Raw genomic sequence first — 57671 nt, 5'->3', positions numbered from 1 at the left:
CCCCGGACGATCGTCCGGGGCGGCACACGTGCGAGTTTGGGCGGCGTGGTGTCAGGCGCCGCGGCGCTTGGCCTTGAGCAGGTCCAGGCGCTCCTTGAGCAGGTCCTCGAGTTCCTCGATGGAGCGACGCTCGAGCAGCATGTCCCAGTGGGTGCGCGGCGGCTTGACCTTCTTCGGCTCCGGTGCGGCGCCCTCGACCAGGGTGCCCTCGAGGCCGTTCTTGCAGATCCAGGTGCCGGGGATCTCCGCGTCGTCCGCGAACGGCACGTCGTATTCCTCGCCGTTGTCGCAGCGGTAGCGCGCGATTCGCCGCGGCGCCAGATCGTGGTCGCGGTCGGTTTCGTAGCTCACCGCCCCGAGTCGGCTGCCTCGCAGTACACGATCTGCCATGGTGGTGTCCTTCCTTGTGTGCTCCGCCCGGGTGACGATGCCGTGCGGCATCGACGCCGAGCTCGACGTCCACTGTGCTCAACGTCGGAGGAGCCGATTCCGTTCCCGCGGCCCACCGAGGAGCCGAAGGGCAAGTCTACCGACCCGCCGCAGCGCCGCGCGCACCGTGCCCGCCCTCCCGCATCTGCGGTGTTCCCGCCGCCCCGCCGGGGGTGCGGGCGGGCAGTACAGTGACGCTCGTGACCGGACGTGACACGCGAGCGAGCACGTGCCTGTGGTGCGGGCGCCCGGTACCGGAGATCGGCACCGGCCGGCGCCGCCGGTACTGCCGCCAGTCGTGCCGGCAACGCGCCTACGAGCAGCGCAGCAGCGCCCGCCGCGCCGGGCTGCCCGAGGAGTCCGTGGTGCTCACCGCCGCCGAGGTCGAGGCGCTCGCCGACCGCGCGTTCCGGGTGCGCTGCGCCGCCGAGGACGTCGCCACCGCGGTCGCCGAGGGCGCCGCGGCCGACGAGCTGACCGCCCTGTGCGCGGAGCTGCTCGAGCTGGCCCGCGACGCCGAACGACTGCGCTGACCGCCCCCGATCGGGCCGACGGCACCCGATCGGGGAGTGACAGGCCTCAGGCGAAGAAACCCCCCATGGTGTAGACGACCTGGCAGAACGCGCCGTTGGCGTACTGCAGCGAACCGAACAGGGCGCCGAGCACCGCGCCGGGGCCACTGTCGATCACCGTCGACTGCAGCCCGCCGCCGTTGTTGTCGAGGGTGGCGACCCCGGCCCGGATGTTCTCCATGTTGATCCACACGAACTTCAGGTCCGAGGCGGTCACCGGCGCGCCGGCGGTGGGTTCGACGAACACCTCGATCGAGCCGAACGGCACCTGACCGTGCGGGCCGGGATGCACCCAGGCGGTGGTCATCGCGAACGGCACGACACCGCCGCCGCAGCCCGGGCCGACGGTGGGCGCGGGCGCCGAGAACGGCTGCGGGATGTTCTTCGGCGGCGGCGCGAACGGATTCGCCGAGCCGGAATCGGCGACGAGCCGTTCGAGCGCGGCGAGGGTCTCGGGCGAGTCGGCGACCTCCGCACGCAACTGGTCGAGAGGCGCCCCCGGCGGGGCGGTGTCGGCGGCGGCCTGAGCGGGGGCCGCGAGCAGGGCGGCGGCGAGCAGGGCGGTGACGAGCGGGGCGGATCGGCGACGCAACATCTCGGGCTCCTTCGAATCGGGTCGAGCAGGCGGGACGAGACGATCCGGTCGCGATCCGGTCACGCACCGGTCGCGGCACGGAGGCACGAAGGTGACGGCCGCTTCGAGAATAAGGACACCTATCCGGTTTCGGGGCGTTTCCGGCGAGCCCGATCCTGCTTCGACGCCGACCTCATTCGTCACTCCGGTCACGAACAGGGCATTCCTCCCGGCGGTCGGGAAAACGTTATCGAAACGCGACTGATCCCCTGCGCGGGAACGATTTCCGAGGTCACCCGCGGTGCCGTACCGGCCCTGCCGCGGCACGGGCACGGCCTCCGGGGCGCATCGGCCGGTGGTGGTGCGGTCGTCGCCGCAATCCGGTCGTACCGGTCGCACAGGTGGTCTAGCTTGTTGTGTGGTCCCGGTCACACGGGATCACACGATCGAACGGGGGTCCGATCGCGGCGCCGCACGCCCAGCGGCACCGGGGTCGGCCCCTGCACGCGATGTCGGGGGACACACGCCGATCACGGCCAACAACATCGCTTTCGGAGGGGACATGTCGCTGCGACACCGTCGTCCGCAGATACCGGCCGGCGCTTTCCCGCTGTCGTCCGCGCAACGAGCCATCTGGTTCGCGCAGCAGCTCGCGCCCGAGGTACCCGTGTGCATCGCGCAGTATGTGGATCTGCGCGGCGCCCCGGACCTGGATCTGCTGCGACGCTGCGGATATCGCGCCGGCGCCGAGTTCCAGTCCGCCTATCTGCGGGTCGTAGACGTCGACGGCGAACCCGTCCAGTACGTCGACCCCACCGTCGAGGACCGCAACGACATCCCGCTGCTCGACTTCCGCGGCGCACCCGACCCGATGACCGCGGCACACGAGTGGATGACCGCCGACTACGCCACCCCGGTGGACCTGGCGAACGACCTGCTGGTGAACATGACGATCCTGCAGGTCGCCGACGACCGGTTCCTCTGGTACGCCCGCATCCACCACGTCGCCCTCGACGGATTCGCGGCGATGACCATGGTCAACCGCATCGCCGCGCTGTACACCGCCGAGATCGAAGGCCGCGAAGCGGAACCGTCCAAGGCCGCCGACCTGCGCGCCCTGTACGACTGGGACCGCGACTACCGCACCTCCGAGCGCTACCGCACCGACCGCGACTACTGGATCGAACGGGTCGCCGGACTCGAGGACGGCTCGACCCTGGCGCACCGCGACGCCCCCACCGCGGCGGTGTCACTGCTGTCGAGCCACACCCTCCCGGACGAACTCGTCGACGCGCTGACCGCGGTGGACGACGAACCGGGACTGTCGTCGACGGCGGCGGTGATCGCGGCGTTCGCGTGCTATCTGGCGCGGATGACCGGCCGCGACGACGTGATGATCAACCTGCCGGTCTTCGCCCGCACCACCGCGATGGCCCGCCGCTCCGGCGGCATGCTCGTCAACACCGCGCCGCTGCACATCTTCGTCGAACCGGGCGACACCCGCACCGACCTGGTGCGGCGGGTGCAGCTCGAACTCACCGGGGCGCTGCGACACCAGCGGTTCAGCCTCGAGGACATCCGCCGCGAGACCGGCGCCGCCGGCGATCCGTACCGCTATGCCGGGCCGATGGTCAACGTCATGCTGTTCCGGCAGGAGATCGTGCTCGGCGCCATCCGCGGCGAATTCCACATCATGACCTCCGGTCCCGTCGAGGACCTGTTGGTCAACATCTATCAGAGCGGCGACCCGGCCCGGACCTTCCTCGACTTCCGCGGCAACCCCCACCGCTACGACGAGGACGAACTGCGCACCCACCACGACCGGTTCGTCGACCTGCTCGACGACTTCCTGCGCAGCGCCCCCGACCGTATGGTCGCCGCGATCCATCCGGCCAGCGTGACCCTCGGCGAGCAGCGCCGCCGCGCCGCGGCCGCCGCCGGTTTCTGGCGCGAACGCCTCGCCGACGCCCCCGAACGCCTCGAGCTGCCCCGCCCGGTCACCGCCCCCGCCGACGACACCCCCATCGACGCCCAGGACCGCCTGGCGGTCACCGCCGCGGCGCTCGCCGCGCGCTTCGCCACCACCGAGGGCGGCGCCCCCGACGCCACGATCGCCGCGGTGCTGCACGCCGCCACGGCGGCGCTCACCGCCCGGCTGACCGGCCACGACGACGTCCTCGTCGGGGTGGCCCACGACGGGCGGGTGCTGCCGCTGCGCGTCGCGGTGGACCCGGCCGAACCCTTCGCCGAGTTGGTGCGGCGCGTGCGCACCCTCGACGCGGATCTCGCCGCCCACACCGACGTCGACCCGGCCGTGCTCGCCGCCCTCGCCCCCGCCTGCCCGGTGGTGCTCGCCCTCGACGATCCGACCCCCGCCCCCGCGGAGGCGGTGCTGCGCGTGGCGATCGACACCACCGGCACCACCTTGCAGATCCGCACCGGCTACCGGCCCGACCTGGTGGACGCGCACACCGCCACCACCACCGGCCGGCGACTCGGCCGCGCCCTGACCGCGGTGCTCACCGACCCGCACCTGCCCGCGGGGGATCTGCCGTTCGTCGGCGGCGACGAGGTCGCCGGGCTGGTCCCGGCGCACGGCGACCCGGCGCGCTCCGCGCAGACCCTGCCGGAGATCCTGTGCGCGGTCGCCGCGGTGGTGCCGGACACCGAGGCGGTGGTGTGCGAGGACCGGCGCATGACCTACGGCGAACTCGACACCTGGTCCAACCGGCTCGCCCGCGTCCTCATCGACGCCGGGGCCGGACCGGAGACCTTCGTCGCCGTCGGCATCGCCCGCTCCCTCGAATCGGTGGCGGTGATCTGGGCGGTCGCCAAGTCCGGGGCCGCCTTCGTGCCCGTCGACCCGAAGTATCCGGCCGAACGCATCGAGTACATGCTCACCGACTCCGGGGCGATCCTGGGCCTGACCACCGCCGCGCACCGCGACGAGCTGCCCGGCACGGTGCCCTGGCTCGTCCTCGACGATCCGGATCTCGACGCACGGATCGCGCAGGCCGGTGATGAGCCGGTCACCGACGACGACCGGCCGGGCACGCTGCTGTTCGACCATCCCGCCTACCTGATCTACACCTCCGGCTCCACCGGCCGCCCCAAGGGCGTGGTGGTGCCGCACCGCGGCCTGGCGAACCTGTCGGCGACCCTGCACACCCGCCTGGCCCCACCTCCGGCGGCGCGGGTCTCGCACTTCTCCTCGCCGAGCTTCGACGCGTCGATCTTCGAGTACATGACCGCCTTCGGTATCGGTGCGACCCTCGTGGTGGTGCCCGCCCACATCTACGGCGGCGACGAACTGGCGGCGCTGCTGCGCCGCGAACGGGTCACCCACCTGTTCTCCACCCCGGCGGCGCTGGCGTCGGTGGACCCGACCGGCGTCGAATGTGAGGCGGTCACCGTCGCAGGGGAGGCGTGCCCGCCGGAACTGGTGGCGCGCTGGGCACCCGGGCGGCGGATGTACAACGCGTACGGGCCCACCGAGACCACCATCGTCTGCAACATCACCGACATGCTGGTGCCGGGGGAGACCGTCACCATCGGCCACCCGGTGTGCGGCATCGACGAGCTGATCCTCGACGGGCGGCTGCATCCGGTGCCGGTCGGGGTCGCCGGGGAGCTGTACATCGCCGGACCCGGCGTCACGCGTGGTTATCACGACCGGCCCGGCCTGACCGCGACCCGCTTCGTCGCCGACCCCTTCGGCCCGCCCGGCTCCCGCATGTACCGCACCGGCGACGTCACCCGCTGGCGGGTCCGCGACCCGCACCGTCCCGCCCGTTCGGTGACCGTCGAATATCTCGGCCGCTCCGACTTCCAGGTCAAGATCCGCGGGTTCCGCATCGAACTCGGCGAGATCGACGCCGCCCTGAGCGACCGCCCGGAGGTCGCCTTCGCCGTCACCCTCGGCCGCGCCGCACCCTCCGGGGAACAGATGCTCGTGTCCTACGTGCTGCCCGACGCCGGTTGCACCCTCGACCCGGAGCAGCTGTCCGCGGCGCTGGCGGCGCGGTTGCCCGCCCACATGGTGCCCGCCGCGATCATGGTGCTCGACGAGATCCCGCTGACCGCCGTCGGCAAACTCGACCGCAAGGCACTGCCCGAACCGGTCTTCGCCGGTGCCGGCGGGGCGGCGGCGATGTCGCCCACCGAGACCGCGCTGGCCGCGATCTTCGCCGACCAGCTCGGTGTCGCCGAGGTCGGCGCCGACGACAGCTTCTTCGAGCTCGGCGGCAACTCGCTGGTCGCCACCCGGGTGATCTCCCGCATCAACGACGCCTTCGGCACCGATCTGGGGGTGCGGTCGCTGTTCGAGGCCCCCACCGTGCGGGCGCTGGCGGCGAACCTGCCCGCCGGTGACGACGTCGACCGGCCCGCCCCGGCGCCGGTGCTGCCGCGCCCGGACCGCATCCCGGTCTCCGCCGCCCAGCAGCGCCTGTGGTTCGTCGACCAGCTCGACCCGTCCTCGGCCGCCTACAACATCCCGGTCGCGTTGCGGCTGCGCGGCGCCCTCGACCACGCGGCGCTGGTCGCCGCGACCCGCGATGTGCTCGACCGGCACGAGGCGCTGCGCACCGTCTACCCGGCCACCCCGGCCGGGCCGATCCAGCAGGTGCTGCCCGTCGACGCGCTCGCCCTGGACCTGACCCCCACCGCCACCGCCGATCTCGACGCGGACGTCGCCGCGGTGGTCGCGGCCGGTTTCGATGTCACCGTCGACCCGCCGCTGCGGATGCGGCTGTTCCGCGTCGCCGACGACGAGCACGTGCTCGCCGTGGTGGTGCACCACATCGCCGCCGACGGCGCGTCGCTGGCGCCGCTGTCGCGGGATCTGGTCACCGCCTACGCCGCGCGCGCCGTCGGCAGCGCCCCGGACTGGGCGCCGCTGCCGCTGCAGTACGCCGACTACACCCTGTGGTTCGCGGATCTGCTCGGCGACGTCGACGACCCGGCCTCCCGCGCCGCCCGGCAGCTCGAGTACTGGCACGAGATCCTCGCCGGCGCCCCCGATCTGCTGGCGTTGCCCACCGACCGGCCGCGCCCGCCGCAGCAGTCCTTCCGCGGTGCGAGCGTCGACGTCGAGATCGCCCCGGAGCTGTACGGGCGGATCCGGCAGCTCGCCCACGCCCACACCGCCACCGAGTTCATGGTCGTGCACGCCGCCCTCGCGGTGCTGCTCGCCCGCCTGTCCGGCGGCGACGACATCGTCGTCGGCACCCCCGTCGCCGGGCGCAGCCACCGCCACCTCGACGACCTGGTCGGTATGTTCGTCAACACCGTCGCGCTGCGCACCGCGGTGCCCGCCGACCTGTCCTTCGCGGAGTTCCTCGCCGCGGTGCGCGACACCGACCTGGCGGCCTTCGCGCACACCGATCTGCCGTTCGACCGGCTCGTCGACGCCGTGGTGCCGGCCCGCTCGGCGGCCTATTCGCCGCTGTTCCAGGTGATGCTCGCCTTCGCCGACACCACCGGCGCGCACCTGACCCTGCCCGGCCTGGACGTCGACATCGCCGAGATCGACACGCACACCACCAAGTTCGACCTGCACCTGCAGCTCGGGGCGGTCGCCGACAGCGACGGCCGCACCCACGCGCTGCGCGGCGCGCTGTCCTACGCCACCGACCTGTTCGATCCCGCCACCGCCGCCGCGATCGGGCAGCGCCTCGTGCGGCTGCTCGAAACGGTCACCGCCGATCCGGCGGTGCCGGTCGGCGACGTGGATCTGCTCACCGCCGACGAACGCCGCACCGTGCTCGACACGTGGAACGCCACCGCCGCCGACGCCGGTCCCGCCACCACCCTCGGGGAACTGTTCGCCGCGCAGGTCGCCGCGACCCCGCACGCCCCGGCCGTCACCGTCGACGGCCGCACCCTCGGCTACGCCGAATTCGACGCGGTCACCAACCGGCTCGCGCGGCGGTTGCTGCGCGCGGGCGCCGGACCGGACCGGGTGATCGCCCTCGCCGCGCCGCGCTCGCTGGATCTGCTCGTCGGCATGTACGCGATCGTCAAGAGCGGCGCCGCCTATCTGCCGCTCGACCCGGAGCATCCCGCCGAGCGACTGCGCTACGTCCTCGACACCGCCGCGCCGATCGCGGTGCTCACCACCAGCGACGTCGCCGACGCCCTGCCGGACACCGGCGCCGAGGTGCTGCGCATCGACCGGCTCGACCTCGACGACGAATCCCCGGCGGCCCTGACGGCGGCGGATCGGCCGGAGCCGACCGGCGCGCATCTCGCCTACGTGATCTTCACCTCCGGCTCCACCGGCCGCCCCAAGGGCGTGGCGGTGCCGCACGCGGCGATCGTCAACCGGTTGCGCTGGATGCAGCACGCCTATCCGCTGACCGCCGAGGACACGGTGGTGCAGAAGACCCCCGCCACCTTCGATGTGTCGGTGTGGGAGTTCTTCTGGCCGCTGCAGGTCGGGGCGCGCCTCGCCGTCGCCGCCCCGGGCGGGCACCGCGATCCCGGTTATCTGCTGCGGCTGTTCGCCGAGGAGCAGGTCACCGTGGCGCATTTCGTGCCGTCGATGCTCGCGGTGTTCGTCGACGCCCTGCACGGCCGCGACCGGGAGCCGCTCGGGTTGCGGCACGTGTTCGCGTCGGGGGAGGCGCTGCCCGTCGAGACCACCGCCGCGCTGCGCGCGGCGCTGCCGCACACCGCCCTGCACAATCTGTACGGGCCCACCGAGGCCGCGGTGGACGTCACCGCCTGGACCACCACCGACACCGACCACGGATCGGTGCCGATCGGGCTGCCGGTGTGGAACACCCGCACCTACGTGCTCGACGCGCGGCTGCATCCGGTGCCCGCCGGCGCCGCCGGCGAACTGTATCTGGCCGGCATCCAGCTCGCCCGCGGCTATCTCGACCGCCCCGCGCTGAGCGCCGACCGGTTCGTCGCCGATCCGTTCGGGGCGCCGGGGGAGCGGATGTACCGCACCGGGGATCTGGCCACCCGCCGCACCGACGGTGCCCTGATGTACTTGGGGCGCACCGACTTCCAGGTCAAGATCCGTGGTCTGCGCATCGAGCTCGGGGAGATCGAGCAGGTGTTGCGCGCCCGCGACGAGATCGGGCAGGCGGTGGTGCTCGTCCACCACGGCGCCGACGACCGGCTCACCGGCTATCTCGTGCCCACCCCGGGCCGCAGCATCGACACCGCCGCGGTCACCGCCGATCTCGCCGCGCAGCTGCCGGACTACATGGTGCCCGCCGCCCTGATCGTCCTCGACGCGCTGCCGGTCGGCCCCAACGGCAAACTCGACCGCAACGCGCTGCCCGCCCCGCCGGCACCGACCGCCGCCGGTGGCTACCGGGCACCGCGTACCCCCACCGAACAGCTCGTCGCCACCGTCTTCGCCGACCTGCTCGGCGTCGACCGGGTCGGCGCCGACGACCACTTCCTCGACCTCGGCGGCACCTCCCTGCTCGCGATGCGCGCCGCCGCCCGGCTCGCCGCGGACACCGGCGGGGAGCTCGGCATCCGGGAGATCTTCGACCATCCGGTCGTCGCCGATCTCGCCGCGCACCTCGACCAGCCCGACCGCACCGGCGCCGGGCGCGGCGCGCCGGTGGCCGGGCCGCGCCCCGACCCGGTCCCGCTGTCCCCGGCGCAGCAGCGGATGTGGTTCATCAACCAGTTCGACACCACCTCCCCGGCCTACAACATCGCCGTCGCGCTGCGCCTGACCGGCCGGCTCGACCAGGCGGCGCTGCAACACGCCATCGGCGACGTCGTCGCCCGGCACGAGTCGCTGCGCACCCGCTATCCGCTCACCGACGACGGGCCCGTGCAGGTCGTGGTGCCCGCCGGCGCCGCCGTCCCTGGTCTGGCGGTGCTCACCGTCGACGACGGCACCGACCTCGACACCGAGCTCACCCCGATCCTCACGGCCGGCTTCGATGTGGCCACCGAGATCCCCATCCGCATCCGGGTGCTCGCCCTGACCGAGGACGAGCACGTGCTCGTCCTCGTCGCCCACCACATCGCCGCCGACGGTTTCTCCATGGGGCCGCTGGCCCGCGACGTCATCGCCGCCTACAGCGCCCGCCACGCCGGACAGACCCCGCGGTGGACCCCGCTGCCGGTGCAGTACGTCGACTACACCCTCTGGCAGCACCGGGTGCTCGGTGACGACACCGACCCGACCTCGCTGGCCGCCGAACAGCTCCGGTTCTGGCGCGCAGCCCTCGCCGGCGCCCCGGAACTGCTCGAACTGCCGCTGGACCGGCCCCGCCCGGTGCAGCCGTCGCGGCGCGGCGCCCGCATCCCGTTCACCCTCGACGCCGCCGCGCACCGCCGGCTGCTCGACATCGCCCGCGCCCACGACGCGTCGGTGTTCATGCTGGTGCACGCCGCGCTGACGGTGCTGCTCGCCCGCCTGTCGGGCAGCGACGACATCGTCGTCGGCACCCCCGTCGCCGGGCGCGGTCACCGCGCCCTCGACGATCTGGTCGGCATGTTCGTCAACACCGTGGTGCTGCGCGCCCGGGTCGACGACGACGAGCCGTTCACCGCGCTGCTCGACCGCATCCGCACCGGCGACCTGACCGCCTTCGGGCACACCGAGGTGCCGTTCGAGCGGCTCGTCGAGGTCCTCGACCCGCCCCGCTCGACCGCCTACACCCCGCTGTTCCAGGTGCTGCTCGAATTCCAGGACACCGAACGCCCCGAGATCGAACTGCCCGATCTGTCGGTGCGGGTGATCGACCTCGATCCGATGCTGGCGCTGTTCGACCTGCAGCTGTCCATCGCCGAGACCACCGACGCCGACGGCCCCGCCGGCATCCGCGCGTCGTTCACCTACGCCACCGACCTGTTCGACCCCGCCACCGTCGCCTCGTTCGCCGACCGGTTCGTGCGCATCGTCGAGGCGATCACCGCCGCCCCCGACATCGCGGTCGGCAGCATCGACATCGTCACCGACCGGGAACTGGCCGATCTGACCCCGGCGCGGGGCCTGCCGCCGGTCTCCCCGCAGCTGTGGCCGGAACTGCTCACCTCGATCGCCGCGATCCTGCCCGACGCGGTCGCCCTGCGCTTCGCCGACCGGCAGGTCACCTACGCCGAACTCGACGCCTGGTCCACCCGCGTGGCGCGGCTGCTCGTCGACGAGCACCGGATCGGGCCGGAAACGGTGGTCGCGCTGGCGTCGACCCGCTCGGTCGACTCGGTCGCGGTGGTGTGGGCGGTCACCAAGACCGGCGCGGCGTTCGTGCCCGTCGACCCCGCCTACCCGCCGGAGCGGGTGAGCTACATGCTCACCGACAGCGCCGCCGCCCTGGGCATCACCACCGCCGCGCACCGCGACGCACTGCCGGTGCAGGTGCCGTGGCTGGTGCTCGACGACGACGCGGTCGCCGCCCGGATCGCCGCGACGAGCGACGCGCCGATCACCGACGCCGACCGCACCGCTCCGCTGCACTTCGACCACCCGGCCTATCTGATCTACACCTCCGGTTCCACCGGCCGCCCCAAGGGCGTGGTGGTCACCCACCGCGGCATGACCAACCTCAACGCCGAGGTGCGCAGCCACTTCACCATCACCCACCGGGCCCGCGTCTCGCACCTGGCGTCGCCGAGCTTCGACGCGTCGATCTTCGAGTTCACCAAGGCGTTCTGTGCCGGCGCCACCCTGGTGATCGTGCCGCCGGACGTCTACGGCGGCGACGAACTCGCCCGGCTGCTGCGCGAGGAGAAGGTCACCCACGCCTTCATCACCCCCACCGCCCTCGCGTCCCTCGACCCCACCGGGCTCGACGACCTCGAGGTCCTCGTCGTCGCCGGTGAGGCCTGCCCACCGGAGCTGGTGGCGCGCTGGGCGCCGGGACGCCGCATGTTCAACGGTTACGGCCCGTCCGAGGCCACCATCGAGACCAGCGTGAGCCCGCAGCTGCGGCCCGGGCACACCGTCACCATCGGCGGCCCCGCCGTCGGCTTCCACCAGACCGTCCTCGACGACCGGCTGCGGCCCGTCCCCGTCGGGGTGGCGGGTGAGCTGTACATCGCCGGGCCGGGGGTGGCCCGCGGCTATCATCGCCGCCCCGACCTGACCGCCGCCCGGTTCGTCGCCGACCCCTACGGCACCCCCGGTGAACGCATGTACCGCACCGGCGATGTGGTGCGGTGGCGGCACGACGGCACCGTCGAATATCTGGGCCGCTCCGACTTCCAGGTCAAGGTGCGCGGTTTCCGCATCGAACTCGGCGAGATCGACGCCGCCCTCACCGCCCACGACGCGATCGCCTTCGCGCACACCATCGGGCACACCGCACCCAGCGGCGACACGGTGCTCGTGTCCTACGTGCTGCCCGACACCACCGACACCACCGCCGCGCAGATCGATCCGCGGGCGCTGCGCGCCTGGGCCGCGGCGCGGCTGCCCGGCCACATGGTGCCCGCCGCGGTGGTGGTGCTCGACGAGCTGCCGCTGACCCCGGTCGGCAAACTCGACCGCCGCGCCCTGCCGGTGCCGGATCTGACGCGGCTCGGCGGCGACTACCGCGCCCCGAGCACCGATCTCGAGGCCACCGTCGCCGAGATCGTCGCCGAGGTCCTCGGGCACCCGCAGGTCTCCGTCGACGACAACTTCTTCGATCTCGGCGGCAACTCCCTGATCGCCACCCGCGTCGTCGCCCGCCTCAACGCCGCGCTCGGCACCGACGCCGGGGTCCGTGCCCTGTTCGAGGCCCCCACGGTGCGGGCGCTCGCCGCACGGATCCTCGACGATCACGGCGGGCACGGGCGGGTGCCGCTGGTCGCCGCCGAGCGGCCCGAACGGTTACCGCTGTCGCCGGCGCAGCAACGCATGTGGTTCGTCAACCAGTTCGACACCACCTCCGCCGCCTACAACATTCCCCTGGCGATCCGCCTGTCCGGCCGCCTCGACGTCGCGGCGCTCACCGCGGCGGTGCGCGACGTGCTCGACCGGCACGAGAGCCTGCGCACCTGGTATCCCGGCGACGACCAGGGTCCCCGCCAGGTCGTCGTCGACACCGACCGGGTGCTCGGCGCGCTGACCGCCCGGCCGGTCACCGCCGAGGAACTGCCCACCGAGCTCGGCGAGTTCGTCGGTGCCGGTTTCGACGTGGCCGCGGCCGTGCCGGTGCGGCTGCGGCTGTGGCGCCTGGACGAGCACGCCCATGTCCTGGCGGTGGTGGTGCATCACATCGCCGCGGACGGCTCGTCGATGGCGCCGCTGGCCCGCGACCTGATGCTCGCCTACACCGCCCGCACCGGCGGGACGGACCCGGACCGGGCACCGCTGCCGGTGCAGTACGCCGACTACGCCCTGTGGCAGCGCCGGCTGCTCGGCGACCCGGACGACCCGACCTCCCTCGCCGCCGCGCAGCTGCGGTTCTGGCGCGACACCCTCGCCGACGCCCCCGAACTGCTGCCGCTGCCCACCGACCGGCCGCGCCCCACCCAGCGCAGCTTCCACGGCGCCCTGCACCGCTTCACCGTGCCCGCCGACGTGCAGCGGCGCCTCGAGGCGCTGGCCGCCGAGCACGACACCACCGTGTTCATGGCCGCGCACGCGGCGTTCGCGGCGCTGCTGGCCCGCCTGACCGGCACATCCGACATCGTCATCGGCTCCCCGGTCGCCGGTCGCGGCCACCGCGCCCTCGACGACCTGGTCGGCATGTTCGTCAACACCGTGGTGCTGCGCACCCCCGTCGACGGGGCCCTGTCGTTCACCGACCACCTGCACCGCACCCGCGAGATCGACCTCGCCGCCTTCGGGCACACCGAGCTGCCCTTCGAGACCCTCGTCGACGTGCTCGCCCCGGCCCGCGAGACCGACCGGTCCCCGCTGTTCCAGGTGGTCCTCGAATACGGCAACACCGAGCAGGCCCATCTGGTGCTGCCCGAGCTCGAGGTCGACGCCCTCGACCCGGAACTGCCCGTCGCCAAGTTCGACCTGCAACTGACCCTGCAGGACACCGACCCGGCCGGGGTGGGGGAGCCGGGCGGGATGCCGGCGGCGTTCACCTATGCCACCGATCTGTTCGATCCCGACACCGTCGCCTCGTTCGCGCAGCGGCTGGTGCGGTTGCTCGACGCGGTCACCGCCGACCCGCACCGCCCCATCGGCGACGTCGATCTGCTCACCGAGGACGAACGTCCCACCGCCCCCGCTCCGGTGCGCCCGGCCCCAGAGACCCTGCTCGATCTGTACGCCCGCGGCGCCGGATTGGACCCGGCCGCGATCGCGGTCACCGCCCCCGACGGGTCGCTGCGCTACGACGCACTCACCGACCGGGTGCAGCGCCTGGCGCGGCTGCTCGTCGAGCACGGCGCCGGACCGGACCGGCTCGTCGCCGTCGCGTTGCCGCGCGGCACCGACCTGGTCGTCGCGCTGCTCGCCGTGCTGCACAGCGGCGCCGCCTATCTGCCCATCGACGTGGCGTTCCCGCCGGACCGGCTCGCGTACATGTTCGACGACGCGGCCCCGGTGTGCCTGCTCACCACCGCCGACCACGCCACCGCCCTGCCCCCGCACACCCCACCGGTCGTGGACCTGCACGACCCGGCCGTGCGCAGCCGCCTCGACGAGATGCCCGGTGGCGGTGACGGATTGCCGCGCGTGTACCCCGATGCGGCGGCGTACGTCATCTACACCTCCGGGTCCACCGGCCGCCCCAAGGGCGTGATGGTGCCGCACCGCACCGTCGTCACCCTGCTCACCGACACCACCGAGATGTTCGGTGTCGACGCCTCCGATGTGTGGACGTTGTTCCACTCCTACGCCTTCGACTTCTCGGTGTGGGAACTGTGGGGCGCGCTCGCCCACGGTGGCCGGCTCGTCGTCGTCGACTACCACACCGCCCGCAACCCGCAGGAGTTCCTGGCGTTGCTGCGCCGCGAACGGGTCACCGTGCTCAACCAGACCCCGACGGCGTTCTACCAGCTCATCGACGCCGACCGTGCCGCCGGCACCGACCTGCCGGCGCTGCGCCGGGTGATCTTCGGTGGGGAAGCCCTCGACTTCGGGCAGCTCGACCGCTGGTACCGGCGCCACGACGACACCGCCCCGACGCTGGTGAACATGTACGGCATCACCGAGACCACCGTGCACGTCACCGCCCGCACCATCACCCGCGACCTCGCCGCCACCGCCGCGGCGAGCCTGATCGGCCCACCACTTCCGTCGCTGCGCCTGCACATCCTCGACAACCGGCTGCATCCGGTGCCCACCGGGGTGATCGGCGAACTGTACGTCTCCGGCGCCCAGCTCTCCCGCGGCTATCTGCACCGCCCGGATCTGACCGCCACCCGGTTCGTCGCCGATCCGCACGGCGCCCCCGGCGACCGGCTCTACCGCACCGGGGACCTGGCGCGCCGCACCCGCGACGGCGAGATCGAATATCTCGGCCGCGCCGACTTCCAGGTGCAGCTGCGCGGGTTCCGCATCGAACTCGGCGAGATCGAAGCGGCGCTGCTGCGCGCCCCCGGTGTCGGCCGCGCCGTGGTCGTCGTCCACACCGACGACGCCGCCGGCACCGAACGTCTCGTCGGCTACGTGGTGCCCGAGACCGGCCACGATCTCGACGTCGACGTGGTGCTCGAGCATGCCGCCGGGGAACTCGCCGCGTACATGCTGCCGTCCACCCTGGTGGTGCTCGACACGCTGCCGGTCACCGCGACCGGCAAACTCGACCGGCGCGCGCTGCCCGCCCCCGACTTCGCCGCCCGCACCACCGTCTCCCGCGCCCCGGCGCGCGGCCCCGAAACGGTGCTGGTGGAACTGTTCGCCCAGGTCCTCGGCCTGCCGACGGTGGGGGTGGACGATTCGTTCTTCGCCCTCGGCGGCGATTCGATCATGTCCATCCAGCTGGTCTCCCGCGCCAAGGCCGCCGGCCTGGACCTGACCCCACGCGAGGTGTTCGAACACAAGACCCCCGCGGCGCTCGCCGCCGTCGTCGGCACCACCGCCCCCGCCGAGACCCTCGCCGAGCTGCCCGGCGGCGGGGTCGGGGACATGCCGCTACCGCCGATCGCGCACTGGATGCTCGACCGCGGCGGCAGCATCGGCCGCTACTCGCAGGCGCTGCTGCTGCGCCTGCCCACCGGACTGGACGCGACCACGCTGCGGGCGATCGTCACCGCCGTCCTCGACCGGCACGACATGCTGCGCGTGCAACTGCGTCCGGCGCCGGACGCCCCCGGCGGACACGTGCTGCACGTACCCGCCCCGGGCAGCGTCGACGTCGACACCGTCATCCACCGGGTGCCGGTCACCAGCGCCGCCGACAGCGACGACTTCTTCGCCCTGGCCGCCACCGAACTCGACGCCGCCGCCGACCGACTCGACCCGCACAACGGGGCGGTGGTGCAACTGGTGTGGTTCGACGCCACCAGCGGAGCCGGCCGGTTGCTCATCGTCATCCACCATCTCGCCGTCGACGGGGTGTCCTGGCGCATCCTCGTCCCCGACCTGGCCGCCGCGTGGGCGGCCGCTACGACCGGCAGTGCTGCCCTCGCCGGCACCGGTGCGCTGCTGCCCCCGCACACCGGCACCAGCGTGCGCCGCTGGGCCCACGCCCTGCGCGACGCCGCCCCCGAGCGCCGCACCGAACTCGACTTCTGGCGCGGAGTGCTCGACGGACCGAACCCGCCGCTCGGGCACCGGATGTTCGATCCGGTGCGCGACACCAACGCCACCGTCACCACCGTCGCCACCGAACTGCCCATCTCGGTCACCGAGGCGCTGCTCACCGCCGTGCCCACCGCCTTCCACGGCGCCGTCGACCACGGGCTGCTCACCGCGCTCGCCCTGGCGGTGGCGGCGTGGCGCCGCGACCGCGGCCACGACCCGACCTCGCTGCTGCTCAACCTCGAAGGGCACGGCCGCGACAGCACCGCCGCCGCCGGCGCCGACCTGTCCGGCACCGTCGGCTGGTTCACCACCATCCACCCGCTGCGCCTGGACCTGACCGGAATCGACCTCGACGACGCGCTCGCCGCCGGCCCGGCCGCCGGTCGCGCCGTCAAGACCGTCAAGGAACACCTCACTGCCGTCCCCGACCACGGCACCGGCTTCGGGCTGCTGCGCTATCTCGACCCCGACACCGCCGCCGACCTGGCGCACGCGCCGGCCCCGCAGGTCAGCTTCAACTATCTCGGCCGCCCCACCGCCGGGGTCACCGACACCGACACCCCCTGGCTGCCCATCGACGGCTTCCCACGCGGTGGGGCGCAGAGCCCGGACATGCCCGCCGCCGCGGTGCTCGACATCAACGCCGTCACCGCCGACACCCCCACCGGTCCGGTGCTCAAGGTGCACTGGTCGTATCCGGCCGGGCTGCTCGACGACGCCGACGTCACCGCCCTCGCGCACCACTTCGCCACCGCCGCCACCGCATTGACCCGGCACACCCGCAGCCCGCACGCCGGGGGCCTGACCCCCTCGGATCTGCCGCTGGTGCGACTGCACCAGGACGTCATCGAACGCCTCGAGCAGCGCTACGGGCGCCTGGACACCGTGTGGCCGACCGCGCCGCTGCAGACCGGTCTGCTCTTCCACGCCCTGCTCGCCGGGGACCGCCCCGACGCCTACATCGTGCAGCTCGTGCTCGACCTGCGCGGTGAGGTCGACGCGAGCCGGATGCGCCGTTCCCTGCAGCTGCTGCTCGACCGGCATCCGGCGTTGCGCGCGGCGTTCCCCGCCGCCGGGGACGGGCACGTGCAGGTCATCCCCACCCACGTGGAGGTGCCGTTCACCGTCGCCGACACCAGCGACGACCCCGACCCCGACGACGCCGCCGCGCAGCTGCTCGCCCTCGATCGGCGCACCCGCTTCGACACCGAGACCGCGCCGCTGCTGCGCGCGACCGTCGTGCACACCGGCCCGGGCCGGCACCTGCTGGCGTTGACGAATCATCATCTGCTGCTCGACGGCTGGTCCACCCCGGTGCTGATCCGGGAACTGTTGATGCTCTACGCCACCGACGCGGACCAGCGGGCACTGCCGCCGGCACCGCACTACGGCAGCTACCTCACCTGGCTCGCCGACCTTGACCCGCAGGCCTCTCTCGACGCCTACCGCCGCGCCCTCGCGGGGGTGGACGAGCCGACCCTGCTCGCCCCGCAGCACCGGCCCGGCACCACCGCCGGGATCTCCGAGGACCTCGACCTGGACCTGGACACCGGCCTGTCGGTGCGGCTGCACGACACCGCCACCGCCCGCGGCGTCACCGTCAACACCCTGGTGCAGACCGCCTGGGGTGTGGTGCTCGGCGCGCTCACCGGCCGCACCGACGTGGTGTTCGGCGCGACCGTCTCCGGGCGGCCGCCGCAGATCCCCGGCATCGAGGCGATGGTCGGGTTGTTCATCAACACCGTCCCGGTGCGCATCACCGTGCGGCCCGGCGACACCGTCGGCGGGCTCGTCGACCGGGTGCAGGCCGAACAGGTCGCGCTGCTCGATCACCACCATCTCGACCTGGGCACCCTCGACCGGCATCTCGGGGCCGCGGTGCGGTTCGACACCCTCACCGTCTTCGAGTCGTATCCGGTCGAACGCGCCGGCCTCGACCGCGACACCGACCTCGGTGGCATGCGGGTCGCCGACATCACCGGCCGCGACGCCGCGCACTACCCGCTGTCGGTGGTCGTGCACACCGACACCGCGGTGCACCTGCGCATGAAGTACCTGCCGGAGGTCTTCGACCGCGACGCCGTCACCGCGATCGCCACACGCATCACCGCCGTGCTCGACGCCCTGACCGGCGACCCGGCCGCCCCGATCACCGCGCTGCCGGCGCTCACCACCGCCGAGCAGGACGCGCTGCTGCCGGTGCACGGACCGGCCGGGGGCAGCGACGTCGCCCTGCCGCACCTGCTGGCCGCGACCGCCGCCGCACACCCGGATCAGCCGGCGCTGCGCGACGGGGAACGGGTGCTGACCTACCGCGACCTCGACGAACGCTCCACCCGGCTGGCGCGGGTGCTGCTGCGCCACGGCGCCGGCCCGGAAACCTTCGTCGCCGTCGGCATCGCCCGCTCCGTCGAGTCGGTGACCGCGATGTGGGCGATCACCAAGACCGGCGCGGCGTTCGTGCCCGTCGACCCGCGCTATCCGGCCGAACGCGTCGCGTTCATGCTCGACGACTGCGGCGCCACCGTCGGCCTGACCACCACCGCGCACCGCGACCAGCTCCCGGACACGGTGCCGTGGCTGCTGCTCGACGACCTCGACCGCGACGCCGCGGGGGAGAGCACCGCCACGATCGACGACACCGACCGCCCCGTCGCGCTGCGGCTCGATCACCCCGCCTACCTGATCTACACCTCCGGCTCGACCGGCCGGCCCAAGGGTGTGCTCACCACCCACCGCAGCCTGGAGAACTTCGCCCGCGATCAGCGCGGCCGCTTCCACGCCGGTCCCGGCGCGCGGGTCATGCACGTCTCGTCGCCGAGCTTCGACGCGTCGATCTTCGAATACCTCCTCGCGTTCGGATCCGGCGCCGAACTGGTGGTCGTGCCCCCGCACATCGTCGGCGGCGCCGAACTCGGCGCGCTGCTGCGCGAGCAGCGGGTCACCCACGGGTTCATCACCCCCGCCGCGCTCGCCTCCCTCGATCCGGCGGATCTGACCGCCTTCACCGATCTCGCGGTCGGTGGGGAGGCGTGGCCGGCCGATCTGCAGGCCACCTGGGCGCCCGGGCGGCGTCTCGTCGACGCCTACGGACCCACCGAAACGACCATCATGGCCGCGATCAGCGACCCCCTGGGGGTCGACGACCCACTCACACTCGGTGGTCCGCTGCGCGGGGTGCACGCCGTCGTCCTCGACACCGCGCTGCGGCCGGTGCCGTTCGGCGCCGTCGGCGAGCTGTATCTCGCCGGCTGGGGCCTGGCCCGCGGCTATCACGCCCGGCCCGCGCTGACCGCCGCCCGGTTCGTCGCCGACCCCTACGGCGCCCCCGGCGAACGCATGTACCGCACCGGGGATCTGGTGCGCTGGGTCGGTGACCTCGACCGGCGGGATCTGCGCATCGACTATGTCGGGCGCAGCGACTTCCAGATCAAGATCCGCGGCTTCCGCGTCGAACTCGGCGAGATCGACGCCGTGCTCGCCGCCCACCCGGCCGTCGGATTCGCCGCCACCGTCGCGCACCGCGCGCCGAGCGGGGAGACGGTCCTCGTCGCCCACCTGCACCCCGCGCCCGGCGCCGACATCGACCCCGCCGCGGTGAAAACCCATGTCGCCGAGCATCTCCCGGCGCACATGGTGCCCACCGTGGTCAGTGTGCTCGACGAGATCCCGCTGACCCCGGTCGGCAAACTCGACCGCGCCGCCCTGCCGGCACCGGAGCTGACCGCCGGCACCGGCGACCGCCCGGAACCCACCGACCCGCTCGAGTCGCTCGTCGCCGACGAACTCGCCGACGTGCTCGGCCTCGACCGGCTCGGCGTCGACGACAACTTCTTCGACCTCGGCGGCAATTCGCTGCTCGCCACCCGCGCCGTCGCCCGCCTCGGCGACCGGCTCGGCCGACCCGTGCCGGTGCGCGCACTGTTCGAAGCTCCGACCGTGGCCGCGCTCGCCGCGCACCTCGACGACCGACCCGCCCCCGAGAGCGAGGAACCCGCCGCCGGCACCACATCGGGCCCGGTCGCCGCACCGCGCCCCGATCACATCCCGCTCTCCCCGGCGCAGCAGCGACTGTGGTTCATCAATCAGTTCGACCCGACCTCCGCCGCCTACAACATCCCCCTGGCCATCCGGTTGTCCGGGCATCTGTCCCCGGCCGCGCTCGGCGCCGCCCTGCACGATGTGCTGGCCCGGCACGAGAGCCTGCGCACCGTCTACCCGGAGTCGGCGGCCGGACCGCACCAGCGGATCCTCGCCGCCGCCGACGCCCCGCTGCCGCTGGACGTGGTGCCCGCCGGGGAAGACACCGTGCACACCGCCATCGCCGATTTCCTCGGCGACGGCTTCGACGTCACCGTCGACATCCCGGTGCGGGCGCGGGTGTTCTCCTTCGGCCGTGACGACCATCTCGCCGTGCTGGTGGTGCACCACATCGCCGCCGACGGCGGCTCCACCGGTCCGCTCGCCCGCGACCTGATGATCGCCTACGCCGCCCGCAGCCGCGGGGAGACCCCGGCGTTCGGGCCGCTGCCGGTGCAGTACGCCGACTACACCCTGTGGCAGCTCGACCGGCTCGGTGACCCGGACAGCCCCGGCACCCTCGCCGCCGACCAGACCACCTACTGGCAGCAACGCCTCGCGGGGCTGCCGGAGGTGCTGCCGCTGCCCACCGACCGGCCCCGGCCGCCGCAGCAGTCCTTCCGCGGCGACATCACCCGTTTCACCGTCGACGCCGATCTACTCGCCCTGCTGCACCAGCTCGCCGCCGCCCGGCACAGCACCGTGTTCATGACCGTGCACGCGGCGTTCGCGGTGCTGCTCGCGCGACTGTCCGGCAGCGACGACATCGCCGTCGGCTCCCCGATCGCCGGCCGCGGGCACCGCGCCCTCGACGATCTGGTGGGCATGTTCGTCAACACCGTCGTGCTGCGCACCGCGGTACCCGCCGAGCAGTCCTTCACCGACCTGCTCGCCGCCGTCACCGACAGCGACCTCGACGCCTTCGCACACGCGGATCTGCCCTTCGACCGGGTCGTCGACGCCCTCGCCCCGACCCGCTCGACCGCGCATTCGCCGCTGTTCCAGGTCTCCATCGAATTCCACACCGCCGAGCTGCCCGCGGTGGAGCTGCCGCACCTGAGCGTGCAGGGCGTCGCCCTCGACCCGACGGTGTGCAACTTCGACCTCGAACTGCTCGTCGGGGAGAACACCGAGGGTGGTCTCGACGCCGCCTTCGTCTACGCCACCGACCTGTTCGACGCCGAGACGGTGCGCGGCTTCGCCGACCGGTTCGGCCGGCTGCTGCACGCGATCGCCGCCGACCCGCACCGCCCCGTCGGTGATCTCGACCTGCTCACCGCCGCCGAACACACCGCCCTGGTGCCCGCGATCGGACCGCAGGCCGAACCGGCGGTGCTGTGGCCGCAGCTGCTCGACACCGCTGTTGCCGCCGCCCCGGATGCCGTCGCGGTCGTCGACGGCGACCGACAGGTCACCTACCGCGAGCTCGACGCCCGCGCGCACCGGCTCGCGCGGCACCTGCTCGACCGCGGCGCCGGACCCGAACAGGTGATCGCCCTGGCGATCCCGCGCTCGCTCGAGTCGGTCACCGCGGTGTGGGCGACGGTGCGCAGCGGCGCGGCGTTCGTGCCGGTCGACCCCACCTATCCGGCCGACCGCATCGCCTTCATGCTCGACGACAGCGCCGCCCGCATCGGCATCACCGTCGCCGCGCACCGCGACGCACTGCCCGACGAGGTGGACTGGCTCGTCCTCGACGACCTCGACCTGACCGACGGGCCGGTCGCACCCGTCGACGACGCGAACCGGCCGACGGTGCTGCGCCCGGATCATCCGGCCTACCTGATCTACACCTCCGGCTCCACCGGCCGCCCCAAGGGCGTGGCGGTCACCCACCGCGGCCTGGCCTCCCTGGCCCGGGAGGAACGGGAGCGGCTGCAGGTCACCGCCGCGGCCCGGGTGTCGCATCTGGCGTCGCCGAGCTTCGACGCGTCGATCTTCGAGCAGATGATGGCGCTGTGCGCGGCGGCGACGCTGGTGGTCGTGCCGCCGCACGTCTACGGCGGCGACGAGCTCGCCGCGGTGCTGCGTGCGCAGCGGGTCAGCCACGCCTTCATCACCCCCACCGCGTTGGCCTCGCTGGATCCGGACACCGTCCCCGAGCTGCACACCCTGCTCGTCGCCGGCGAGGCACTGCCACCGGAGCTGGTGGCGCGCTGGGCGGCGTCGCGGCGGGTGATCGACGCCTACGGTCCCACCGAGGCGACGATCATGACCTCCCTCGGTGACCCGCTCACCGTCGGTGAGCCCGTCACCATCGGCACCCCCAGCCGCGGCTTCCGCGCGCTGGTCCTCGACGGACGGCTCCAGCCCGTGCCCGTCGGGGTGGCCGGGGAACTGTATGTCGCCGGGCCGGGTCTGGCCCGCGGCTACCACGACCGGCCCGCGCTGACCGCCGCCCGGTTCGTGCCCGACCCCACCGGCTCGGGGGAGCGGATGTACCGCACGGGGGATCTGGTGCGGTGGACCGCCGATCATCGCCTCGACTACGTCGGCCGCACCGACTTCCAGGTCAAGATCCGCGGCTTCCGCGTCGAACTCGGCGAGATCGACGCGGCACTGGCCGCGCACCCGCAGGTGGTCTTCGCCCACACCCTCGGCCACACCGCCCCGTCCGGTCAGGCGGTGCCGGTGTCCTACCTGCGCCTGACCCCGAATGCCGATGTCACCGCCGCCGAGGTGAAAACCTTCATCGCGCAGCATCTTCCGCCGCACATGGTGCCGGCGGTGATCACCGTGCTCGACGACATCCCGCTCACCCCGGCCGGCAAACTCGACCGCGCCGCGCTGCCCGCCCCCGTTTTCACCGCCCCGGCCGGAGACTACCGGGCACCGAGTACCGACCTCGACAAGCTCGTCACCGACCTGTTCGCCGAGCATCTCGGTCTCGACCGGGTCGGGGTCGACGACGACTTCTTCGATCTCGGGGGCACCTCGCTGCTGGCCACCCGGCTGCTGCCGGCACTCGGGGAACGACTCGGGCGGCGGGTGCCGATCGCGTCGATCTTCACGCACCCGACCCCGGCGGAACTCGCCGCGCACCTGAGCAGCGGCGAGTCCGAGGCGAGCAGCGGGATCGACGAGGCGTTCCGGGTGCTCGTGCCGCTGCGCCCCGGCACCGGCACCGCGCTGTTCTGCATCCATCCCGCCGCGGGGCTGGCCTGGCCGTACAGCACCCTCGCGCACCGGCTCGACGACGACCGGCCCGTCTACGGACTGCAGTTGCCGGCGCTGTCCGGTGGTCCGCGGCACGACACCATCACCGCGCTGGCCCGCCACTACGTGCGGGAGATCCGCCGGGTGCAGCCGCACGGCCCGTACCACCTGCTGGGCTGGTCGCTCGGCGGGGTGGTCGCGCACGCCGTCGCCGTCGAACTGCGCCGCGCCGGGGAGATCGTCGACACCCTCGCGCTGCTGGACAGCCACCTGGTGGTCGGGGCGTCCCCGGCCGTCGGCACCCGCGACATGCTGCGCGATCTCGGGCTTCCCGTCGACGACGGCGAGCCGAGCTTCGAGCACGCCGCCGCGGTGCTCGACGAGGCGTTCGGCGGCGGCACCGGATTGACCGCCGCGCACCTCGAACGGTTGCACGCCGGGTCGACCGACACCGCCCGCGCCGCGCGGCGGCACGAACCGGACACCTTCGACGGGGACGCGTTGTTCTTCACCGCGGCCCGCTCGGAGGCCCCGGTTCCGGCGGTGGCGGCCTGGCACAACGTGATCGCCGGGGAGATCCACCAGTACCGGCTCGACTGCGATCACCACGAGATGGTGAGCGCCCGGGCGGTGGAGACGATCATCGCGGTGCTCTCGGCGCGGCTGACCGAGAGCGACGCGGCGCTGCGCCGGTGGGGCCGGATCGAGGTGCAGGCCGCCGGGCGCAACGGGGACCGCCGCAACTGACACCCACGTCATGCACACGGTGCATGATGAATGATGCACATTATGAGTTGGATTAATCCCAGGGGGGTCGCTTCACTGAGGGCATGACCAGCAGCCCTCCCACCGCCGACGTCGACCTGTTCGCCGACGACGTCCTCGTCGACCCCTATCCGACCTTCGCACAGCTGCGCGAACTCGGCCCCGTGGTGTACCTGCCGCGCCACGACGTCTACGCCCTGACCCGCTACGACGTCATCCGCGGCGCCCTCGCCGACACCGCGACGTTCTCCTCGCGCGCCATCGCCTTCAACCCCGCCGCCAACGACGCCCTCCAGGGCACCTCCCTGGCCTCGGACCCACCCGTTCACACCGAACTGCGCGCCACCCTCACCGAGAACCTCTCGCCGCGCGCCCTGCGCGGACTGAAGACCACCATCGAGACCAAGGCCGACACGCTCGTCGCCGACCTCGTCACCACCGGTTCCTTCGAGGCGATCGACGCCCTCGCCCGCGCCTTCCCGCTCGAGGTCGTCGCCGACCTCATCGGCTTCACCGGCGAGGTACGCGCGAACATGCTGCGCTGGGGACAGGCCGCCATGGAGGTGCTCGGCCCGATGAACCAGCGCACCGCCGAGAACTTCCCCATCGCCGGGGAGCTGTACGCGTGGTGCTCGCAGGTGCAGGCCGAGGATCTGACCCCCGGCTCGGTCGGGCGCGGCATCTTCGACGCCGAGGCGCGCGGCGCCGTCCCCGCCGGCAGCGCCGGGCACATCATCCACCAGTATCTCGGGGCCGGGGTGGACACCACCATCGCCTCGATCGGCAATCTGATCGCGCTGTTCGCGGCGTTTCCCGACCAGTTCGACCTCGTGCGCGCCGATCCGACGCTGGTGCCGTCCGCCTTCGCGGAGGTGCTGCGTTACTGGGCGCCGCTGCACGCCTGGGGTCGCGCCGTCACCCGCGACATCGAGATCGACGGCCACCTGATCCCCGGCGGGTCGCAGGCGGCGGTGCTGCTCGGCTCCGGCAACCGCGACCCGCGGCACTACGACGACCCGGATTCCTTCCGGGTGGCCCGCAACCCGGTCGATCACCTGTCCTTCGGCTACGGCCCGCACGGCTGCGCCGGGCAGGGCCTGGCCCGCCTCGAGGCCCACGCGATCATCGCCGCCCTGGCCCGGCACGCGCGCCGCCTCGTTGCCGCCGACCCGATCCGGGTGCCCAGCAACACCACCCGTTCCATCGACGCCCTCGAGATCCTGGAGGTTGTGCCCGCATGAAGATCACCCTCGATCGTCCCCGCTGTGAAGGCCACGGCCTGTGCGAGGAGGCCGCACCCGAGCTGATGCATCTCGACGACGACGGCGAACTGGTCCTCGACATCGTCGAGGTGCCCGAGGGCAGCCCGCAGGCCGCGGCCGCGAGCGCCGCCGTGCGGGTGTGTCCCGTCGCCGCTCTGAAGCTCGCATGAGCACCGCAGCTGACATGCCCACCGTGATGGAGCGGATCGTGGTGGTCGGCAACGGCATCGCCGGGCAGACTGCCTGCGACAGCCTGCGCGGCGCCGGGTTCACCGGGCAGCTGACCGTCGTCGGCGACGAACCGGTCCCCGCCTACTCGCGGCCCGCGTTGTCGAAGGCGCTGCTCACCGACGGTGGCTCCCACGAACTCGCCGCCCCGGCGCACGGCGCCACCGAACGTCTCGGCGTCGCCGCGGTCGGCCTGGACGTGGACGCACGGCTCGTGCACCTCGACGACGGCACCGCGCTGGAGTTCGACGGGCTCGTCATCGCCACCGGTGCGCGCCCCCGGCCGCTGGGGGAGGCGTTGGTGCTGCGCACCCTCGACGACGCCCTCGCCCTGCGCGAGCGGCTCGCCGACCGGCCGTCGGTGGCGGTGGTCGGCGCCGGTCCGCTCGGCATGGAGGTCGCCTCCGCCGCCGTGCAGGCCGGCTGCGAGGTCACCGTCGTCGCCGACACCGCCCCGATGCGCCCGCAGTTCGGGCCGTATCTGTCCGAGCTGTTCACCGCCGCCGCCACCGCCGCCGGGGTCAAACTCGTCTACGGTACCGCCGCCGGCTTCGCCGCCGGGACGATCACCCTCGACGACGGCAGCCGCGTCACCGCCGAGCTGGTCGTCGCCGCGATCGGCGACATCCCGAACGTCGAGTGGCTGCGCGAGTCCGGGGTGCTCACCGACGGCAGGTTGGTCGCCGACTCGCGCGGGCGGGTCGCGCCGGGCATCGTCGCCGCCGGTGACGTCGCGCATGTACCGGTCCGCGGGGTGGTGCGGCGGATCCCGTTGTGGAACAGCGCGATCGAGCAGGCCCGCATCGCCGCAGCGGCCGTGCTGCTCGGCGACGCCGCACCCGAGTTCGATGCCGATCCGTATTTCTGGACCGAGCAGTTCGGACTGCATCTCAAGGCGATCGGGCACCTGCCAGTCGACGGGGAGCCCACCGTCCTGGCCGGAGAGGATCCGCGCGGACCGGCGTTGCTGCACTGGCGGCATCCGGACGGCGCGGGGGTGGCGGTGGCGATCAACGACCGCATCCCCATCCCGCGGCTGCGGCGCGCCGCGGTCACCGGGGAACTGCCGAGCACCGCGAGGGCGGCTCGGTAGGTTCATGGGCGTGACCCGCCCTTCGGAGCATCCGGCCGATCCCGACCTCGCGCGGCTGGCCGCGGTGAACCTCAACCTGCTGGTGCCGCTGCTGGCGGTGCTCGAGGAACGCTCGGTCACCCGCGCCGCCGCGCGGGTCGGGATGACGCAACCGGCGATGAGTCATGCGCTGGGCCGGATGCGCCGGTTGCTCGATGACGAACTGGTGGTGCGGCAGGGGAGCGGGCTGGCGCTCACCCCGCGCGCCGTCGAGCTGATCGCGCCGCTGCGGGAGGTGCTGCGGCAGACCGCGCGGGTGGTGAACTTTCCCGGTTTCGACCCGGCCCGCGACACGCGCACCATCACCCTGGCGATGACCACCAGCACCGCCTTCGTGGTCGGGGCGGAGCTGATGCGGGTGATCGGCGAGCGGGCCCCGCACGCGACGGTGCGTATCCGCACCTTCGTCGAGCCGCAGCCGGCGGACTTCACCGACGACGGGGTGGATGTGGTGCTCGTGTCGGAGGCGTTCGCCGCGCCCTATCCGCGCGAGCGGCTCTACGAGAACCGGTGGGTGGTCGTCGCGCACCCCGACACCGCTCCCGACGCCGGGGCGCTGGAGTTGCTCGAATCGGTGCCGCACACCGCCTACGACGCGCGGCACCGCATCACCCCCTATTCGGTGCTGGATGCGGCCGGGGTGCCCTATCGGATCGGCGGTCTGGTGTCGGATTTTCTGATGGTGCCGCAGTTGGTGGCGCGTGCCGGTGGGGTCGCGATCCACACCTGGCGGGTCGCGGCACAGATGCGTCGTCAGTTGCCGCTGCGGATCGAGGAGTTCCCGTTGCCGGTGCCGCCGTTGGGGATCGACATGGTGTGGAATCCGCGCCTGGCCGACACCGCGTTCATCTCCTGGCTGCGGACGATCCTCGTCGAGGCCACCACCGGCGCGACCATCGGCGAGTGACCGCGCCGATGGTCAGTCGTTCTGCACGTCGAGCAGGTAGCACCACGAGTCGGTGAGTTCGTCGAGGCAGATCTCGCGCGGGGTGCGCCAGCCGAGCGAGAAGTAGCGGCGCGACATGTGTTCGAGCTGCCCGAACGCCAGGACGCAGCGGATGCGGCGGCGGTCCGGGTCGAGCCGGCCGGCCCGGTCGAGACCGGCGGTCATGTCGGCGACGGCGCTTTCGAACCACTGCTCGGTGGTCGTCGCGACGTCCGGTTCGTGGGCCGCCTGGTAGGAGGCGGTCATGTACGGCTCGATCTCGTCCCACTGGGTGAGTTTGCGGTCGAGCCACTGCCGGATCAACGCGCGGGAGCCGGAGGCGACGACCTCGGTCAGCGACGGGTCGTCGGCGGCGGTGAGGATCGAGTCGACCTTGGTCAGCAGCGCGCTCATCACGTCGGCTTTCGACGAGAAGTGCAGGTAGAAGGTGGTTCTCGTGGATCCGGCGGCGGTGGCGATGTCGTCGATGGTGGTTGCGGCGTAGCCCTTGGTGCCGAACAGTTCGAGCGCCTTGGCGAGGAACAGCTCGTAGGTCATCTGCTTCTGGGCGGCACGGAGCGACATGGGCGAAATCCTATCCTCGACGCAGCACTTACCGGCGAGTACAGTCACACGTCGTTCAGATAATTCACTTGACAGTCTGTAATCCGAATCCGTACTGTGACTGCCACCACGTCGCGTAACCAGCGATGTCGACGAAAGGAAAGTGCCGATGACAGGCGCCGCGCCCCGCACCGTCCACACCGTCCTCGGCCCCGTCCCCGCCGACGACCTCGGTGTCGTCGCGATCCACGAGGCCCTGCTGTCGGTGCTGCCCGGCGCCCAGCACGCCTACGACATCGACTTCGACCGCGCCGAGATCTTCGCGACGCTGCTCGCCAAGCTCCGCGCCTTCCGCGCCGCCGGCGGCGGCACCGTCGTCGACGCCACCGGCATGTTCCACGGCCGCGACGTGCCGCTGTACGAGAACCTCTCCCGCGCTTCCGGGGTGCACATCGTCGCCTCCACCGGCCTGGGCCCGGAGAACCTGCTCGGCGGCTACTTCCTGACCCCGCAGACCAACCCGCCCACCCCGTGGCCCGCGGACAAGTTCGCCGACCTGTTCACCCAGGAGATCACCGAGGGCATGGTCGTGCCGCGCGTCGAACGCCGCGGCCCCGCCGGCCTGGTGACCACCGCGGCGAATCCCGACGGCATGACCGCCACCGAGGAGAGCCTGTTCCGCGGCGCCGCCCGCGCCGCCCGCGACACCGGGGTCGCGGCGATCCTGCGCTACGGCGCCGACGCCCTCGCCGACCTCGACGTCGCCCTCGGCGAGGAGCTGCCCGCCGACCGCATCGTCGTCGCCGGCCTGGACCGTCGCGACGCCGTCGCCGCCGGCGCCCCGGAGAAGATCGCCCGTCGCGGCGCCTTCATCGCCCTCGACCATGTCGGGACCGACGACGAGACCCACATCTCCGACACCGAGCGTGTCGCCCTGGTCCGCGACCTCGTCGACGCCGGTCTCGGTCACCGGATCCTGCTGTCGTCGAGCGTCACCGGCGTCGCCAAGGGGCATCCGGCGAACGATCTGCCCTACGAGACGGTGCTCACCGGTTTCGTGCCGCAGCTGACCGACGCCGGTCTCACCGACGACGCGGTGCAGCAGATCCTTATCGCCAACCCGCAGGACCTGCTGGCCGCGCGCTGAACCGCCGCCGACCACCCATCACCGAGAAGTCTTCGTCCCGAAGGGGAATTGCTGTGTCGAGAGTCAACACCGTCCTGGGCCCGATCGCGCCCGAGGAACTGGGCATCGTCGCCGTCCACGAGCACATCGGATACGGCATGCCCGGCTCCGAGCTGGACACCCACTGGTGGAAGAGCCCCGAGGTCCGCTACGAGGAGACCGTCCCGAAGCTGCGCAAGTTCCACGAGTACGGCGGCGGCACCTTCGTCGACGTCACCGGCATCTGCAACGGCCGCGACATCGACTACTACAAGTCCCTCTCCGCGAAGACCGGTGTGCACATCGTCGCCTGCACCGGTTTCGTCGGCGGCGACACCGCCCTGCCGTTCTTCGAACGCGCCTCCGTCGACTACCTGATGCGCCAGTTCGTGCACGAGATCACCGTCGGCATCGGCGACACCGGCAGCCGCGCCGGCGTTATCAAGGTCGGGGTCTCCCGCGGCGGGAAGATGACCGAACTCGACAAGCGCATCTACCGCGCCGCCGCCCGCGCCGCCCTCGCCACCGGCGTGCCGATCCTCACCCACCTCGCCATCGACGCCGAGAACGCCATCGCCATCTTCACCGAGGAGGGCCTGCCGCTGCACCGCGTACTGTTCGGGCACGCCGACGACGGCGTCAACGCCGAGAAGACCCGCGACACCTGGATCGCGCAGCAGGGCGGCCGGGTCGGCTTCGACACCTTCGGCTACGAAACCGAACTCGAGGACCCGCCGTTCTGGGCCCGCCCCCGCAAAGAGCGCCTCGCCCACTTCCTGCGCTTCCTCAACGCCGGCCACCTCGATCAGGCCCTGGCCGGCGTCGACGCCAACTGCAGCCCACTCGGCTGGCCGGGCGTCAAGGGACACACCGTGAACTACCTGTTCGAGGACCTCATCCCGGACCTGCGCGAGGCCGGACTCGACGAGGCCACCATCACCAAGCTGTTCGTCGAGAACCCCGCCGACTTCCTCACCATCGCGCAACCCTGACCCGAATCTCCCGGCGCGCACCCTGCGCGCCCTCCGAAAGAGACACCCACATGCAGACCTCGGATCCGACCAACCTCACCATCGCCATCGTCGGCGCGGGCTATGCCGGTGCGGCCGCCGCCCGGGCCCTGTCGTTGCTCGGCGCGAACGTCACCGTCTACGAACAGGCCCCCGAGATCCGCGAGGTCGGCGCCGGCATCGGCCTGCGCCCGTCGAGCATGGAACGCTTCCGCGAGTGGGGCATCTTCGACGACATCGCCAAGGTCAGCTCCCCGAGCGACTACTTCGAGATCCTCACCGCCACGGGCGAGCCGATCATGAAGGACACCTGGCCGGCGCACGGCGACCAGAAGCACACCCACCTGATCCACCGCGGCGACTTCATCGACACCCTCATCGCCTCCCTGCCCGACGGCATGGTGAAACTCGGCCACCGGCTCGAGCGCATCGAGGACCACGGCGACCGCAGCACCCTGACCTTCACCAACGGCACCAGCGTCGACGCCGACCTGGTCATCGGCGCCGACGGCATCAAGTCCGTGGTCCGTGAGCAACTGTTCTCCGACGCCGAACCGGTGTTCTCCGGTGAACGCGCCTACCGCGCCGTCATCGACGTCGCCGACGCGCACGGCATGGTCACCGACGACAACCTGCGCATGTACATCGGCAAGGGCACCAAGGTGTACCTGCTGCCGCTGCGCCACCGCGGCCAGGTGTCCTTCGACATCACCGCCCTGTGCCCCGACCCCGACTGGGCGCCGCAGGTGAGCAAGGAGGACATGCTCGCCACCGTCGCCGGATTCGACCAGCGCATCGTCGACATCACCGCCGGCCTCGACATGGACATCGTCAACATCCGCGGTGTCTACGACATCGACCCGATCGAGCGCTGGCACAGCAACTCCGTGGTGCTCATCGGCGACGCCGCCCACTCGATGCTGCACCACCAGGGTCAGGGCGCGAACTCGGCGATCCTCGACGCCGGGGCGCTCGCCGACTGCCTGCGCGACACCGACACCGTCGCCGCGGCGCTCACCGCCTTCCGGGCGCAGCGCAAACCGGTCACCGACGAACTGCAGCGCATCTCCCGCCAGGGCTGGACCGAGGACGAGGTCCAGGACGTCTTCCCGGGCCAGAAACCCGCAGCGCAGCAGCCCGCCCAGTAGATCCCCACCCCACCCGTTCACCGCCCGAAGGAGACGACCGGCCATGCCGTTGCACCCCGAGATCGCCCGGATCCTCGCCGACCTGCCCGCCCCGCCGCCCGGACCGCTCGATCCGGCCGCGATGCGCGCCGGGGAGCAGACACAGGTTCCGCCGCTCGAGGAGCGACTGCCCCTGCACGACGTCCGCGACACGATCGCGGCGACCCCGGCAGGGCAGGTGCCGGTGCGGATCTACACCCCGACCGACACCGACACCGGTGGCCTGGTCGTCTACTTCCACGGCGGCGCGTTCTTCCTCGGCAGCCTCGACACCCACGACCACGTCGCCCGCCACCTCGCGAAGACCACCGGCTGCACGGTGATCTCCGTCGGCTACCGCCGCGCCCCCGAAGCGCAGTTCCCCGCCGGTCTCGACGACTGCTACGGCGCCGTGCGCTGGGCCGCCGACCACGGCAACGAACTCGGCTGGGACGGAAAGATTCTCGCGGTGGCGGGGGACAGCTCCGGCGCCAACTTCGTCGCCGCCGTCACCGGCCTGGCCCACGACGACGGGTTCGACCGCATCACCCACCAGGTGCTGTACTACCCGTCCCTCGACCTGGACTTCGACGAGGACCGCTACCCGTCGATGCGGGAGAACGCCGTCGGCTACGGCCTCGAAACCGCCGGACTGAAACCGTTCAACGCCTTCTACCTCGACAGCGGCGCCGACCCCGCCGACCCGCGCGTCTCACCGATCAAGCGGCAGAACCTGTCGGGGCTGCCGGCGGCGCTGGTCGTCACCGCCGAGTTCGACCCGATGCGCGACGAAGGCGAACTGTATGCCCGGCGGCTCGACGAGGCCGGGGTGCCGGTGACGCTGCGCCGCTACGCCGGTGCCAACCACGGCTTCGTGCAGAACTTCTCGTGGATCCCCGAATACGCGCAGGTCTTCGACGAGACCGCCGCCTTCCTGCAGGGCACCGCCCATGAGTGAGGCGACGATCCACCCGATCGTCTCCCCATGGGGACGGTTCGGGCTCTACACCTTCTTCATCGACGCCGACGAGCCCGCGATCGTCGACACCGGCATCGCGTCGTCCCCGGCCGAGGGCATGGCCCCCGCCCTCGCCACGCTCGGCCGGCGGCTCGAGGACGTGCGGTGGATCCTGCTCACCCACGGGCACATCGACCACATCGGCGGCGCCCACGCCCTGTGGGAGGCCACCGGCCGCACAGCGCAGGTGGTCATCCACGAGGCCGACGCCCCGCTGCTGCGCTCCCGGCAGGCCCACGTCGACGACTACCTCACCGGCCGCGGCCGGTACCTGAACGACCCCGACGGGGCCGCGAAGGTCACCGCCGCCGCCGAGGCCGTCATCTCCGGGGAGATGGAACCGACCCTGCTCGTACGCGGCGGCGAAACCATCTCCCTCGGCGGGGGAGTCGAGATCTCCGTGCACTCGATCCCCGGGCACACCCCGGGCTCGGTCGCCTACGTCGTCGAAGGGCAGAACAGCGTATTCGTCGGCGACGCCGTCCAGGTACACGGCGCCGCCAACGGATTCCCCGGCTACACCGACCCCGACGCCTACCGCGACAGCCTCGCCTACCTGCGCGAGACGATCCGCCCCGAGACCCTCTATCTCGGGCATCCCTACCGCCGCGCCGACGGCACCCCCTACGGCGTCGAACTCGACCGCGACCAGGCCGCCGAAGCCCTCCGCGAGAGCGTCGCCATCGAAGGGGGAGTGCGCGGCGCCGCGCACCGCTGCCTGTGCCACGGACTGCTCGACACCGACTCGGCGTACTCGCCGTTCGCCCCGGTCGCCGACGACCTCGGTTACACCGGCGATCCCACCCTCGAGCCGTCCCCGTTCTTCACCACACTGCACGGCTACCGCACCCAGTTCTCGCACCAGCACCGACACGAAGAGGAGTCGTAGGTTCTCATGGCCGAGTTCGAAACGTTCGACGCAGGCGGACAGACCATCCACATCCGCAAGCACCTGCGGGTCCCCATGCGCGACGGCGTCGAGTTGGCCGCCGACGCCTACCACGGGGTCGACGACAAGCCCCGCCCCGCGCTGGTCGCGCTGAGCCCCTACGGCAAGGAACTCCAGGCCCTCGCCCTGACCACCCCGCCGCAACGCCGCCCCAGCCCCATGTGGGACGGCTGCATCGAGGCCGGCGACATCGCCCGCGTCGTCGCCGAGGACTACGTCCACGTCATCGGCGACATCCGCGGCTCCGGCGACTCCGACGGCGAGCACATCGGCAACTACAACGCCGGCGGGGTCTCCCTCGGGCAGGACGCCTACGACTTCATCGAATGGGTCGCCGCGCAGCCGTGGTGCGACGGCAACGTCGGCATGATCGGCATCTCCTATTTCGGGTCCATGCAGGTCCTCGCCGCCGCCGAACGACCCCCACACCTGAAGGCCATCTTCGTCTCCGGTGGCCACTACGACTTCTACGAGACCACCTACCACGGCGGCATCATGTGGTTCATGCCCCGCGCCGCCCGCGAGGGCCGCGGCGGTGACTCCGGCTGGGCGTTCACCGACCGGGTCAAGTCCCGCATGCTCGAGACCTACACCCCCGACGAGATCCGGGCGCGGGTGCAGCAGCGCCTCGCCGACCCGGACGTCGCGGCCTGGCCGAATCTCGTGCACGTGCTCAACTACCCGAAGCACCACGAGGCGTGGTTCGACATCATCACCAACGAACTCGACGGCGACTGGTACGAGGAACGCAACCCGATCAACCTCGCCCGGAACATCGACATCCCCGTCTACCTGCAGATCGACCAGGGCCGCGGCTGGACGATGGACGGCACCATCGAACTGTTCCACACCCTGCAGGGACCGAAGAAGCTCGACATCGGCCCCTACCCGCCCATGCAGTCGCGGCCCTTCATCGAAGAGCACGACACGATGTTCCGCTGGTACGACTACTGGATCAAGGGCATCGACAACGGCATCATGGACGAACCCGCCGTCAACGTCTTCGTCGAAGGCTCTCGGCAGCGTGTCACCGCCGACCAGTGGCCGCCGAAGGACGTCGAGCACCGGGCGCTGTACCTGCGGCCGCGCGGCAAGCTGTCCACCGAACCCGAACCCATGGGCACGCAGTACGCCGCCCCGGACGGTTTCTACCAGGCCCCGCTCACGGTCACCGACAAGGTCGAGATCCTGCGCTGGGAAACGCCGGTGTTCGCCGAACCCACCGAGATGATCGGCACCGGCGCCGCGCACCTCTTCGCCGAGATCGACCAGCCCGACACCAACTTCATCCTCCGCATGTGGGACTACGCCCCGAACGGCAAGCGGCAGCTGATCACCACCGGCTACCTCAAGGCCTCCCACCGCGAACTCGACGAGCGCACCACCGAGGGCGACCCCTACCATCCGCACACCCGCGCCGTGCCGGTCGAACCCGGCACCATCGAGGAATACGTGCTGCGGCTGTATCCGTTCGCCAACACCTTCATGCCGGGCCACAAGCTCGTCGTGGAACTGTCGAACAACGAACCGCTCGCCGACGAACACAACGCACTGCTGCCGCCGGACGCCTTCCACCTGCCCGTCGGCCGCCCGGTGACCCACAAGATCTACCGGGACGCCGCGCACCCCTCGCGGCTGGTGCTGCCGTTCACCACGAGCGCGGCGACGAACTGATCTCGTCGCAACCGCTCACCGGGCCCGGATCTCTCAGCCGAGCCCGGTGAGCGCCGCCGGCACCCATCCCGGCCAGCGCACCGCACCCACCGGCACCCCGCCGGCGAACCGCGCCACCACCACCGGGGTCCCGCACGCCGTGTCGTACACCGACGCCTGATCGGCGCGGCCGATCGCTTCGGCCACCAGCGGCCACAACCGTCGATAACGCGCCCGGATCTTGTCCTCGGGCACCGCATGCCCACCGGAGGCCACCCGGTGCTGCACACGCAGCACCGACATCGCCTCCGGCACCAGCATCACATGCAGCACCACCGTGAAGCCCGCCTCGTGTGCCCGGTCGATCAGCTCCAGCTTCGACGGATGCGAGAACACCGTCTCCGCGATGAACGACCGGCCCTGCCGCAGCAACCGGTCCCGCGCCGCCGCGGCGAGTTGCGCCGCCTCGTACGACATCTCCTCGGCACGGTCGGGCCAACGCTGCCGCGCGATCACATCCGCGTTGACGAACACACTGCGCGGCAGCAGGGGAGCGAGGGACAACTCGACGAACGTCGACTTACCGGAACCATTGGGACCGACGATCAGATCCAGACGCCTCATGCGTCGTCGAGCACCCGGCGACTACCGTCGGGACGCTGCTCGACCAACCGGCCCTCGTCGTCGAGCACCACCGTGGTGACCCCACGCGCGGCGAGCACCGCGGCGTAATCGGTGCGGACCAGCCCGTCCGCCAGGCGCGCATCGATCTCCGCGTCGAACAGCCGTCCCTCCGCGGCGGTGAGCTCGCTCAGCTCCCGCGTCCCGGCCAGCGCCTCGTGCACCCGGTGCAAGGAGGCGGTCTCATGGGCGGTCATCGCGCGGCCGATACGGGCCCAGTATTCGAGTTGCTGGCGTCCGGTGCGGTTCTGGCGGCCGCCCTCCGCGATAGCGCTGTCGACGAGTTCGGCGTCGAAGCGGGTGACCTTGTCGGTGGACGACGTCATGACGGCCTCCTGATGTTGCAGTCTGCTACAAGCGTAGCTGTCTGCAACACGACGTGCACCCCGCGTCATTCTCTCAACACCGGTTCGTGACCTCCCGGTCCGCACTGCCACCCGGATCGACACCCGATCGAACCCGAGCCGACGCCGAGGAACCGACCACGCGACCTACCGTGAGCGAGTACTCCCATCGCCAGGAGGTGCGTGATGACCACGGAGATACACGAACCCGACCAAGCACGACTCGAACAGACCCTCGGACAACTCGTCGTCGACATGGGCGCGGCCATGAACGGCGCCCTGGTCCTGATCGGTGTCGATCTGGGCCTGTGGCGAGCCCTCGACGAATCCGGCCCGACCACCAGCGAACAACTCGCGGCCCGCACCGGCCTCCGCGAACGCTATCTACGCGAATGGCTGTCAGCACAGGTAGCGAGCGGATATCTGACCTACGAGCCGGACAACGACACCTTCACACTGTCCCCGGAACACGCCATGGCGCTCGCCCGCGAGGACAGCCCGGTCTACCTCGCCGGCGGCCTCCACCTGATCAGTTCGGTCTACAAGGACCGGCTGCGCATCACCGAACGCATCCGCAACGGAGAAGGTTTCGGCTGGCACGAACACGATCCCGAACTGTTCGTCGGCACCGAACAGTTCTTCCGCCCCGGCTACCGCGCCAACCTCGTCGACGTGTGGCTGCCCACCCTCGACGGAGTCGTCGACAAACTGCGTGCCGGCGCCACCGTCGCCGACATCGGCTGCGGCCACGGGGTCTCCACAACCCTGCTCGCGCAGGCATTCCCGCAATCCACCATCCGCGGCTTCGACTACCACGACGCGTCCATCGCGCGGGCGACGGAACTGGCCGCGGAGGAGGGCGTCGACAACGCCACCTTCGAGGTCGCCTCGGCCGTGGATTTCCCCGGATCCGACTACGACCTGATCTGCTACTTCGACTGCCTGCACGACATGGGCGATCCCGTCGGCGCACTGCGGTACGCGCGCGGCGCGCTCGCCGACGACGGCACGGTGATGCTCGTCGAACCGTTCGCCCGCGACAGCCTGCCCGAGAACCTCAACCCGGTCGGCCGGATGTACTACGCCGCGTCCACAGTGCTGTGCACCCCGTCGTCGCTCGATCAGCCGGGCGCACTCGGGCTCGGCGCGCAGGCCGGGGAGCGGCGGCTCGCGGAGATCGCCGCCGAAGCCGGATTCGGCTCTTTCCGCCGCGCCACCGAAACCCCGTTCAACCTCGTCCTCGAAGCACGCCCCTGAAGTGCTCTTCGGACGCCGATCGGACCCATCGGCGACCCCGGTGACGTCGATGGGCCACGATCGGAGGATGGACCGCGTCACCCGACTCTCGCTCGCCCTCGACCGTCAGGACGGGCGGTGCTTGTGGTGCGGACGGGAGTTCGGCCGGTTGATCACCCCGACCACCGATCATCTGGTGCCACGCCTGAAGGGCGGCCCGAGCATCACCGCCAACGAGGTCGCCGCGTGCCGACGCTGCAACGCCGACCGCGGCCACATCGCACCGGTCGAATGGCTCGACCGATGCCGGCAGCGCGACGGCTGGGCGCCCGACGAGAAGCTGCTGACGCGGTTGCTCGAAGAGCTCGGCGACGAACTCGTCCGGGTCGGGGGTCATCGTCGTGTCCGGGATTACCTGTCCGCGCAGTTGCGGCGGTTGCGGCGACCGTCGTGAAGTCGGTGGATCGACTACCCGGAGACCGGAATTAATACGTCACAGTGACGTTTCGACGTCGGCCGAGTCCCGGATGGAGGAGGGGGCCCACATCGTCGCCCATGCGGGACACACCGCCCGGTACAGCGACCCGTCGCAGTGCGCGCGGCGGCGTCAGCATGTGCCGCCAGGCCGACTCGCGTCCGCCGCCGGCGGCGCGGGGCCGCGAGTGCCGGGCAGACGAACATCAACGCGCCGATCGGCACGGTCGACCTTGCCGGAGCGTGTTGCCACTGCCGCGCCGAGGATATCGACGCAGAGGCGCGATCACAGCAGGACCTCTGCGGTCCCATAAAAAACGTCACTGTGACGTTTTTACGACGGCCGGACGGACGAGCAGGGGACGAGGGCGGCGGGCCCGGAAGGTCACCTCGGCCGTGCGAGGCAGCGGACGGGCGCACGGCGACGAGCCGGCCAGAGGCCGAGGACCGGGTCGGTGCGGATCGGGCCCGGCGGATGCGCGGCAGATCGAGCGCCGGGAGTGAGTCGGCGCGGCGCGGTTCGCACGCCGCACGACGCGGAGCGAACAACACGCGCCGGACGACACGGCGCGCGACGCGACGCCGTGGCGTGCACCGACGTCGCGAATCTGCGAATCGGGACACCGGCCGGGAGCATCAGGATCATCGGCGCCAAGTCCAGGTCGCGGCACATGTCATCATTGCCGATAATCTACATTATGTTAACTAGACTGAAATCGGACCTCCTCCGGGTAGGTGCGGCAGGGCGTCCCGACACATTCGGAGATCCCTGGTTCGACCCGAATCGATGCGATGGGCCCCACCCGTCACCCGGCCCCTGACCCGAGTCCGGTTCGCCTCCGGACCGAACTCTGCCGCCGTACCGCGACCGGCCCGCCGGCGCCCGCACCGGATCGAGCCGCCGATCCGCTCGACGCGCGTTCGGCTGCTCATGCATCGGTGCCATGCTGCAGCGACGCGCACACTGCAACGACTCACGGTTCGCCGATGCGGCGTTGCGGCAGCGCCGTGTCGTCGTCGCGTGCGTGTTGCGCGCAGCAGATCGCGCGGACGATGCGGATGCTGGTGGTGCGAGATCATCCCGTCCCCCGGGGTGCCGCGACCACCGCTCGCCCCTTCTCGCCTTTTCCACATTTGATGGATAATCACCGTTATCCATGAATCGTGTTGGTGCACAACAGATTTCACGCGCCAAGCGGTGAACGGTTCCATTGTGCCCCGCGCATGTCCCCTGCACAGCCGATCCGGTCCCGATCTCTTCGGACCTCGAGGGCGAGCCCGATCTCCGCACCGCATCCCCACGACACCAGCGCATGCCTTCCACCCCACTATCTGCCCTTGGGACGGCACAATTCCGGGGTGCTTCTCCCCTGCCCGACCGTCTCGTCAGCCGTGATGGCGCCGGTACGCGGCCACCGCTCCCGGATGCAGCGGGACATCGGCGGTGACGATCAGCGACTGCCGGTCGAGGAACTGACTGCCGGTGGCCTGGGCCGGCACGAGTTCGGAGGCGCGGTCGACGAGCAGATCCACCAGTGCGGCGGCCGCCTCGTCCGACACCGAGGCGCCGGCGAGCAGCAGGTTGCCCAAGCCGATGGTGGCGACGGCGTCCGGCTGCCCGTACGTGCCGGGCTGGATGAGCACCGGTTCGTAACGCGGACCGAATCGCGCCCGCAGCGGTTCGAGGAGCACGGACAGATCGATCAGCCGCAGCGGCACACCCAGGTTCGCAAACGACGGGGTAGGAACACCACCCGCCCACAGGACGGCGTCGATCTCGCCGTCCACCACTGCGCGACCGGCGTCGGCCATCGACAGGTGCACCCGGGTGACGGTTCCCGGCTCGGCGAGCCCGGCGACGTCGAGGATGCGTTCGCCGGTGAATTCGGCACCCGATCCGGGAGCTCCGAGGCTGATCCGTGCGCCCCGCAACTGGGCGATCTCCCGGATCGGTGAGTCTGCACGCACGGCCAACTGCATGTAGTTCTCGTAGACCCGCCCGATCGCCGTGAACTGCGCGCCCTCGTCGTGGGCCCGCACCGCGACGTCGGTGAGGGTCAGCGCCAGCTCCGCATCCCCCGCCGTCAGCGCGGCGAGATTGGTGACCGACCCCGGGGTGCGTTCCGGCACGACCGTGATGGGAAGACCCGCTCGCTCGGCGGCGGCCGCGGTGAGTTCCGCGAACTCCCAGAAGAACCCACCCTCCTCCCCTGCCGCCAGGATCAGTTCCTCACGCTCTCCGGTGCGCGTGCAGCCGGCGACGGCTCCACCCACCGCCAGCAGCGCAACGGACCGCAGGAGATCGCGGCGGGTGATCATGATGCCTCCGCGCGAGAGTCGGCGGGCAGTGTCAGGATGACGGCGAGTCCGTGCGGAACGGCGGCGGCGAGGTCGACGGTGCCGCCAGCGCTCTCGACGAGCGCGACCGCGATGGACAGCCCGAGGCCGGTGCCGGGCCCGTCGGCTCCGGACCCGCGGAAGAACCGGGAGGTGAGGGCGCCGAGCTCGTCGGGTGCGACTCCGGCACCGTCGTCCTCGACGCGGATCCGGATGGTCCCGTCGTGGTGTCGGGTGGTGATGCGGACCCCGGTGGCCGCGCGGGCGTACTTGCTCGCGTTGCTGAGCAGCACGTCGAGCACCTGCGCGAGATGGTCGGCGGACAAACAGGCGTGCAGGCGCTGCGCGGACGGTTCGTCCACGGTGACGGTCATGCCGGCCTCGGCGAGGGCCTCGGACCAGGCATCGACGCGGTCGGCGACGACGGCGCCGACATCGCACCCGTCGTGTCCTTCGGTGCCCGCTGTGTCGGTGGGTGCTTCGGCGGTGGCGAGGGCGAGCAGGCCGTCGAGGATGCCGCCGAGCCGGTCGACTTCGACGGCCGTGCGCCGGTAGGTCTCCGTGCCGGCGGCAGCGACGTGCGGTTCGAGGGAGTCGAGCCGGATGTGCAGGGCGGCGAGCGGGTTCCGGAGTTGGTGCGCGGTGTCGGCGATGAGTTGCTTCTGGGCGCGGGTGGACGTGTGGACAGCTTCGGACATGGTGTCGAAGGCCTGCGTGAGTTCCCGGACCTCCGGTGGGCCGTGGTAGCGGACCGAGACGGTGGTGTCGCCGGTGCGGAAGCGTGGATGCAGCGCCGGGACGCTGTCGGTGAGCGCCGCGACCCGCGCGGTGAGTGCGGTGAGCGGGCGGACCGTCCACCGCGACAGGGCGGTCGCGAGGATGGTGACGAGCACGAGGGCCGCTGCCGCACCGGTGACGATGAGCAGCCACGAGGTGCGGATGTCGTGGCGGGCGGCGTCGGTGGACACCTCGACGACGACGGCTCCTTCGACCTGGGCGCCGGTGCCCACCGGCACGGCGAGCAGTACCCGCTGCGGGGACCACGGGGTCAGCGGACCCCCGATGCCCTGTTTCTGGTTGCGCAGACCGGCGGTGATCGCCTCCGGCACACCGGGATCGGTCGGGGTCAGGCCCGCGCTCGCGCGGGGTGCGCCGCGCGCGTCGACGATGAGCACGCCCTCGTCGTAGAGGCGGTGATAGCGGGTCACTTCCTCGTCGAGCAGGGCGGTGCTGCCGGGGGCGCGCATCTGGACGGCGAGGGTGGCGAAGTGGTGGGCGTCGGCTTCCCGGTTCGCTCCCAGGACGGCGGTGCGGCCGGCGCTGGTGGCGAGGGCGAGCGGTACGGCGAAGGCGACGACGGCGACGGTCGCGAAGACGAGCAACACCGCCAGGACCCGCCGGCGCATGTCAGCCGCCCCACCGGTAGCCGTAGCCGCGGATGGTGGAGATGAGGCCGGGTCGGGCGAGTTTCGCGCGCAGCCCGGTCATGTGCACGTCGAGCGACCGGGAGATCGCCACATACGCGTCGCCCCACACGGCATCCATGAGTTGTTGGCGGCTGACCGCGGCGCCGGGGCGGGCGACGAGGACGGCGAGCAGGTCGAATTCCTTCGGGGTGAGAGTCACCGGTTCGCCGCCCACCTCGACTTCGCGGGCATCGAGGTCGACGACCACGTCGCCGGCGCGGACGATGCGGGAGGACTCGGACAGCGCGCGGCGCCGTTGGGTGACGACGTCCACGCGGGCGAGCAGTTCGGCCAGGCGGGCCGGTTTGACGAGATAATCGTCGGCGCCGCCGCGCAGGCCGCGTACCACCGAGCGTTCGTCGCCGCGCGCGGTGAGGATCACGACGGGGACGTCGCTGACGGCCCGCAGTTGCCGGAGCACCTGCAGGCCGTCGGCGTCGGGCAGGCCGAGGTCGAGGATGACGACGTCGAGGTCGCGGTGGCCGAGGAGCAGGTCGGCGCCGCGCCGCATGCGGATCGGCCGGTGGCCGTGGGAGGTGAGGGCTTCGACGAGGGCGTCGCCGACTCCGTCGTCGTCCTCGACCACCGCGATCTGCACGTGGGTCCCTTTCGGTCAGTGTCGTGAGCTGGCCAGGTCGGCGTGCTCGTCGGGGGTGTCGGTGTGGGTGCTCGTGCGGTCCAGGGGGGAGCCGTCGGAGGTCTCCCGCATGAAGAAGTACACGACGAGCGAGACGGCGATGCAGCCGGTCACGTAGTAGAAGAATAGCGATTCGTGGCCGGCGCGCTTGAGGGCGAGCGCGACGGTTTCGACGGTGCCGCCGAAGATCGCGAGGGTCAGCGCGTAGGGCAGGCCGACACCGAGCGCGCGGACCTTGGTGGGGAACAGTTCGGTCTTCACGATGGCGTTGACCGAGGTGTAGCCGGTGACGACGGTCAGGCCGAGCATCATCAGTCCGAACGCGATCAGCGGGTGCGTGGTGCTGCCGAGGATCGTCATCAGCGGGACGGTGAGCACGGTGCCGCCGACCCCGAAGAAGATGAGCAGCTTGCGGCGGCCGATGCGGTCCGACAGGGCGCCGCCGATGGGTTGCAGGACGATGAACACCAGCAGGGCGGCGAAGTTGATCCAGGCCACGGTGTCCTTGGAGATGCCGGAGGTGTTGATCATGTATTTCTGCATGTAGGTGGTGTAGGTGTAGAACGCCACGCAACCGCCGAGGGTCAGCGCGCACACCAGCAGGCATTCGCGGGGGTACTGCAGCAGCATCCGGATGCCGCCCTGCTCGGGCGCGCCGTCCGGCTGGTCGGCGGTGCTCTTGGCCGCGACTTCCTCGGTGAACGCTTCGGATTCGTCCATGGTGCGGCGCAGCCACATCACGGCGACGGCGGCAACGGCGCCGATGACGAACGGGATGCGCCAGCCCCACGCCTGCATGGCCTCGGCGGAGAGGGTGAGCTGCAGGACGATCTGGACGCCGAGGGCGATGAGCTGTCCGGCGACGAGGGTGACGTACTGGAAGCTCGAGTAGAACCCGCGGCGTCCGGGTGAGGCGACCTCGGCGAGATAGGTGGCGCTGGTGGCGTATTCACCACCGACGGACAGTCCCTGCATCATGCGGGCGAGGACGAGAAGAAGGGGTGCGGCGAGTCCGATGGTCGCGTAGGCCGGGGTGACGGCGATGATGAGGGAGCCGACGGCCATGACGGTGACCGACAGGGTCAGCGCCGAGCGCCGTCCGTGCCGGTCGGCGTAGCGGCCCATGCTCCAGCCGCCGATCGGTCGCATGAGGAATCCCACGGCGAAGATCGCTGCGGTGGACAGCAGTTGGGCGGTGGGGTCGCCTTCGGGGAAGAATTCCTTCGCGAAGTAGACGCTGAACGCGGCGTAGACGTACCAGTCGTACCACTCGATCAGGTTGCCGACCGAGCCTTTCAACACGTTGCCGATGACTCGGCGTTCGCCCGTCGAGGTGGTGCTCACCCGGGACTCCTTTCGCTGCGGGGATCTGTGCGCTCCCCACAGTGGTTCGGGTCACAGTGGTTGCGGAAGGGTCTGTGGCGGTTCCTGACACTCTCTTAGGAATGTGGTCGGGACGGGCGGGATCGGCGTGGCGCGCGGGGTGCCGCTCCCCCGTTGTGCCGGTCGGAGGTTCTACGGTGGTCGGCGTGACGATCCCCGCATCGAGTTATCTGTTCCAGGCCCGGACGTTCGTGAGCGGTTCGCGTAAGTGGCGGTTCGAGGCGGCGTTGGCGACCGCGCGGGTCTGCGAGCGGTTCGAGCGGCCGTATCCGAAGTCGGTGCGGACGCTGGCACACGCTGCGTACGACATGTTGCGGATGGATGCGCCGGAGGTCGCTGCCGAGTTCGGGCCGCCGTCGTTCTGACCCCGGGTGCTCACGCGAGCCGGGTGCCCGGCGTCTCCGGTGGCCGGTACTGTGCAGCACAACTCGATCACGATGTCTGCGGGGCGAGGAGGGGGCCGATGAACCCTGCGATATGGCTGACACCCGGCCAGTTGGCGGACCGTTCCGGGGTGGCGGTCTCGGCGCTGCACTACTACGAGTCGCGTGGTCTGATCACCAGTCGCCGCACCTCGGGCAATCAGCGGCGTTATCGCCGCGACACGCTGCGCAAGGTCGCGTTCATCAAGGTCGCGCAGGGCGTGGGGGTGTCGCTGGACGAGATCAAGGAGGCGTTCGATTCGTTGCCGGACAGTCGTGTGCCGACGACGGAGGACTGGGCGCGGCTGTCGCGGGCGTGGCACGACCGGCTGACCCGCCGCATCGAGGATCTCACCGCGTTGCGGGACAGTTTCACCGATTGCATCGGCTGCGGGTGCCTGAGCTTGGCGTCGTGTCCGCTCGCGAATCCCGGTGACGTGCTCGGGCAGCAGGGTCCGGGTCCGCGTCGGCTACCGGTGCACGACGACGATCCGCCGGTGGAGGCGGCGCCGCGCGCGGAGTCGTCCGGCTGAGGTCACACGGTCAGGTGCGCGCGGCCTCGATCTGCTGCACGAACCGGGCGGTGGCGTCGGCGACGTCGCGGGGATGGGAACGCGGCGACCAGTGCCCGGCGTCGAGTGGGTGGATGCGCAGGTCGGTGACCCAACGGGAGGTGTCCTCGTAGCCCACGGGACGTACCGCACGGTCGCGCAGGTTCTGGATCAGCTGGACCGGGACGTCGGTGCGCCGCTCGCGGGGTCGGGCGAGACGCGCGCGGATGTTCGCCCGGTACAGGGACAGTCCGTGCACCATGTCGTCGGCGAGGGTCGGGGCGACGGGTGCGATCGCGGTGGGGTCGGTGCGGTCGAAGAATCCGACGAAGGCCGGCCAGTGGTGGGCGAGCCAGCCGCGCAGCACCGGATTCGGCAGGCCGGGGATCTGGAAGGCGAGGGTGTAGGCGGAGGCGAGGGCCTGTTCGGCGGGGCCGAGTGGGCGTTTGTGCCGGAGGCGGCGGCGCATCCACAGGCCGAGGTGGTCGAGGTTGGGGCCGGAGATCGAGGTGTGGGAGGCGATGCGCTCGCCGGCGTCGGGTTCGCACACCGCTTCCCAGCACAGCACCGCGCCCCAGTCGTGGCCGAGCAGGTGGACCGGGTCGTTCGGGGCGAGGGCGTCGATGACGGCGTGCAGGTCGGCGGCGAGGTGCTCGAGCCGGTAGTGCGCCACCTCGCGGGGCACGGTGGAGGCGCCGGCGCCGCGGTTGTCGTAGCGCAGGATGCGGAAGTCGTCGGCGAGCAGGGGTGCGACGCGGTCCCACAGGGCGTGGGTGTCGGGCCAGCCGTGGACGAGGACGAGCGTCGGGCCGTGCGGGTTGCCTTCTTCGACGACGTGGAGTCGGACGGGCCCGTTGGGGACGGTGTGCGTGGTCATGGCAGCCCTGTGGTCATGGCTGTGCTGGCGACTCGGGGGCCGGGGGGTGGTCGCCGGTGGGGCGGGTGAACAGCGTGCGGCGGCGCAGGCTGCTGGCGATGGCGAAGAGGGATTCGGAGACGGAGGTGGGCCGGCCGTGGCGGCGCTGGACGAGGTGTCCGAGGGCGGACAGCAGTCCGGCGCCGAGGGGGACGGCGAGGACGAACAGTATCCGATGTCGCAGTGGGCTGCCGCGCAGCATCGACATGGGAGGCCTCCTTCGATACCGGCCACTGTATTTGTGACCAACGGTAACACTATTTCTGGTGATGAGAACCACTCCTGATGTTTCGCGACGGTCCCGCGCGTGCATCCCTCCCGAAGGCGACAAGGGACGGAACAGCGCATGAGAGTTCTCGTGATCGGTGCCTCCGGCTACGTCGGCAGCCGGGTCGTACCCGCCTTCCTCGCTACCGGCTGCACCGTGCGCGCCGCCGCTCGGAACCCGGCGGCCTTGCGACGCTTCTGGTGGCACGACCGGGTCGAGACCGCGCAGGTGGACGTCACCGCCGCGCACACTCTCCCACCGGCGCTCGACGATGTCGACGTCGTGGTCTATCTCGTGCACGGGATGCGCTCGGCGCACTTCCGGGACCTCGACCTGGCAGCGGCCCGCACCGTCCGGCACGCGGTCGATGCCTCTCCGGTGACGCGCGTCGTCTACGTCTCCGGGTTCGTCCCCGAGTGTGCGCCGGACGCGCTGTCCGAGCATCTGCTCTCGCGCTGGGAGGTCGAGCAGGAACTGTCCCACTCCCGCCGCACGGTCATCACGCTGCGAGCCGGGATGGTGCTCGGCTCCGGGTCGACGAGCTTCGAGGTGCTCGGCCAACTCGCGGGGCGCCTACCCGTCACCGTGGTGCCCGACTGGATGGACTCGCGGGTCGAGCCGATCGCGGTCGTCGACCTGGTCGCCGCAGTGCTCGGGGCGGCCGTCGCGGACACTCCCACGGACTCGTTCGATGTGGGCTGCGGACAGTCGCTGCGTTATCCCGAGTTGCTCCGCCTCTACGGGCAGGTCACCGGCATGCCGCGCGCCCAGGTCACCGTCGCCGGATTGCCGGGCGCGGTGATCGGCCGGTTCGGCTCGTGGTTGACGGAGGTGCCGTCGGGAACCGTGGCGGCGTTGATGGAGAGCCTGCGGCACGACATGACGGCCCGCGATCGCCGGTGGATCGGCCGCCTGGCCCCGGCTGCTCATCGGCCGTTGGGGATCGTGCAGGCGCTGCAGCGCGCAGTGCTGCCCGCCGATGTGAGTGTGCCGTGCGCGCAGCGGGACCCGATGGGTGCGCTGCCCGGGGATCCGGAGTGGGCGGTCGCCGCGGCGGAGGCGCGCCGATACTCCGCCGTGGGGATCCCCCCGCGCCGCCGTCCGTCGGTGTAGCTTCACGACATGCCCCGTCCGGATCCGGCGTCACCGAACGATTCCCGCAGGCGGCACGAGGACCGCGAACCGCACACCGCCGGGTTGGCGAGCAGACTCAACTGGTTGCGGGCGGGTGTTCTCGGCGCGAACGACGGCATCGTCTCGACCGCGGGACTGGTCGTCGGTGTGGCGGCCGCGACGACGAACGAGGCGGCGATCCTCACCGCCGGTGTGGCCGGGCTGGCCGCGGGGGCCGTGTCGATGGCGCTGGGCGAGTACGTGTCGGTGAGTACGCAACGCGACACCGAGCGCGCGGCGCTGTCCACGGAGCGTCGTGAGCTCGCCGCCATGCCGGAGGCCGAACTCGCCGAACTGGCCGCCCTGCTCGAGGGCAAGGGATTGTCGGCGGTCACGGCGCGTGCCGCGGCGGAGGAGTTGACGGCGCGGGATCCGCTTGCCGCGCATGCCGAGGTGGAGTTGGGGATCGATCCGACCGAACTGGCGAATCCGTGGTCGGCGGCGTTGTCGTCGGCCGTGTCGTTCACCCTGGGCGCGCTGGTGCCGCTGCTGATGGTGGTGTCGGTGCCCGACACGGTGCGGATCCCGGTGACGTTCGTGGCGGTGTTGTGTGCGCTGGCGGCGACGGGATCGATCAGTGCGTGGCTCGGCCGGGCCCGGCGGGGCCGGGCGGTGGTGCGGGTGGTGGTCGGCGGTGCGCTCGCGATGGTCGTGACCTATGGGGTGGGTCAGTTGTTCGACACCGTCGTGTAGCGGGCGTGCCGTGATCCGTGCGGTTGCGCAACAGTTGCGGGATCGCATGCATCGTCGGAGGATGACGCCATGAACTCCCCTGCCCGGTCCCCGTCCGGTGGTCGCTCGAACAAGAAGTTCGATCGGCAGGTCGATGCGGTGATGTCGGCGTCGCGTGCCCTGGTGGGCATCGCGGCGGCCTCGGTGGCCGAGGTCGAAGACCGTGTCAGCATCCCGCATCTGCGCATTCTCGTGCTCATGGGCACGCGGGGGCCTCTCACCCTCGCCGGGGTGGCGGACGAGTTGGGGGTCGATCCGTCCGGTGCCAGCAGGGCGGTCGACAAGCTGATGAAAGCAGGTCTGCTCGATCGGCGGGACTCTCCGGAGGATCGCCGGAAACTGGCGTTGACGTTGACACCGGACGGTGCGGCGGTGGTCCACACCGTCATGGACCACCGCCGCGACGCGATCGCTGCGGTCCTGAGCCGGTTGAGCACCGGGCAGCGCGACGAACTCGCCGCCGCCTTCGGTGTCTTCGCCGAGGCCGCCGGGGAACCGGCCACCGAGGATGCGCTCACGTTGTTGTGGCCGATCCATCCGTGACCGGGTGCCGCGGCCGGGGAGGTCATGCGGTGCGGGTCCGTGCCGCGAGGGCCATTCCGGTGGCGGTGAGTACGCCGGTCACCGACGCCGCGAGCAGTCCGTGACGGCGGGACAGCCAGGCCTGCGCACTCGAGGTCCGGGCGCGGTCGTCGAATTCTCCGTGGGCACCGAAGTCCGTTCCGTCCGGCCCGTCCGCGGGCTGCCAGAGATTGGCGGGCTGGTCGGGGTCTCGGGGTCGGTCGGTCTGCTGGGAGTCGAATCCGGTGCGGGCGAGATAGCGGTCGAGCAGTCCGGGGGCGAGTGCGTTGGCAGCGAGGGTCGCGGCGGTGCTCGCCCCGACCCAGTATTCGCGGCGGCGCGGGTGGTCGGCGGCGTGCAGCACCGCGCGGGCGGCCACCTCGGGCTGGTAGATCGGGGGTACGGGTCGGGCGTGGCGCGGCAGCCGGGAGAGCACCCAGGAGAACTGGGGAGTGTTCACGGCGGGCATCTGCACCATGGTGACGTGGATGTTGCTGTGCCGGTGCAGCAGTTCGCAGCGGAGCGCTTCGTGGAAACCCTGGATGGCGTGCTTGGCGCCGCAGTAGGCGCTCTGCAACGGAATGCCGCGGTAGGCCAGGGCCGAACCGACGTGCACGATCGTGCCGCGATCGTGCGGTGTCATCCGTTTCAGGGCGGACATCGTGCCGTAGACGAAGCCGAGATAGTCGACTTCGGTGACCCGGCGGTATTCGGCCGGGGTGATCTCGGTGAACGGGGCGAAGACCGACGTGAACGCCACGTTGATCCATACGTCGATGCGGCCGAAACGCTCCACCGTCGCGGCGGCGGCCGCGTCGACGGCATCGGGGTCGGCGACATCGGTGGGCAGGATCAGCGCCTGTCCCCCGGCCGCCTCGATCTCGCGGGCGGCGGCGGCGAGCCCGGTCTCGCCGCGGGCGAGCAGCGCGATCCGGGCGTGGCGTCGTCCGTAGGCGCGGGCCACGGCCCGTCCGATGCCGGCGCTGGCGCCGGTGACGACGACGACCTGGTCGGTGCGTGAGGATGTCATGAGACCGGAGTCCTTTCGGTGTGAGGGGCGCTCATCCCTCGAAGTTCCAGGGGTGGGCGAGACGCCGGGCCGCTTCGAGCAGCAGGGCGTGCACGAAGGCCTGCGGGAGATTGCCGCGCAGTTGCCGTTCGACGACGTCGAATTCCTCGGTGAACAGCGCCGGGGTGCCGCATGCGGCGCGGTTGCGTTCGAACCACCGCACGGCCTCGACGGTGTTGCCCTGCTGATGGTCGGCGAGGGCCATGAAGAACCCACACAGCAGGAATGCGCCTTCGGCGTCGGCGAGGGGACGGTCGTCGTGGCGGAAGCGGTAGATATAGCCGTCGCTGCCGAGTTCGGTGCGGACGGTGTCGAGCGTGCGGCGGCTCAGTCGGTCGGTGGCGGGTAGCGCACCGCGGATGACGGGTAGCAGCAGGGCTGCGTCGATGCGGTCGTCGTCGGGTGCACGTTGCCATCGCCCGGACGGATGGGTGCTGTCGGCGAGGACGGCTCGGGTCAAGGTGTCGGCGAGATCGTTCCACCGGTCCCGTTGTGCGCGGGGAGCGACGGTGGCGGCGGCCCGCAGACCCGCGATACAGGTCAGTTTCGAGTGCGTCCAGTGGCGGCGGTCGAGTTCCCAGATACCGGCATCGGGGTCGCGCCAGCGTAACTCGACGGCGGCGGCGGCGGTCTCGACGGCCCGCCAGTCCCGGCTGTCGAGTCGGTCGTCGCGGGCGGCGGCGGCGAACAGCAGCAGGGCTTCACCGAAGGTGTCGAGCTGGAACTGGTGGTTGACCCGGTTGCCGACGACCACGGAGCCGCCGGGATAGCCCGGCAGCGGCAGAGCGCTCTGGGACGGCACGTCCCCTCCGCCGACGGTGTACGCCGGTTTCAGGTCGGGGCCGTCGGCGAGAAGACGGTCCCCGACGAAGCGCACCGCGGCGTCGAGGAGCGGATGCGGGCCGTAGGCGGCGGCTGCGTGTCCGGCATAGCACTGGTCGCGGATCCAGCAGTAGCGGTAGTCGTAGTTGCGTCCCTGCGCCGCGCGTTCGGGCAACGAGGTGGTCGCGGCGGCCACCATGCCGCCGCTGCGGCTGGTCAATCCGGTCAGCACGGCCGTGGCGTGGCGGGCATCCCGGTCGGCGAGTGTGCCGTCGATCGGTCGTACCGCGCTCGCCCACGCCTGTTCCGTCCGGTGCCAGAGCTCGTCGGCCGGGGCCCGATCGCTGTGGAACGGCCGGTCGGAGATCTCGAGGATCAGGTCGTGGCTGCGTCCGGCCGGCAGGTGGAGATGCATGTCGAGGCCGGTCTCGGTCGGGCATGCCTCCGCGGCGCCGCTCCACCGCAGGTACATCCGTCCGGCGGTCAGTTCCCAGCGGCCGTCACGGAGGGTGGGGTGCGTCGTGTGGTGGTGGCAGCCGGCGCCGGTGCGCAGCATGACCCGCAGCCGGGTGTCGTCCTCGGGGGCGAGGATGCGACGCAGGATCACGGCGGTGTGCGGGTCGGCGGGCATGGCGAGCGCTTCCCGGCATTCGACGATGCCGGTGGCGACCCAGCGGCTGCGCCAGATCAGGGTTCCGTCCTCGTAGTAGCCGCCCCAGACGAAGCGGGTGGTGTCGGGGGCGACGGCGTACGTCCCGTCCCCGCCGAGCAGGGTGGAGAAGACGGGGTCGGAATGCCAGGAGGGCGCGCACATCCAGGCGAAGTCGCCGCGGGGGCCGACGAGGGCGCCGCGTTCTCCGTCGGCGACGAGCGCGTACTCGCGCAGGACGTGGGGTGCGACGTCTGCGCCGGACCAGGGTGTTCGCATCGTGGCCTCGGCTTCCGCTTCGAATCTGCACGAACGAGTGGATCGGTGGGTGTGGTCCCACCCACCACCATCTTGCACCCGGCAATCATTGCGCAAACGCAATATTTGCGTTCGGTTGCCAGTTCTGTCGGGAAGGACGACCATGGGGCGTACCGAGCGCACCGTCCGATCCGGCACCCACGGAGCCGAGACGCACCCCGCTGCACCTCCCCTCTCGCCCTTCCGAACGGCATGCGAACAACCCCGACGCCCACGGTAAGGAGACACCGATGGCCGAGAAGAACGTCGCAGACCATCTGCTCGAGCGGCTGCGCGACTGGAACGTCGAACACGTCTTCGCCTATGCCGGTGACGGCATCAACGGCATCCTCGCGGCCTGGGGCCGAGCGGACAACCACCCGCAGTTCGTGCAGTCCCGCCACGAGGAGATGAGCGCTTTCGAAGCGGTCGGCTACGCCAAGTTCACCGACCGGCTCGGGGTGTGCATGGCCACCTCCGGTCCGGGCGCGATCCATCTGCTCAACGGCCTCTACGACGCCAAACTCGACCACGTCCCGGTCGTCGCCATCGTCGGGCAGACCAACCGCACCGCCATGGGCGGCTCCTACCAGCAGGAAGTGGACCTGCTGAGCCTGTACAAGGACGTCGCGAGCGACTACGTGCAGATGGTCACCGTCCCCGAGCAATTGCCCAACGTGCTCGATCGGGCGATCCGCACCGCCCTGACCCAGCGCGCGCCCACCGCGCTGATCATCCCCGCCGACGTGCAGGAACTGCCGTACTCGCCGCCGACCCACGAATTCAAGATGGTGCCGTCGAGCCTGGGATTCGACCGCCCGCACATCACCCCGGACGACGGGGCGATCGCCCGGGCCGCGGAGATCCTCAACGCCGGGCACAAGGTCGCGTTGCTGGTCGGCAACGGGGCGCGGGCAGCGTCGGCCGAGATCGAACAGGTCGCCGACACGCTCGCCGCCGGCGCCGCCAAGGCCCTGCTGGGCAAGGACGTGCTGTCGGACGAGTTGCCCTGGGTCACCGGAGCGATCGGTCTGCTCGGCACCCGGCCCAGCTACGAGATGATGCGCGACTGCGACACCCTGCTCACCATCGGCTCGAGCTTCCCCTACACCCAGTTCCTGCCCGACTACGGTCAGGCCCGCGGGGTGCAGATCGACCTCGACGCGCGCCTCGTCGGCATGCGGTATCCCAACGAGGTGAACCTCGTAGCCGACGCGAGAACCGCACTGCTCGCGCTGCTGCCGCATCTCGAATACAAGCAGGACCGCAGCTGGCGCGAGAAGATCGAAGCGGACGTCGCCCGGTGGTGGGAGACGATGGACATGCAGGCCGCCGTGCCCGCCGATCCGGTCAACCCCCTGCGGTTGTTCGCCGCACTGTCCCCCCGGTTGCCCGACGATGTCATCGTCACCGCCGATTCCGGATCGTCGGCCAACTGGTACGCCCGCCAGCTGCGCTTCCGCGGCCGCATGCGGGGGTCGCTGTCGGGCACCCTGGCCACGATGGGACCGGGCGTGCCGTACGCGATCGGCGCGAAGTTCGCCCACCCGGAGCGGCCGGTGATCGCGTTCGCCGGCGACGGGGCGATGCAGATGAACGGCCTGGCCGAGCTGATCACCATCCGACGCTACTGGCAGAGCTGGCGCGACCCCCGGTTGATCGTGGCGGTGCTGCACAACAACGACCTCAACCAGGTGACCTGGGAGATGCGCGCCATGGCCGGATCCCCGAAATTCGCCGAGTCCCAGACACTTCCGGACATCGACTATGCCGCCTTCGCCGCCTCCCTCGGGTTGCAGGCCGTCACGGTGACCGACCCGGACGATCTCGACTCCGCCTGGGACGCGGCGCTGACCGCCGATCGTCCCACCCTGCTCGACGTCCACACCGACCCGAACATGCCGCCGATCCCACCGCACGCCACCTGGGAGCAGTTCAAGGCGGCCACGGCGGCGGTGCTCGGCGGCGACGAGGACCGGTGGGACTTCGTCAAGGAAGGCCTCCGCACCAAGGCCCAGGAATTCCTGCCCCACCCGAACCGCTGACGGCATCGACGTGACCGTCATCGACGTCACCGCCGCGGCGTACACGATCCCCACCGACACCCCCGAGGCGGACGGCACCCTGGCGTGGGACAGCACCACCGTCGTCCTCGTCCACGCCCACCATCCGGACGGTGTCGGCGTCGGCTGGACCTACGCCCCGGCGGCCTGTGTCCCGGTCGTCACCGATCTGCTCGCCCCGATCGTCGTCGGACGCTCGATCCAGGACGTGCCGGGCATGCACGAGGACATGGTGCGGGCACTGCGCAATGCCGGGCGTCCCGGCATCGCCGGCTGCGCCCTGTCCGCCGTCGACGTGGCCCTGTGGGACCTGAAAGCGCGCCTGGCATCTCGCCCATTGCACCGTATGCTCGGGGCGCTCCGCGACCGCGTCCCGGTCTACGGCAGCGGCGGTTTCACCACCTACGACGACGACCGGCTCGACGCTCAGCTGCGCCACTGGGTGCACGAGCAGCACATCCCCCGCGTGAAGATCAAGATCGCCGAGAGCCGGGGCACCGCGACCCCCCGCGATCTGCACCGCATCCGCCGCGCACGTGAGGCGATCGGCGACGCCGCCGAACTGTTCGTCGACGCCAACGGCGGCTACACCGCCAAGCAGGCCGTCCGGGTGATGGACGCCGCCGCCGACTGCGGTGTGCGCTGGCTCGAGGAACCGGTGTCCTCCGACGACCTCGACGGTCTGCGCCGGGTCCGCGAGGCGGTGCGTGCCGAGGTGACCGCCGGTGAATACGGCTACGACCTGCCGTACTTCCACCGCATGTGCGCCGCCGGCGCCGTCGACTGCCTGCAGGCGGACCTCACCCGCTGCGGCGGCATCACCGAATGGCTACGAGTGGCCGCCGTCGCCGCGGCGCACGGGCTGGACCTGTCCGCGCACTGCGCCCCGCACCTGCACGTCCACGCCGCCGCCACGATCCCGCACCTGCGGCACCTCGAATGGTTCCACGATCACGTGCGCATCGAGACGAGATTCTTCGACGGCGCCCTCGACCCGGCCGGCGGAAGCGTGCGGCCACGCGACGACACCCCCGGGCACGGCCTGACCCCCAAGCTCCCCGACCTCGACCGCTTCCGGGTGCGGTAACGGTCCCGGGCACCCCATGAGGAGGACGATCCAGTGAGCACCCACCCCACCCGCCGCACGGGTCGACGCTCGACGTTGCTGTTCGACGAGCTCGCCGCGGCCCTGCGCGACCGCATCGACGGTGAGGTCCGGTTCGACGCCGGCTCCCGCGCCGCGTATTCCACCGACGCCTCCAACTATCGGCAGGTCCCGATCGGGGTGGTCGTGCCCCGCACCGCGCAGGCCGCCGTCGACACCGTCGCCGTGTGCCGCGAGTTCGACATCCCCGTGCTCTCGCGCGGCGGCGGCACCAGCCTGGCCGGGCAGTGCTGCAACACCGCGGTGGTGCTCGACTGGAGCAAGTACTGCACCCGGATCGGGGAGATCGACGAGCACGCCGGCACCGTCACCGTCGAACCCGGCATCGCCCTCGACGCCCTCAACGACGCGCTCGAGCACACCGGGTGGATGGTCGGTCCCAAACCCTCCACCCACGTCAGCTGCACCATCGGCGGCATGATCGGCAACAATTCGTGCGGATCCACGGCGCAGGCATACGGCAAGACCGTCGACTCGGTACTCGCCCTCGATGTGCTCACCTACGACGGCACCCGCATGTGGGTGCAGGCGACCGGCGACGACGACTACGAGCGGATCGTGCGCGGCGACGACCGGCGCGCCGAGATCTACCGCGGCCTGCGCGCCCTGCGGGACCGCTGGGCCGACGACATCCGCGAGCGGTATCCCGACATCCCCCGCCGCGTCTCCGGCTACAACCTCGATTCGCTGTTGCCGGAGAAGCACTTCGACATCGCGCAGCTGCTCGTCGGCAGTGAGAGCACCCTCGTCACCGTGCTCGGGGCGCGCTTGCAGCTGGTGCGCCGCCCCGCGGCGTCAGCGCTGGTACTGCTCGGCTTCGACGACATCACCGCCGCCGCCGACGCCGTCCCGCTCGTCGTCTCCCACGGCCCCGCCGCCCTCGAAGGCATCGACCATCGGCTCGCCGAACTCGAACACAGCCGGCGCCTCGCCGAGAAGGCCCTGCAGCAACTGCCCGAGGGCCGTGCCTGGTTGATGGTGCAGATGAACGGCGACGACCGGACCGACGCCGACGACAAGGCCAAGACGATGATCGACGACGTGTGCCGACGCACCGGGGCACATGCCGCCGTCTTCGACGACCCCACCCACAAGAAACAGATCTGGGCGGCCCGCGAGGCCGGGCTCGGCGCCACCGCCTACCCACCGAACGAACCGGAAACCCATGAAGGATGGGAAGACGCGGCCGTGCCCCCGGACCGGCTCGGGGACTATCTGCGCGACTTCCGGGCACTGCTCGAGCGATACGGCTACGGAACCGCCTCGCTGTACGGGCATTTCGGCCAAGGATGCGTACACACCCGCATCCCCTTCGATCTGCGCACCGCCCACGGCATCGCCGAGTACCGGTCCTTCGTCGAGGACAGCGCCCGGCTCGTCGTCCGCTACGGCGGGTCGCTGTCCGGCGAACACGGAGACGGGCAGTCCCGCGCCGAACTGCTACCGCTGATGTTCGGCAAGCGGCTGATCACCGCGTTCGAGGAACTCAAAGCGCTGTTCGACCCCGACGATCGCATGAACCCCGGCAAGATCGTCCACCCGTTCCGGCTCGACGAGAACCTGAGACAGGGCAGCGACTACCGGCCCGCCGAACCGAGCACCCACTTCGCCTATCCGGACGACGGTCACCGCTTCGCGCACGCGGCGGCCCGCTGCGTCGGCGTCGGCAAGTGCCGCGGTCACGAATCGGGGGTGATGTGCCCGAGTTACCGCGCCACCGGCGAGGAGGAGCATTCCACCCGCGGTCGTGCCCGCCTGCTGTTCGAGATGCTGCAGGGAGACGTGATCACCGACGGTTGGCGCTCGACGGAGGTCAAGGACGCCCTCGATCTGTGCCTGGCGTGCAAGGGTTGCCGCAGCGACTGCCCGGTCGATGTGGACATGGCGACCTACAAGGCCGAATTCCTCTCCCACTTCTACGCCCACCGGCCCCGGCCTCGCGCGCACTACGCGATGGGCTGGATCCCCGTCTGGGCGCGCCTGGCGGCCCTGGCGCCCGGCGCGGTCAACACCGTCGCGCACGCTCCGGTGCTGGCGGATCTGGTCAAGACGGTCGGTGGGGTCGATCGACGCCGGCCGCTGCCGCGGTTCGCCGACCAGCGTTTCCACCGCTGGTTCGCCATGCGGGAGACACCGGTCGGGGGCGGTGAGCGCGGCACGGTGCTGCTGTGGCCCGACACGTTCACCGACAACTTCGATCCGCAGATCGCCCGCGATGCCGTCACCGTCCTCGAACACGCCGGTTTCTCGGTGCGCCTACCCGAGCGTGCCGCCTGCTGCGGTTTGACCTGGATCTCCACCGGCCAGCTGGCCACCGCGAAACGGGTGTTGCGCCGCACCCTGGCGATCCTCGCCCCGGAACTGCGGGCGGGCACCCCGATCGTGGTGCTCGAACCGAGTTGCGCGGCAGTGTTCCGCGCCGATCTGCCGCAGTTGCTGTACGGCGACCAGGACGCGCAGCGGCTGGCCGACCAGACGGTGACGCTCGGCGAGTTGCTGCACGCCCGCGCCCCGGACCGTCATTCGCCACATCTGCGCGCGTCGGCGTTACTACAGCCGCACCAGCGCGCGTCGGCGTTGCTGCAACCGCACTGCCATCAGCATGCCGTGCTGAAATACGGTGCCGAACAGGCTGCGCTCGACGCCGCCGGGGTGGACGTCGAGGTCCTCGACGCCGGATGCTGCGGCCTGGCCGGGAATTTCGGTTTCGAATGCGGGCATTACGAGGTGTCCGTGGCCTGCGCCGAGGACAAGTTGCTGCCCGCGGTCCGCCGCGCGGCGCCGGGCACCCTGCTGGTGGCGGACGGGTTCAGTTGCCGCACCCAGGTGCGTGATCTGCTGCCGGGCAGTGCGCCGCTGCACACCGCGCAGATTCTCGCTGCGGCGGTGCACGAGTCGGGGGTGCACGAATCGGGGCGTCGACCATGACCGCCACCGAGGTGCGGCCGCTGCGGCCCGCACGTCCCTATCCGCGGCGCCGCCACCCGAAGGGTGCGGCGATCGTCGAGGCAGTGACCACCACGGATCCGAAGCGGCTCGGGGTGTTCTATCTGTGCACCGCCTTCGGTTTCTTCCTGTTCGGTGGGGTCCTGGCGATGTTGCTGCGGGGCGAACTGGCGGTGCCGGGGCTGCAGTTCCTGTCCAATGAGCAGTACAACCA

At 71.4% G+C, this 57671-nt stretch carries 36 protein-coding genes (1 of these 36 only partly in view); 23 read left to right on the top strand and 13 right to left on the bottom strand.

Translation table 11 applies throughout. From position 1 onward, the window contains the following. Positions 1-51: 51 nt before the first annotated feature. Entirely contained in the window at positions 52-390 is a 339-nt protein-coding gene (locus ACPCXD_RS17305) for an RNA polymerase-binding protein RbpA (RefSeq protein WP_026061850.1), read from the bottom strand. A gap of 230 nt (positions 391-620) precedes the next feature. On the opposite strand from ACPCXD_RS17305, the gene ACPCXD_RS17300 reads away from it, so the two are divergent. Next, positions 621-962 carry a hypothetical protein gene (locus tag ACPCXD_RS17300; RefSeq protein ID WP_423660488.1) on the top strand — a complete coding sequence of 114 codons (342 nt, stop codon included), beginning with the start codon at positions 621-623 and terminating at the stop codon, positions 960-962. A gap of 46 nt (positions 963-1008) precedes the next feature. Here the strand turns inward: ACPCXD_RS17300 and ACPCXD_RS17295 are convergent, their stop codons facing one another. Next, on the bottom strand, positions 1009-1596 hold the full coding sequence (locus ACPCXD_RS17295; RefSeq protein WP_229564922.1) for a hypothetical protein: 588 nt from the start codon (positions 1594-1596) through the stop codon (positions 1009-1011). Between the two features lie 541 nt (positions 1597-2137). Here ACPCXD_RS17295 and ACPCXD_RS17290 point away from each other — a divergent pair. From ACPCXD_RS17290 to ACPCXD_RS17270, 5 genes are all read left to right on the top strand, one after another. Next, the gene (locus tag ACPCXD_RS17290) at positions 2138-24175 is read left to right on the top strand and encodes a non-ribosomal peptide synthase/polyketide synthase (RefSeq protein ID WP_423660486.1); all 22038 of its coding nucleotides are present in this window, start codon (positions 2138-2140) and stop codon (positions 24173-24175) included. Between the two features lie 83 nt (positions 24176-24258). Then, the gene (locus ACPCXD_RS17285; protein ID WP_160877688.1) at positions 24259-25434 is read left to right on the top strand and encodes a cytochrome P450; all 1176 of its coding nucleotides are present in this window, start codon (positions 24259-24261) and stop codon (positions 25432-25434) included. After that, complete coding sequence (locus ACPCXD_RS17280; protein WP_085470249.1) at positions 25431-25625, top strand: ferredoxin; 195 nt, start codon at positions 25431-25433, stop codon at positions 25623-25625. Before ACPCXD_RS17285 ends, ACPCXD_RS17280 begins: the two co-directional genes overlap by 4 nt. Next, positions 25622-26776, top strand: coding sequence for an NAD(P)/FAD-dependent oxidoreductase (locus ACPCXD_RS17275; RefSeq protein WP_423660483.1), 1155 nt, complete (start codon positions 25622-25624; stop codon positions 26774-26776). The genes ACPCXD_RS17280 and ACPCXD_RS17275 overlap by 4 nt, the downstream gene beginning before the upstream one ends. 4 nt (positions 26777-26780) lie before the next feature. Continuing rightward, on the top strand, positions 26781-27722 hold the full coding sequence (locus ACPCXD_RS17270) for a LysR family transcriptional regulator (RefSeq protein WP_423660481.1): 942 nt from the start codon (positions 26781-26783) through the stop codon (positions 27720-27722). Positions 27723-27734: 12 nt separating this feature from the next. On the opposite strand, the gene ACPCXD_RS17265 is transcribed toward ACPCXD_RS17270, so the two are convergent. After that, positions 27735-28325, bottom strand: a complete 591-nt coding sequence (locus tag ACPCXD_RS17265; protein ID WP_423660479.1) for a TetR/AcrR family transcriptional regulator — start codon at positions 28323-28325, stop codon at positions 27735-27737. A 148-nt stretch (positions 28326-28473) separates the two neighbouring features. Between ACPCXD_RS17265 and ACPCXD_RS17260 the strand changes: the two genes are divergently transcribed. The 6 genes from ACPCXD_RS17260 to ACPCXD_RS17235 are packed head-to-tail and all read left to right on the top strand — an operon-like array spanning position 28474 to position 35286. After that, positions 28474-29451: a phosphotriesterase family protein gene (locus ACPCXD_RS17260; protein WP_229564927.1), complete on the top strand. Its 978-nt coding sequence runs from the start codon at positions 28474-28476 to the stop codon at positions 29449-29451. A gap of 53 nt (positions 29452-29504) precedes the next feature. Further along, entirely contained in the window at positions 29505-30461 is a 957-nt protein-coding gene (locus ACPCXD_RS17255; protein WP_160877698.1) for a phosphotriesterase family protein, read from the top strand. Between the two features lie 50 nt (positions 30462-30511). Beyond that, a complete protein-coding gene (locus ACPCXD_RS17250; protein ID WP_423660476.1) occupies positions 30512-31627 on the top strand; it encodes an FAD-dependent monooxygenase in 1116 nt (371 codons plus the stop codon). Between the two features lie 43 nt (positions 31628-31670). Continuing rightward, positions 31671-32603 (top strand): alpha/beta hydrolase, encoded by a 933-nt coding sequence (locus ACPCXD_RS17245; RefSeq protein ID WP_423660474.1) that lies wholly within the window; start codon positions 31671-31673, stop codon positions 32601-32603. Next, a complete protein-coding gene (locus ACPCXD_RS17240) occupies positions 32596-33552 on the top strand; it encodes an MBL fold metallo-hydrolase (RefSeq protein WP_423660472.1) in 957 nt (318 codons plus the stop codon). Before ACPCXD_RS17245 ends, ACPCXD_RS17240 begins: the two co-directional genes overlap by 8 nt. A 6-nt stretch (positions 33553-33558) precedes the next feature. Further along, a complete protein-coding gene (locus ACPCXD_RS17235; RefSeq protein ID WP_423660470.1) occupies positions 33559-35286 on the top strand; it encodes a CocE/NonD family hydrolase in 1728 nt (575 codons plus the stop codon). Positions 35287-35319: 33 nt separating this feature from the next. Here the strand turns inward: ACPCXD_RS17235 and ACPCXD_RS17230 are convergent, their stop codons facing one another. Both ACPCXD_RS17230 and ACPCXD_RS17225 read right to left on the bottom strand, forming a co-directional pair. After that, entirely contained in the window at positions 35320-35889 is a 570-nt protein-coding gene (locus ACPCXD_RS17230) for an ATPase (protein WP_160877732.1), read from the bottom strand. Continuing rightward, positions 35886-36272: a TA system antitoxin ParD family protein gene (locus ACPCXD_RS17225; RefSeq protein ID WP_160877730.1), complete on the bottom strand. Its 387-nt coding sequence runs from the start codon at positions 36270-36272 to the stop codon at positions 35886-35888. Before ACPCXD_RS17225 ends, ACPCXD_RS17230 begins: the two co-directional genes overlap by 4 nt. Before the next feature lie 204 nt (positions 36273-36476). On the opposite strand from ACPCXD_RS17225, the gene ACPCXD_RS17220 reads away from it, so the two are divergent. Together ACPCXD_RS17220 and ACPCXD_RS17215 are read left to right on the top strand one after the other, a co-directional pair. Further along, positions 36477-37547, top strand: a complete 1071-nt coding sequence (locus tag ACPCXD_RS17220) for a class I SAM-dependent methyltransferase (protein ID WP_423660468.1) — start codon at positions 36477-36479, stop codon at positions 37545-37547. 67 nt (positions 37548-37614) lie between these two features. Next, the gene (locus tag ACPCXD_RS17215) at positions 37615-37980 is read left to right on the top strand and encodes an HNH endonuclease (RefSeq protein ID WP_423660466.1); all 366 of its coding nucleotides are present in this window, start codon (positions 37615-37617) and stop codon (positions 37978-37980) included. Positions 37981-39386: 1406 nt separating this feature from the next. Here ACPCXD_RS17215 and ACPCXD_RS17210 read toward each other — a convergent pair. From ACPCXD_RS17210 to ACPCXD_RS17195, 4 genes are read right to left on the bottom strand one after another with little or no spacing between them, the layout of a single operon-like run. Beyond that, positions 39387-40319: a TAXI family TRAP transporter solute-binding subunit gene (locus ACPCXD_RS17210; RefSeq protein ID WP_016696418.1), complete on the bottom strand. Its 933-nt coding sequence runs from the start codon at positions 40317-40319 to the stop codon at positions 39387-39389. Beyond that, the gene (locus tag ACPCXD_RS17205) at positions 40316-41743 is read right to left on the bottom strand and encodes a sensor histidine kinase (RefSeq protein WP_423660464.1); all 1428 of its coding nucleotides are present in this window, start codon (positions 41741-41743) and stop codon (positions 40316-40318) included. The genes ACPCXD_RS17210 and ACPCXD_RS17205 overlap by 4 nt, the downstream gene beginning before the upstream one ends. Position 41744: 1 nt before the next feature. Beyond that, the gene (locus ACPCXD_RS17200; protein WP_016696416.1) at positions 41745-42401 is read right to left on the bottom strand and encodes a response regulator transcription factor; all 657 of its coding nucleotides are present in this window, start codon (positions 42399-42401) and stop codon (positions 41745-41747) included. A gap of 15 nt (positions 42402-42416) precedes the next feature. After that, positions 42417-43784 carry an MFS transporter gene (locus ACPCXD_RS17195; RefSeq protein ID WP_423660461.1) on the bottom strand — a complete coding sequence of 456 codons (1368 nt, stop codon included), beginning with the start codon at positions 43782-43784 and terminating at the stop codon, positions 42417-42419. Between the two features lie 185 nt (positions 43785-43969). Between ACPCXD_RS17195 and ACPCXD_RS17190 the strand changes: the two genes are divergently transcribed. Both ACPCXD_RS17190 and soxR read left to right on the top strand, forming a co-directional pair. Continuing rightward, the gene (locus ACPCXD_RS17190) at positions 43970-44188 is read left to right on the top strand and encodes a hypothetical protein (protein WP_225623569.1); all 219 of its coding nucleotides are present in this window, start codon (positions 43970-43972) and stop codon (positions 44186-44188) included. A gap of 98 nt (positions 44189-44286) precedes the next feature. Then, positions 44287-44778 (top strand): redox-sensitive transcriptional activator SoxR, encoded by a 492-nt coding sequence (soxR, locus tag ACPCXD_RS17185; RefSeq protein ID WP_016696413.1) that lies wholly within the window; start codon positions 44287-44289, stop codon positions 44776-44778. A 10-nt stretch (positions 44779-44788) separates the two neighbouring features. On the opposite strand, the gene ACPCXD_RS17180 is transcribed toward soxR, so the two are convergent. Both ACPCXD_RS17180 and ACPCXD_RS17175 read right to left on the bottom strand, forming a co-directional pair. Further along, positions 44789-45673 (bottom strand): alpha/beta fold hydrolase, encoded by an 885-nt coding sequence (locus ACPCXD_RS17180; protein ID WP_229564936.1) that lies wholly within the window; start codon positions 45671-45673, stop codon positions 44789-44791. Positions 45674-45686: 13 nt separating this feature from the next. Then, entirely contained in the window at positions 45687-45920 is a 234-nt protein-coding gene (locus ACPCXD_RS17175; protein ID WP_423660459.1) for a hypothetical protein, read from the bottom strand. Between the two features lie 138 nt (positions 45921-46058). Between ACPCXD_RS17175 and ACPCXD_RS17170 the strand changes: the two genes are divergently transcribed. The 3 genes from ACPCXD_RS17170 (at position 46059) to ACPCXD_RS17160 (ending at position 48428) form a co-directional block, all read left to right on the top strand. After that, on the top strand, positions 46059-47093 hold the full coding sequence (locus tag ACPCXD_RS17170; protein WP_160877708.1) for an NAD(P)H-binding protein: 1035 nt from the start codon (positions 46059-46061) through the stop codon (positions 47091-47093). Positions 47094-47102: 9 nt separating this feature from the next. Next, on the top strand, positions 47103-47846 hold the full coding sequence (locus ACPCXD_RS17165) for a VIT1/CCC1 transporter family protein (RefSeq protein ID WP_088899586.1): 744 nt from the start codon (positions 47103-47105) through the stop codon (positions 47844-47846). A gap of 69 nt (positions 47847-47915) precedes the next feature. Continuing rightward, complete coding sequence (locus ACPCXD_RS17160) at positions 47916-48428, top strand: MarR family winged helix-turn-helix transcriptional regulator (RefSeq protein ID WP_423660456.1); 513 nt, start codon at positions 47916-47918, stop codon at positions 48426-48428. A gap of 22 nt (positions 48429-48450) precedes the next feature. Here ACPCXD_RS17160 and ACPCXD_RS17155 read toward each other — a convergent pair whose 3' ends face one another. Next, positions 48451-49476, bottom strand: coding sequence for an SDR family oxidoreductase (locus tag ACPCXD_RS17155; RefSeq protein WP_423660454.1), 1026 nt, complete (start codon positions 49474-49476; stop codon positions 48451-48453). Positions 49477-49507: 31 nt separating this feature from the next. Continuing rightward, a complete protein-coding gene (locus tag ACPCXD_RS17150; RefSeq protein WP_423660452.1) occupies positions 49508-51265 on the bottom strand; it encodes a glycoside hydrolase family 15 protein in 1758 nt (585 codons plus the stop codon). Between the two features lie 269 nt (positions 51266-51534). On the opposite strand from ACPCXD_RS17150, the gene ACPCXD_RS17145 reads away from it, so the two are divergent. The 4 genes in view from ACPCXD_RS17145 to ctaD are tightly spaced (at most 33 nt apart) and all read left to right on the top strand, a layout consistent with a single transcriptional unit that may run on beyond the window. Beyond that, positions 51535-53328 carry a thiamine pyrophosphate-requiring protein gene (locus ACPCXD_RS17145; RefSeq protein WP_145691901.1) on the top strand — a complete coding sequence of 598 codons (1794 nt, stop codon included), beginning with the start codon at positions 51535-51537 and terminating at the stop codon, positions 53326-53328. Positions 53329-53338: 10 nt separating this feature from the next. Beyond that, positions 53339-54433: an enolase C-terminal domain-like protein gene (locus tag ACPCXD_RS17140; RefSeq protein ID WP_160877702.1), complete on the top strand. Its 1095-nt coding sequence runs from the start codon at positions 53339-53341 to the stop codon at positions 54431-54433. A 33-nt stretch (positions 54434-54466) separates the two neighbouring features. Then, complete coding sequence (locus ACPCXD_RS17135) at positions 54467-57439, top strand: FAD-binding and (Fe-S)-binding domain-containing protein (protein ID WP_423660450.1); 2973 nt, start codon at positions 54467-54469, stop codon at positions 57437-57439. Beyond that, a protein-coding gene (gene ctaD, locus ACPCXD_RS17130) for an aa3-type cytochrome oxidase subunit I (protein ID WP_423660448.1) crosses the window boundary here: on the top strand, positions 57436-57671 show its 5' portion. Its footprint extends 1567 nt past the window's final position; 236 of the gene's 1803 nt are visible here — the first part of the coding sequence; it begins with the start codon at positions 57436-57438; its stop codon lies beyond the right edge, outside the window. The genes ACPCXD_RS17135 and ctaD overlap by 4 nt, the downstream gene beginning before the upstream one ends.

This window comes from Rhodococcus sp. AB351 (assembly GCF_049538275.1).
Classification (GTDB): Bacteria; Actinomycetota; Actinomycetes; order Mycobacteriales; family Mycobacteriaceae; genus Rhodococcus.
The sequence above is the reverse complement of the archived record's forward strand: the minus strand, read 5'-3'. Positions and strand labels throughout refer to the sequence as shown.

Bases quoted from the DNA above. Each gene is read 5' to 3' on its own strand.
- ACPCXD_RS17230 (WP_160877732.1), bottom strand. From the start codon at position 35,889: ATGAGGCGTCTGGATCTGATCGTCGGTCCCAATGGTTCCGGTAAGTCG.
- ACPCXD_RS17270 (WP_423660481.1), top strand. From the start codon at position 26,781: ATGGGCGTGACCCGCCCTTCGGAGCATCCGGCCGATCCCGACCTCGCG.
- ACPCXD_RS17290 (WP_423660486.1), top strand. From the start codon at position 2,138: ATGTCGCTGCGACACCGTCGTCCGCAGATACCGGCCGGCGCTTTCCCG.
- ACPCXD_RS17175 (WP_423660459.1), bottom strand. From the start codon at position 45,920: ATGTCGATGCTGCGCGGCAGCCCACTGCGACATCGGATACTGTTCGTC.
- ACPCXD_RS17280 (WP_085470249.1), top strand. From the start codon at position 25,431: ATGAAGATCACCCTCGATCGTCCCCGCTGTGAAGGCCACGGCCTGTGC.
- ACPCXD_RS17220 (WP_423660468.1), top strand. From the start codon at position 36,477: ATGACCACGGAGATACACGAACCCGACCAAGCACGACTCGAACAGACC.
- ACPCXD_RS17150 (WP_423660452.1), bottom strand. From the start codon at position 51,265: ATGCGAACACCCTGGTCCGGCGCAGACGTCGCACCCCACGTCCTGCGC.
- ACPCXD_RS17165 (WP_088899586.1), top strand. From the start codon at position 47,103: ATGCCCCGTCCGGATCCGGCGTCACCGAACGATTCCCGCAGGCGGCAC.
- ACPCXD_RS17215 (WP_423660466.1), top strand. From the start codon at position 37,615: ATGGACCGCGTCACCCGACTCTCGCTCGCCCTCGACCGTCAGGACGGG.
- ACPCXD_RS17205 (WP_423660464.1), bottom strand. From the start codon at position 41,743: ATGCGCCGGCGGGTCCTGGCGGTGTTGCTCGTCTTCGCGACCGTCGCC.
- ACPCXD_RS17250 (WP_423660476.1), top strand. From the start codon at position 30,512: ATGCAGACCTCGGATCCGACCAACCTCACCATCGCCATCGTCGGCGCG.
- ACPCXD_RS17160 (WP_423660456.1), top strand. From the start codon at position 47,916: ATGAACTCCCCTGCCCGGTCCCCGTCCGGTGGTCGCTCGAACAAGAAG.
- ACPCXD_RS17155 (WP_423660454.1), bottom strand. From the start codon at position 49,476: ATGACATCCTCACGCACCGACCAGGTCGTCGTCGTCACCGGCGCCAGC.
- soxR (WP_016696413.1), top strand. From the start codon at position 44,287: ATGAACCCTGCGATATGGCTGACACCCGGCCAGTTGGCGGACCGTTCC.
- ACPCXD_RS17170 (WP_160877708.1), top strand. From the start codon at position 46,059: ATGAGAGTTCTCGTGATCGGTGCCTCCGGCTACGTCGGCAGCCGGGTC.
- ACPCXD_RS17260 (WP_229564927.1), top strand. From the start codon at position 28,474: ATGACAGGCGCCGCGCCCCGCACCGTCCACACCGTCCTCGGCCCCGTC.
- ACPCXD_RS17295 (WP_229564922.1), bottom strand. From the start codon at position 1,596: ATGTTGCGTCGCCGATCCGCCCCGCTCGTCACCGCCCTGCTCGCCGCC.
- ACPCXD_RS17240 (WP_423660472.1), top strand. From the start codon at position 32,596: ATGAGTGAGGCGACGATCCACCCGATCGTCTCCCCATGGGGACGGTTC.
- ACPCXD_RS17275 (WP_423660483.1), top strand. From the start codon at position 25,622: ATGAGCACCGCAGCTGACATGCCCACCGTGATGGAGCGGATCGTGGTG.
- ACPCXD_RS17285 (WP_160877688.1), top strand. From the start codon at position 24,259: ATGACCAGCAGCCCTCCCACCGCCGACGTCGACCTGTTCGCCGACGAC.
- ACPCXD_RS17265 (WP_423660479.1), bottom strand. From the start codon at position 28,325: ATGTCGCTCCGTGCCGCCCAGAAGCAGATGACCTACGAGCTGTTCCTC.
- ACPCXD_RS17235 (WP_423660470.1), top strand. From the start codon at position 33,559: ATGGCCGAGTTCGAAACGTTCGACGCAGGCGGACAGACCATCCACATC.
- ACPCXD_RS17225 (WP_160877730.1), bottom strand. From the start codon at position 36,272: ATGACGTCGTCCACCGACAAGGTCACCCGCTTCGACGCCGAACTCGTC.
- ACPCXD_RS17305 (WP_026061850.1), bottom strand. From the start codon at position 390: ATGGCAGATCGTGTACTGCGAGGCAGCCGACTCGGGGCGGTGAGCTAC.
- ACPCXD_RS17180 (WP_229564936.1), bottom strand. From the start codon at position 45,673: ATGACCACGCACACCGTCCCCAACGGGCCCGTCCGACTCCACGTCGTC.
- ACPCXD_RS17210 (WP_016696418.1), bottom strand. From the start codon at position 40,319: ATGATCACCCGCCGCGATCTCCTGCGGTCCGTTGCGCTGCTGGCGGTG.
- ACPCXD_RS17245 (WP_423660474.1), top strand. From the start codon at position 31,671: ATGCCGTTGCACCCCGAGATCGCCCGGATCCTCGCCGACCTGCCCGCC.
- ACPCXD_RS17145 (WP_145691901.1), top strand. From the start codon at position 51,535: ATGGCCGAGAAGAACGTCGCAGACCATCTGCTCGAGCGGCTGCGCGAC.